46 protein-coding genes (1 of these 46 only partly in view) are annotated in these 57,671 nt (G+C 44.4%); 32 read left to right on the forward strand and 14 right to left on the reverse strand.

Annotation, left to right across the window (positions count from 1 at the left end; translation table 11 throughout):
* Nucleotides 1-2,313 carry the 5' portion of an ATP-binding response regulator gene (locus tag OCU60_RS06525; RefSeq protein WP_074373799.1) on the reverse strand. 216 nt of this gene lie to the left of the window's left edge, so only the first 2,313 of its 2,529 coding nucleotides appear in the window; its start codon is at nucleotides 2,311-2,313; its stop codon lies beyond the left edge, outside the window.
* Complete coding sequence (locus OCU60_RS06530; protein ID WP_074373800.1) at nucleotides 2,306-3,493, reverse strand: acyl-homoserine-lactone synthase; 1,188 nt, start codon at nucleotides 3,491-3,493, stop codon at nucleotides 2,306-2,308. Before OCU60_RS06530 ends, OCU60_RS06525 begins: the two co-directional genes overlap by 8 nt.
* Before the next feature lie 254 nt (nucleotides 3,494-3,747).
* On the opposite strand from OCU60_RS06530, the gene cmk reads away from it, so the two are divergent.
* From cmk to pyrF, 6 genes are all read left to right on the forward strand, one after another.
* The gene (gene cmk, locus OCU60_RS06535; protein WP_074373801.1) at nucleotides 3,748-4,431 is read left to right on the forward strand and encodes a (d)CMP kinase; all 684 of its coding nucleotides are present in this window, start codon (nucleotides 3,748-3,750) and stop codon (nucleotides 4,429-4,431) included.
* A 117-nt stretch (nucleotides 4,432-4,548) separates the two neighbouring features.
* Nucleotides 4,549-6,219, forward strand: a complete 1,671-nt coding sequence (gene rpsA / locus OCU60_RS06540; protein WP_074373802.1) for a 30S ribosomal protein S1 — start codon at nucleotides 4,549-4,551, stop codon at nucleotides 6,217-6,219.
* Between the two features lie 86 nt (nucleotides 6,220-6,305).
* Nucleotides 6,306-6,590, forward strand: coding sequence for an integration host factor subunit beta (gene ihfB, locus OCU60_RS06545; RefSeq protein ID WP_021020082.1), 285 nt, complete (start codon nucleotides 6,306-6,308; stop codon nucleotides 6,588-6,590).
* 138 nt (nucleotides 6,591-6,728) lie between these two features.
* Complete coding sequence (locus OCU60_RS06550) at nucleotides 6,729-7,013, forward strand: LapA family protein (protein ID WP_059120484.1); 285 nt, start codon at nucleotides 6,729-6,731, stop codon at nucleotides 7,011-7,013.
* 8 nt (nucleotides 7,014-7,021) lie between these two features.
* The gene (gene lapB, locus OCU60_RS06555) at nucleotides 7,022-8,191 is read left to right on the forward strand and encodes a lipopolysaccharide assembly protein LapB (RefSeq protein ID WP_074373803.1); all 1,170 of its coding nucleotides are present in this window, start codon (nucleotides 7,022-7,024) and stop codon (nucleotides 8,189-8,191) included.
* Between the two features lie 61 nt (nucleotides 8,192-8,252).
* Nucleotides 8,253-8,951 carry an orotidine-5'-phosphate decarboxylase gene (gene pyrF, locus OCU60_RS06560; RefSeq protein WP_074373804.1) on the forward strand — a complete coding sequence of 233 codons (699 nt, stop codon included), beginning with the start codon at nucleotides 8,253-8,255 and terminating at the stop codon, nucleotides 8,949-8,951.
* 75 nt (nucleotides 8,952-9,026) lie between these two features.
* Here the strand turns inward: pyrF and miaE are convergent, their stop codons facing one another.
* Both miaE and OCU60_RS06570 read right to left on the reverse strand, forming a co-directional pair.
* Nucleotides 9,027-9,821 (reverse strand): tRNA isopentenyl-2-thiomethyl-A-37 hydroxylase MiaE, encoded by a 795-nt coding sequence (gene miaE, locus OCU60_RS06565; protein WP_074373805.1) that lies wholly within the window; start codon nucleotides 9,819-9,821, stop codon nucleotides 9,027-9,029.
* A gap of 75 nt (nucleotides 9,822-9,896) precedes the next feature.
* Complete coding sequence (locus OCU60_RS06570; RefSeq protein WP_074373806.1) at nucleotides 9,897-10,658, reverse strand: DNA repair protein; 762 nt, start codon at nucleotides 10,656-10,658, stop codon at nucleotides 9,897-9,899.
* Nucleotides 10,659-10,961: 303 nt separating this feature from the next.
* Here OCU60_RS06570 and cysB point away from each other — a divergent pair, with 303 nt between their 5' ends.
* The 3 genes from cysB to OCU60_RS06585 all read left to right on the forward strand — a co-directional run bounded on the left by cysB (nucleotide 10,962) and on the right by OCU60_RS06585 (nucleotide 15,986).
* Complete coding sequence (gene cysB / locus OCU60_RS06575) at nucleotides 10,962-11,936, forward strand: HTH-type transcriptional regulator CysB (protein ID WP_074373807.1); 975 nt, start codon at nucleotides 10,962-10,964, stop codon at nucleotides 11,934-11,936.
* A gap of 587 nt (nucleotides 11,937-12,523) precedes the next feature.
* Nucleotides 12,524-13,018, forward strand: a complete 495-nt coding sequence (lrp, locus tag OCU60_RS06580) for a leucine-responsive transcriptional regulator Lrp (protein ID WP_074373808.1) — start codon at nucleotides 12,524-12,526, stop codon at nucleotides 13,016-13,018.
* 175 nt (nucleotides 13,019-13,193) lie between these two features.
* A complete protein-coding gene (locus OCU60_RS06585; RefSeq protein WP_074373809.1) occupies nucleotides 13,194-15,986 on the forward strand; it encodes a DNA translocase FtsK in 2,793 nt (930 codons plus the stop codon).
* A gap of 70 nt (nucleotides 15,987-16,056) precedes the next feature.
* Here the strand turns inward: OCU60_RS06585 and dsbB are convergent, their stop codons facing one another.
* Both dsbB and nhaB read right to left on the reverse strand, forming a co-directional pair.
* Nucleotides 16,057-16,590 carry a disulfide bond formation protein DsbB gene (gene dsbB / locus OCU60_RS06590; protein ID WP_074373810.1) on the reverse strand — a complete coding sequence of 178 codons (534 nt, stop codon included), beginning with the start codon at nucleotides 16,588-16,590 and terminating at the stop codon, nucleotides 16,057-16,059.
* A gap of 72 nt (nucleotides 16,591-16,662) precedes the next feature.
* A complete protein-coding gene (gene nhaB / locus OCU60_RS06595) occupies nucleotides 16,663-18,246 on the reverse strand; it encodes a Na(+)/H(+) antiporter NhaB (protein ID WP_074373811.1) in 1,584 nt (527 codons plus the stop codon).
* A 627-nt stretch (nucleotides 18,247-18,873) separates the two neighbouring features.
* Between nhaB and fadR the strand changes: the two genes are divergently transcribed.
* Nucleotides 18,874-19,719, forward strand: coding sequence for a fatty acid metabolism transcriptional regulator FadR (gene fadR, locus OCU60_RS06600; RefSeq protein ID WP_074373812.1), 846 nt, complete (start codon nucleotides 18,874-18,876; stop codon nucleotides 19,717-19,719).
* Between the two features lie 97 nt (nucleotides 19,720-19,816).
* Here fadR and OCU60_RS06605 read toward each other — a convergent pair whose 3' ends face one another.
* Nucleotides 19,817-20,980, reverse strand: coding sequence for a Card1-like endonuclease domain-containing protein (locus tag OCU60_RS06605; RefSeq protein ID WP_074373813.1), 1,164 nt, complete (start codon nucleotides 20,978-20,980; stop codon nucleotides 19,817-19,819).
* Between the two features lie 395 nt (nucleotides 20,981-21,375).
* Between OCU60_RS06605 and hinT the strand changes: the two genes are divergently transcribed.
* The 14 genes from hinT (at nucleotide 21,376) to OCU60_RS06675 (ending at nucleotide 36,919) form a co-directional block, all read left to right on the forward strand.
* Nucleotides 21,376-21,726, forward strand: coding sequence for a purine nucleoside phosphoramidase (hinT, locus tag OCU60_RS06610; RefSeq protein ID WP_074373814.1), 351 nt, complete (start codon nucleotides 21,376-21,378; stop codon nucleotides 21,724-21,726).
* A gap of 64 nt (nucleotides 21,727-21,790) precedes the next feature.
* Complete coding sequence (locus OCU60_RS06615; RefSeq protein WP_074373815.1) at nucleotides 21,791-23,197, forward strand: COG3014 family protein; 1,407 nt, start codon at nucleotides 21,791-21,793, stop codon at nucleotides 23,195-23,197.
* Entirely contained in the window at nucleotides 23,197-23,586 is a 390-nt protein-coding gene (locus tag OCU60_RS06620) for a YcfL family protein (protein ID WP_074373816.1), read from the forward strand. The genes OCU60_RS06615 and OCU60_RS06620 overlap by 1 nt, the downstream gene beginning before the upstream one ends.
* A gap of 18 nt (nucleotides 23,587-23,604) precedes the next feature.
* Nucleotides 23,605-24,195, forward strand: a complete 591-nt coding sequence (lpoB, locus tag OCU60_RS06625; protein WP_074373817.1) for a penicillin-binding protein activator LpoB — start codon at nucleotides 23,605-23,607, stop codon at nucleotides 24,193-24,195.
* 24 nt (nucleotides 24,196-24,219) lie between these two features.
* Nucleotides 24,220-25,080, forward strand: coding sequence for a phosphotransferase (locus OCU60_RS06630; protein WP_074373818.1), 861 nt, complete (start codon nucleotides 24,220-24,222; stop codon nucleotides 25,078-25,080).
* A 165-nt stretch (nucleotides 25,081-25,245) separates the two neighbouring features.
* Nucleotides 25,246-25,785, forward strand: a complete 540-nt coding sequence (gene ycfP, locus OCU60_RS06635; protein ID WP_074373819.1) for an alpha/beta hydrolase YcfP — start codon at nucleotides 25,246-25,248, stop codon at nucleotides 25,783-25,785.
* 327 nt (nucleotides 25,786-26,112) lie between these two features.
* A complete protein-coding gene (locus OCU60_RS06640; protein ID WP_074373820.1) occupies nucleotides 26,113-27,402 on the forward strand; it encodes an NAD(P)/FAD-dependent oxidoreductase in 1,290 nt (429 codons plus the stop codon).
* A gap of 502 nt (nucleotides 27,403-27,904) precedes the next feature.
* The gene (locus OCU60_RS06645; RefSeq protein WP_074373821.1) at nucleotides 27,905-28,927 is read left to right on the forward strand and encodes an ABC transporter permease; all 1,023 of its coding nucleotides are present in this window, start codon (nucleotides 27,905-27,907) and stop codon (nucleotides 28,925-28,927) included.
* Between the two features lie 3 nt (nucleotides 28,928-28,930).
* Complete coding sequence (locus OCU60_RS06650; protein WP_074373822.1) at nucleotides 28,931-29,842, forward strand: ABC transporter permease; 912 nt, start codon at nucleotides 28,931-28,933, stop codon at nucleotides 29,840-29,842.
* 2 nt (nucleotides 29,843-29,844) lie between these two features.
* A complete protein-coding gene (locus OCU60_RS06655) occupies nucleotides 29,845-31,557 on the forward strand; it encodes a dipeptide ABC transporter ATP-binding protein (protein WP_074373823.1) in 1,713 nt (570 codons plus the stop codon).
* A gap of 14 nt (nucleotides 31,558-31,571) precedes the next feature.
* Complete coding sequence (locus OCU60_RS06660) at nucleotides 31,572-33,146, forward strand: hydantoinase/oxoprolinase N-terminal domain-containing protein (RefSeq protein WP_074373824.1); 1,575 nt, start codon at nucleotides 31,572-31,574, stop codon at nucleotides 33,144-33,146.
* Entirely contained in the window at nucleotides 33,139-34,212 is a 1,074-nt protein-coding gene (locus OCU60_RS06665) for a DUF917 domain-containing protein (protein WP_095533321.1), read from the forward strand. Before OCU60_RS06660 ends, OCU60_RS06665 begins: the two co-directional genes overlap by 8 nt.
* A 115-nt stretch (nucleotides 34,213-34,327) precedes the next feature.
* Complete coding sequence (locus OCU60_RS06670; RefSeq protein WP_074373826.1) at nucleotides 34,328-35,902, forward strand: ABC transporter substrate-binding protein; 1,575 nt, start codon at nucleotides 34,328-34,330, stop codon at nucleotides 35,900-35,902.
* Between the two features lie 66 nt (nucleotides 35,903-35,968).
* Nucleotides 35,969-36,919 (forward strand): DUF1177 domain-containing protein, encoded by a 951-nt coding sequence (locus OCU60_RS06675; RefSeq protein WP_074373827.1) that lies wholly within the window; start codon nucleotides 35,969-35,971, stop codon nucleotides 36,917-36,919.
* Here OCU60_RS06675 and OCU60_RS06680 read toward each other — a convergent pair.
* The 4 genes from OCU60_RS06680 to OCU60_RS06695 all read right to left on the reverse strand — a co-directional run bounded on the left by OCU60_RS06680 (nucleotide 36,916) and on the right by OCU60_RS06695 (nucleotide 44,465).
* Nucleotides 36,916-39,042 (reverse strand): response regulator transcription factor, encoded by a 2,127-nt coding sequence (locus OCU60_RS06680; RefSeq protein WP_159439478.1) that lies wholly within the window; start codon nucleotides 39,040-39,042, stop codon nucleotides 36,916-36,918. The two genes, OCU60_RS06675 and OCU60_RS06680, sit on opposite strands and share 4 nt — an antisense overlap.
* 548 nt (nucleotides 39,043-39,590) lie before the next feature.
* A complete protein-coding gene (locus tag OCU60_RS06685; RefSeq protein ID WP_074373829.1) occupies nucleotides 39,591-40,373 on the reverse strand; it encodes a peptidoglycan binding protein CsiV in 783 nt (260 codons plus the stop codon).
* 53 nt (nucleotides 40,374-40,426) lie between these two features.
* A complete protein-coding gene (gene mfd / locus OCU60_RS06690) occupies nucleotides 40,427-43,891 on the reverse strand; it encodes a transcription-repair coupling factor (RefSeq protein WP_074373830.1) in 3,465 nt (1,154 codons plus the stop codon).
* Nucleotides 43,892-43,898: 7 nt separating this feature from the next.
* The gene (locus tag OCU60_RS06695) at nucleotides 43,899-44,465 is read right to left on the reverse strand and encodes a PilZ domain-containing protein (protein ID WP_074373831.1); all 567 of its coding nucleotides are present in this window, start codon (nucleotides 44,463-44,465) and stop codon (nucleotides 43,899-43,901) included.
* 164 nt (nucleotides 44,466-44,629) lie between these two features.
* Here OCU60_RS06695 and lolC point away from each other — a divergent pair, with 164 nt between their 5' ends.
* From lolC to lolE, 3 genes are read left to right on the forward strand one after another with little or no spacing between them, the layout of a single operon-like run.
* Complete coding sequence (gene lolC / locus OCU60_RS06700; protein WP_074373832.1) at nucleotides 44,630-45,838, forward strand: lipoprotein-releasing ABC transporter permease subunit LolC; 1,209 nt, start codon at nucleotides 44,630-44,632, stop codon at nucleotides 45,836-45,838.
* Nucleotides 45,831-46,505, forward strand: coding sequence for a lipoprotein-releasing ABC transporter ATP-binding protein LolD (lolD, locus tag OCU60_RS06705; protein ID WP_074373833.1), 675 nt, complete (start codon nucleotides 45,831-45,833; stop codon nucleotides 46,503-46,505). Before lolC ends, lolD begins: the two co-directional genes overlap by 8 nt.
* 12 nt (nucleotides 46,506-46,517) lie before the next feature.
* Nucleotides 46,518-47,765 (forward strand): lipoprotein-releasing ABC transporter permease subunit LolE, encoded by a 1,248-nt coding sequence (lolE, locus tag OCU60_RS06710; protein WP_074373834.1) that lies wholly within the window; start codon nucleotides 46,518-46,520, stop codon nucleotides 47,763-47,765.
* A 321-nt stretch (nucleotides 47,766-48,086) separates the two neighbouring features.
* Here lolE and OCU60_RS06715 read toward each other — a convergent pair whose 3' ends face one another.
* Complete coding sequence (locus tag OCU60_RS06715) at nucleotides 48,087-48,596, reverse strand: DUF2062 domain-containing protein (RefSeq protein ID WP_021020117.1); 510 nt, start codon at nucleotides 48,594-48,596, stop codon at nucleotides 48,087-48,089.
* A gap of 92 nt (nucleotides 48,597-48,688) precedes the next feature.
* Here OCU60_RS06715 and OCU60_RS06720 point away from each other — a divergent pair, with 92 nt between their 5' ends.
* From OCU60_RS06720 to kdsB, 5 genes are read left to right on the forward strand one after another with little or no spacing between them, the layout of a single operon-like run.
* On the forward strand, nucleotides 48,689-50,872 hold the full coding sequence (locus OCU60_RS06720) for a DNA internalization-related competence protein ComEC/Rec2 (RefSeq protein ID WP_370738685.1): 2,184 nt from the start codon (nucleotides 48,689-48,691) through the stop codon (nucleotides 50,870-50,872).
* 17 nt (nucleotides 50,873-50,889) lie between these two features.
* Nucleotides 50,890-52,638, forward strand: coding sequence for a lipid A ABC transporter ATP-binding protein/permease MsbA (gene msbA, locus OCU60_RS06725; RefSeq protein ID WP_074373835.1), 1,749 nt, complete (start codon nucleotides 50,890-50,892; stop codon nucleotides 52,636-52,638).
* A 3-nt stretch (nucleotides 52,639-52,641) separates the two neighbouring features.
* On the forward strand, nucleotides 52,642-53,649 hold the full coding sequence (gene lpxK, locus OCU60_RS06730; RefSeq protein ID WP_074373836.1) for a tetraacyldisaccharide 4'-kinase: 1,008 nt from the start codon (nucleotides 52,642-52,644) through the stop codon (nucleotides 53,647-53,649).
* A complete protein-coding gene (locus OCU60_RS06735) occupies nucleotides 53,630-53,809 on the forward strand; it encodes a Trm112 family protein (RefSeq protein WP_074373837.1) in 180 nt (59 codons plus the stop codon). Before lpxK ends, OCU60_RS06735 begins: the two co-directional genes overlap by 20 nt.
* A complete protein-coding gene (gene kdsB / locus OCU60_RS06740; RefSeq protein WP_074373838.1) occupies nucleotides 53,809-54,570 on the forward strand; it encodes a 3-deoxy-manno-octulosonate cytidylyltransferase in 762 nt (253 codons plus the stop codon). Before OCU60_RS06735 ends, kdsB begins: the two co-directional genes overlap by 1 nt.
* 97 nt (nucleotides 54,571-54,667) lie before the next feature.
* On the opposite strand, the gene OCU60_RS06745 is transcribed toward kdsB, so the two are convergent.
* Together OCU60_RS06745 and OCU60_RS06750 are read right to left on the reverse strand one after the other, a co-directional pair.
* Entirely contained in the window at nucleotides 54,668-56,218 is a 1,551-nt protein-coding gene (locus OCU60_RS06745) for a SpoVR family protein (protein WP_074373839.1), read from the reverse strand.
* A gap of 13 nt (nucleotides 56,219-56,231) precedes the next feature.
* Nucleotides 56,232-57,503, reverse strand: a complete 1,272-nt coding sequence (locus tag OCU60_RS06750) for a YeaH/YhbH family protein (RefSeq protein ID WP_074373840.1) — start codon at nucleotides 57,501-57,503, stop codon at nucleotides 56,232-56,234.
* Between the last annotated feature and the right edge of the window lie 168 nt (nucleotides 57,504-57,671).

A 57,671-nucleotide genomic window follows, 5' to 3' on the forward strand; every position in this document is an offset into this window, starting at 1 on the left:
TTGAATATCCATGAAGACAATATCAATAGATTTTTGAGATACAACATCGATTGCTTGTTGTCCATTCTCTGCCTCGTATACTTCTGCCCCCAGTTTCTTTAAATATAACCTTACAAGAGATCTCTGTACCTGACTATCATCTGTTACAAGGATCTTTGCTGCCGTTAAATTGTCACTTATTTTATTACAATGATCGGTTTTTGATTCGTTTAAATCTAGATCTAGCTGTTGAAGAAAATCATTTTGCGAATAAGTATGAGAAGGTAATGGCTCTATATAAGGAAAAACAAGGGAGAATTCTGTATAATTTCCATAAATAGAACGGCATTCAATTTGGCCACCAAATAGTTTCATCGCTCTTTTACAATAGCTTAATCCTAGTCCACTGCCTTCTTTTTTTTGGTATGTGAAGAACTCATCAAAAATACGCTGAATAATTTGAGGTTCAATTCCTGGGCCATAGTCTTTAAACAATAATTTGTTTTGTTTGTCTCCTGTTTCTAACCGAATTTCAATCTTATTATCAGGGTGATTGTTAAAGTAACAAATTGAGTTTTTTAGCAAGTTGAAAATAATGAATCCGAATAGCGTCTCATTCACCTTGATTATGAAGTCATTATCGGAATAAAAATGGACTCTTGATTTAATATCATCTGATTCATAAGCATAGATATTAATAGCCTGATCGACTAAAGAAGAGATCTGATATGGTTCTATATTACTATTATTTATGATTGACTGGTTTGCTTCATAAAGAATGATATCAATCATTTGATTTCCATGCTGTATTGAATCTCTGCCGCGTTGAATCTCTTCACGGAAATGACTAGCTGTATCAATATGACTTGCAATATTATCGAGGTTTTCGAGATGTAACAGTATTTGCGATAGTGGATTGCGCATTTCATGAGCAATAGATTTTGCCATTGCTTGTGCTTGTTTCACATGATGTTCACTACGAATATATGACTGTACTTTGCTAAAGAGTTTCTGAAGTGCTGATATTTCCTCATTAGAATAAAGCGAGCCATTACTCTTATGGGGTGAAAATAACAATTGAGATACTGTGTTATGATGATCATATAACGGAAGAATCATTGCAGCATTATGTTTCGACATCTGTTCTTTGATGAGATTAAGACGTTGATTTCTTGTATTATTAAAATGATATTTAACTTCTTCAAGAAGTAAAACGGAGTCGTCTTGAATTAGATACGTTGCATAAAGTTCATTCGATTGTGCGTCGGAAATCAGAATTGTCTGTTCTTTCTCCAAATTTAATAGTTGCGCAAGTTTGTACATGGCATCTTGTGTAGAGTATTGAAAATCATTAGATAGACTTAAAATTTTATGAACAGGTGTCTCTGTATCTCTATAAATTAATAAGCTGGACCATTTAGCAACCTTAGCCCACGTGTAATGAAATGTAGCACCACACAATAAACACCATGCAGAGAGATGAGGAATATATTCTAAAATATTGAATGCTTGGCTGAACGCCCATAACGGAATTATATATACACATAACGCGAATAAAGTGCTGCATGATAAATGCAATAAATATTTCCAACTGTAGAATCGGTGGAATATTACAGCGTAGCCCATCAGGAAAAGTTCAATAATTGAGAAGGCTGGCGGTAGCCATGTAAATGAAAAATCATTGAATACGGTTGTGATAAATACATGGATGACAGCAGTTGATATCATAAATATTACGATACCTATAACCATGTAGGTTGATTTTACTCGTTTTAATTTATCGCTACTTTTACTGAGCCCGAGCGTATTAAATAATGTTAGAAAGGTAAACAGTATTAATAGAAAAAAGAAGGTTGGCGTTTCAGAACCGAAATGGATAGTGAATTTGCTTGGCGCTTCAACGATAACACCTACCACTGTCAGCCCTGGTGTTAGGTTGACATAAAATGCATAGATTGTACTTATAGTAATTAAAGCTAGCTGCCAGTATTTAATACTATGATTTTCGTTAAGAGATTTTAGTCGACAAGAAAAATGAAAGGCAGAGCTAAAAGCTAGAAAAGAGAAAATATTCGCAGCCTTAGCCATAAATACTGCACCGCTATTACCAAAATCAACTAACCATTCTGTATGAAAATAAGCGTTGCTCATGATCCAAAGTGTGATGAAGAAAGTATACATCACGTATGGATAGTATAATGTTTTCAACATGCCCAAGCTTTGTTGAATTGAACAACGAATAAAATAGATCAGCCATCCGAGACTGAAAAAAGCGGTGCTCAATAACAGAAGAGCTTTAGGATAAATTAAATGATGAATGAGTGATTCAAACAACCTTTGTTCCCTCGATTTTTTTCCGTCGGCCAGTTATTAAAAATTTATATTCACTATAATTATACTCACTTAAGGCGTTACCTAACTCTTCGTTTAACCAAAAGCCTTTGTAGGTCAGAACATTTTCCTGATTGATATCACAGTAGCTACGATTAAGATAACAGACTCGATCTAAGGCTTTATATAAGTTGAGCATGATCGGTTGTTCAATGATAGTGAATGAGAGTTTTTTTCCATATTTAACTAGTTGTTTCATCAGTAGCTTTTGGCAAAGGTAAAGAAGAAAAAAACGTAAATTTTTTGAGCCACTCACGGTTAATCGGAGGACTTCACACACAGCATCTGTGTTTTTGATGCATTCCGAAAATGATGATTCAAATTCTAGCTCAACATGTTGCATTATACTATTGTAAAATAGGCCAGTCTTATATAGATGCATTTTTGTTTCATTTGATAAACAAGAGTACCACCCATCTCCTTGAAAAAATGGATCAAATGTTAACCAATTTTCTCGTTCCTGCCAGTGTTGAATAAGAGCCGTAGAGACAAGTAGTGGGTATGGGGTGTTCTTTGTGTGGTATAGAATGAAATGACTACCACGCTGGGACAAGTGGAGACAGAACAGCATTTCATACCACTTTTGCTCGATAATAAAAATGTCGAGATTAATTAAGCTTATGGCATCAGAAAGTGTTAGCGCTATATGGCTATGTAATGTTAAAAAAAGTCGATGATCGATTTCGATACGATCAACTATCTCGGACTGATAGCTGTATTCATCTGCTGGTGGTGGGGGACAGGAGGCAAACGACAGGGGCTGATTGCGTTGTAGTATAAGAAAACGTTCATAAGCAGCCCAGCACGCAAGTAGGTTACCGAACTTTTCTATCGCGATTATTTCTACATCGTGCCAAAACTTAGGAATCATCGCCGGTATAGGAGACTTGAGGGTATGTTCGATGGCTCTCGGATGTTCGAAAAGTGCTGCTAAATTCCCATGGGCAAGCTCTGGATAAGCTTGCGTAATATCTTGTTTTCTTCTGTTGACTAATTCGGCAAATCCGGAGAACTCTGATGTTTTTTGTAGTTGTAATTCAATTTCAATGAAAAAGTTGTCGATATGTTGTTGATTCCAGATTCTGTTGTCTGTTTGGGGGTGCTCTGACGTTGGTAAATACACAGTGACCTGCCTTAAAATCCATGAAAAGCATATACCTATTGTTATGCTATCATCACTACTCCGATGATTCGAGTTGCTTATTGATAGTTTTAAGTATTTTTGTGATGAATTTTTTATTATCTGGTTATGTGAAAAATAATTAAGTCTATTGAAGATTTTAAATTCTCTATGGCTCCTGAGCTGCTGAGTCTTTATAATGCGACCCCGGCAAGATGCGGATTTTAGCCGCAATCATTTGAATAGTGGAGTAAGACATGTCTTCTTATACACCGGTGATTACCGTTGATGGACCGAGTGGCGCTGGGAAAGGTACGCTTTGTATGCATATCGCTAAAGCGTTTGAGTTTGATTTGCTTGATTCTGGTGCACTGTATCGTGTATTGACTCTGGCTGCGATTCATCATGGTGTCGATACCGAATCTGAAGATGCTTTGGTGCCTTTGGCAACGCATTTGGATGTTGAATTTATTGCTGAAGGTGATTTAGTCAAAGTTATTCTGGAAGGTGAAGATGTCTCCGGAGAGCTCCGTAAGGAAGAAACAGGTATGGCAGCCTCTAAAATCGCTGCTTTTCCCAGAGTGCGAGAGGCGCTCCTTCGTCGTCAGCGTGCGTTTATTAAAGAGACCGGGCTTGTTGCCGATGGCCGGGATATGGGGACGATTGTTTTCCCTGATGCGGAAGTTAAAATATTCTTGGATGCCAGCTCTGAGGAGCGGGCAAAAAGACGCTATAACCAGTTGCAACTTAAAGGGCTTGATGTTAAATTTGATGACCTTTTAAGCGAAATTCGTGAACGTGACGAAAGAGACCGAAATCGTCCCGTTGCGCCATTGCGTCCTGCTGATGATGCATTGGTACTTGACTCAACGTCTATGTCTATCGAGCAGGTTCTCGAAATATCGCTACAATATATAGAATCTAAACTGGCGGTTCGCTAGCAGTTTGCTAAGTAATGGTCAGTGCAGAACGTCGGTCTCAAGGATGATGATTGGCGAAATTCATAACCCCACGCGGTAGGATACCCGTGGAAGTTTAATATTTTGAAGATGAAATAAATGACTGAATCTTTTGCTCAACTTTTTGAAGAGTTTCTAAACGAGACTGAATTCCAGACTGGTACCATCGTTAAGGGTACTGTTGTTGCTATCGAGAACGGTTTTGTTCTTGTTGATGCTGGTCTGAAGTCTGAATCTGCAATCCCTGCTGAACAGTTCAAGAACGCCGCTGGCGAACTTGAAGTTGAAGTCGGTTCTGAAGTCGATGTTGCGCTGGATGCAGTAGAAGACGGTTTCGGTGAAACTCAACTTTCTCGTGAGAAAGCGAAACGTCACGAAGCTTGGATTGTTCTTGAGAAAGCATACGAAGAAGCTGAAACTGTTGTTGGTATTATCAATGGTAAAGTTAAAGGTGGTTTTACTGTTGAACTTAACGGTATTCGTGCTTTCCTTCCTGGCTCTCTGGTTGACGTTCGTCCAATTCGCGACACCGCTCACCTAGAAAACAAAGAGCTAGAGTTCAAAGTTATTAAGCTGGATCAGAAACGCAACAACGTTGTTGTTTCTCGCCGTGCTGTTATCGAATCTGAAAACAGTGTTGAGCGTGATGAACTGCTTGAAACACTACAAGAAGGCACTGAAGTTAAAGGTATCGTTAAGAACCTGACTGATTACGGTGCGTTCGTAGACCTTGGTGGTGTTGACGGTCTTCTGCACATCACTGATATGGCTTGGAAACGTGTTAAGCATCCATCTGAAATCGTCAATGTTGGTGACGAAATCTTAGTGAAAGTGCTGAAGTTTGATCGTGATCGTACTCGTGTATCTCTAGGTCTGAAACAACTAGGTGAAGATCCATGGGTTGCAATCGCAAAACGCTATCCAGAAGGTCACAAGCTGACTGGCCGTGTCACTAACCTGACTGATTATGGCTGCTTCGTTGAAATCGAAGAAGGCGTTGAAGGTCTGGTTCACGTTTCAGAAATGGATTGGACGAATAAGAATATTCACCCATCTAAAGTTGTCAACGTCGGTGACGAAGTTGAAGTGATGGTTCTGGATATCGATGAAGAACGTCGTCGTATTTCTCTAGGTCTGAAACAGTGTAAAGCTAACCCATGGCAACAGTTCGCTGAAGCTCAGGCGAAAGGCGACAAAGTTACTGGTAAGATCAAGTCTATTACTGACTTTGGTATCTTTATCGGTCTGGATGGCGGGATTGACGGTCTGGTTCACTTGTCTGATATCTCTTGGAATGTTCCTGGAGAAGAAGCGGTTCGTGAATACAAGAAAGGCGATGAAATCTCTGCTGTTGTTCTTGCTGTTGATGCAGAGCGTGAGCGAATTTCTCTTGGCGTTAAGCAGATGGAGAACGACCCGTTCAACGCATATGTTGCTGATAACAAAAAAGGCACACTAGTCAATGGTACTGTTACTGCAGTTGATGCGAAAGGTGCTACAATTGAACTAGAAGATGGCGTTGAAGGTTACATCCGTGCTTCTGAAGTATCTCGTGACCGTGTTGAAGACGCATCTCTCATCCTGAGCGTTGGTGATAGCATTGAAGCGAAATTTACTGGTGTAGACCGTAAGAATCGCGTTATCAACCTATCTGTCAAAGCGAAAGATGAAGCAGAAGAGCAAGAAGCAATGGCTTCACTGAACAAGCCAGATGAAGGCGCGTTCGGTAATGCAATGGCTGATGCTTTCAAGGCTGCTAAAAGCGAGTAATATTATTCGCAAAAAAGGAGCCAAATTGGCTCCTTTTTTTTGGTTAGGATTTTGATGCTGATATTGCAAATAAGAAGAGGGAAACTATGACGAAGTCTGAATTGATTGAAAGATTGTGCGCAGAGCAAACTCATCTGTCCGCGAAAGAAATCGAAGATGCCGTAAAAGATATTATCGAGCATATGGCAACATCGTTGGAACAGGGGGACAGAATAGAGATTCGAGGCTTTGGCAGTTTCTCTCTGCATTATCGCGAGCCTCGCACTGGCCGTAACCCCAAAACAGGTGAAAAAGTTGAATTGGATGGTAAATATGTCCCTCACTTTAAGCCTGGCAAAGAACTCAGAGAGCGTGTTAATAGTACGATCTGATTTTTTGCAAGCGAATCTATGCGGCATATCGTTCGATGTGCCGTTTTTTTTGGATACGATATTATCAATTATCATGGTATGGATGGTGATTTTCTTGCATAATCAGGGGTGCCAATAACTGATGCAGGTTTTCCCATTATGAGAGTCTTAAAAATCATTTTTCTTCTCGTTCTCTTCCTTGTTGCCTTAGCCTTGGGTGCCCAAAACCAAGAAGTTGTTACGTTCAACTATTTATTAGCAAAAGGTGAATTTCATTTATCTTGGCTTTTGGGAGCAGTTTTTGTTGCTGGTTTTGCTATAGCGTGGCTTATTTTTGGTAGTTTGCATCTCAGAGCAAAACTACAGATTCGCCGTTTGAATAAGCAACTGAACAAGAGTGAAACTCAGCGTCCAGTTGCGAAAGAGAAACTGAATATCGGATAACATACTCGATGTTAGAAATACTCTTCTTGTTATTGCCGATCGCTGCTGCTTATGGTTGGTATATGGGGCACCGCAGCGCTCAGCAGGACAAGCAGAAACAATCTCATCAAATATCCCGTCAATATGTTACGGGACTTAACCTGCTGCTATCTGATCAATCGGATAAGGCGGTTGATCACTTTATCGAATTACTCCAAGTTGATGATGAGACGATTGACACGCATTTAGCACTCGGTAACTTATTTCGTTCTCGAGGTGAGGTCGATCGAGCGATTCGGATTCACCAGAATCTGATTTCTCGCTCAGGATTAACCATCGATCAAAAGAACCTCTCACTTCAACAACTGGCAAAAGATTATATGGTTGCTGGTTTTTTGGATCGTGCGGAGCGTATTTTCGAACAACTCATTGAAGAACCTGAACATCGGGAGTCAGCATTAATTCAATTGACTTCGATTTATCAGCAAACTCGAGAATGGATGAAAGCCATAGAGTGCGCCCATGCCTTGGTTAAACTTGGCCGTAAAAAGATGCGTAAGAATATTGCTTACTTTTGGTGTGAGCTCGCAGCAGATGCGCAATCAATGCGTGATGACATGAAAGCGATACAAATATACAAAAAAGCGCTGTCGGAAGATCCGAAATGTGTCAGAGCAAGTATTGGCTTGGGGAAGCTTTATCTAGAGAAAGAAGATTATCAGAATACCATTCGTTATATGGAAATGGTACTGGAACAGGATGTCGATTATGTCGGTGAAATTTTACCGACGCTTGCTGAGTGTTATCACTATTCTGGTCATGAACAGGGGCTGATTGAATTTTTAAGAAAATGTATCGCCCATCAGGCGGGTGCTTCGGCTGAATTGATGCTGGCTCAGTTGGTTGCTCACCATGAAGGTGTTGGCGCGGCTCTGGATTTACTGACGAAGCAGCTGGTGAAGAATCCGACCATGAAGGGGTTCTACCGATTGATGGATTATCATTTAGCGGAAGCTGAAGAAGGTCGGGCGAAAAAAAGTTTATCTGCATTGCAAATCATGGTTGGCGAACAGATGAGGATAAAACCTCATTATCGCTGCCGGAAATGTGGCTTCTCTTCTCACTCTCTGTATTGGCACTGTCCATCGTGTAAGAGCTGGGGAGAGGTGAAACCGATTCGGGGATTAGACGGAGAGTAACAACAGCTCCTGAAACGAGAATTGGATTGAATGAAAATATAAAATAAACGAAGGAGAAAAAATGGGCGAGCCGAGAGTCATTGTAGCACTGGATTATGATAATCAAGCCGAAGCATTACGCTTTGTTGATCGGATTGATCCTCAGTATTGCCGTTTGAAGGTCGGGAAGGAAATGTTTACGTTATTCGGCCCTGATTTTGTGCGTGCATTACACCAACGTGGCTTCTCCGTTTTTTTGGACTTGAAATTTCACGATATCCCCAATACTTGTGCCAAAGCGGTGAGAGCTGCGGCTGAGCTGGGTATCTGGATGGTGAATGTTCATGCCAGCGGCGGTGAACGTATGATGACTGCCGCTCGCGAAATACTCGAACCTTATGGTGTAGATAGGCCGATACTGATTGGTGTTACGGTCTTAACCAGTATGTCTCAACATGATTTGGCTGATATCGGGCTAAATGTGCCTCCTCAAGAACAAGTGCTTCGTCTTGCGACATTGACAAAAAATTCAGGGCTGGATGGTGTGGTGTGTTCTGCTCAGGAAGCTTGCCTGCTGAAAGCGCAATTGGGTCTGTCATTTCAGTTAGTGACGCCAGGGATTCGCCCGGCAGGGAGTGATGTTGGTGACCAACTACGAATTATGACACCTCAGGAAGCGATTTCTGCTGGTTCTGATTATTTGGTTATTGGCAGACCGATTACTCAAGCACCAGAGCCAGCATCGGTTCTAGAGAGTATTAATCATTCACTTCATCTATAAACAAACCGATTATTCTGGTTACAGCAAGATTAATTTGAGTGAAATAGGGGCTTTAGCCCCTATTTTTGTATCTATTCATGGAGACAAGGTCATTTTCTCGGTCTCAGGGGGACCACTGTGAAACCTGAAGCAAGGGTCGGAGGAAAGTATCAGTTCTGCTTCGGCTTTTCCTATTGTGTCGATCCGCTTAGAAATATCTTGATGAGCAATTTGTTGAGCCAGTGCTAAGTAGTCTTGATAGTGTCGTGCTTCGGAACGTAACAAAGACACATAAAATTTCGCGATATCGTCATCCATGTATGGGGCGAGTCTGGCAAAGCGTTCACATGATCTTGCTTCAATATAAGCACCAATAATTAACTTGTCGATAAGCGCCTCTGGCTCATAGGTTTTTACCTGTGACAATAGTCCTTTTGCATAACGGCCGGCAGGGATATTCTCATAGGGAATCTCTTTTTTCTCCATGATCTCGAGCACTTGATAGAAGTGGTGGAGCTCTTCTTTGATCAATAAAACCATTTTGTCGATTAAATCTTGGCTGTACGATGAATCAGCTTTCGCCATGATGGTTTTGGATAGCTGGTTTTTCCCTTTCAGATCCGTCAGGGCACCTAACTTGCGGTAAGCAAAATCTTCATAAGGTTTAAACCATGCGAGCAGAGCGGATGCACTTGTCGCATCGACAGCGTATTTACGGATGAGGTACATTGCCGATTGTCCGGCCTTCAATTCACATAAAAGATGATCAATCAGAATGATTTTTAAATTTTCCGGCTTTTTCGCCTCGTTAATCCACGTGTCGGGGGTTTCACATTGTAGAAAGTTATGAATAGGTTGGAGTAATTGTTGATACTGGTCGTTATTGGTCATGGTTATTAAACTTAAAAAGGTCGCCAGAGCGACCTGTTATGAATATAAGTAGAATCTAAATCAAGGAGGAAATCGCTACCACTTTTTCTTTTCACCAAAGAGGGCTTCCATATCGTCATCTCGTTCTCGATCACCTTGCGCTTCAACCGGTGTTTTTTTCTGTTGACGCTTGTTCTCGAGCTCATCGTACATGGCTTGCAGTTTTTCCCGCGCTTGATTTGAATAGGCATCATTTTTTGTACTGAGGACATCGATACCTTTCTTCAGAAGCTGAATCGCTGTTCCCGGTTGTCCGCGCACAATCGACTCATTGGCTCGTTTGATGACATTCTCAATGTTGATACGTATCTGAATCATTTCCAGACGTGCATTTTCCGTTACATACGCCTGAGTATCCAGACGCCCTTTATTATGCTCGCTCCGAATTGTATCCCTCAGACGTTTTACAAGCTTGAGCATGGTAATCGCTTGTTTGTCATTGGTTGGCGACTTGAATGTTGTACTGTCCTGATTCGGATGATTTTCACGCAGATTTTTTACTTGCCCCTGCATGTTCTCGATACGATGTGCCAATTGTTTGTTTTTAGGGTCTAGCTCGTACATACTTTGTAGCGAATCTAAAATCCGATTATTCAGACACAGCAACAAGTCCTTGCTGTAGGGGACATGGTGAGCGTTACCGATTAGATCCTCGGTGGCATCAATGATTGCGACATAACGAGTAGACTCGTGTTTTCTTGCTGTTTCGACCTTGACCTTGTACTGCAACATAATGTTGTAGCCTAAAATCAGAAGGAGCAATACGCCCACCAAGGCAATGATTAATCCTATACTCATAGTTCCTGCATCAATCCGTACATCGTGAATTCAACCTGTCTAAGGATTCATAAGGCTGACAATCCTCGACGGTAAGTTCGTATAGCATAATAAAATTTAACGTGTTCTACCAATGAATCCCCCATTATTCTTTAATAGATCACTTAATTATTCAGTAAATGAAGTCCCCACTCGCAGAAAAGTTCCAATTATTTTCCAACTAGCGGTCAAAAAAGGGTATAAATTCTTTTCATTAAGCATTATAACTAATGATTATATAAAATACCTAAGTTTGTAATTTGCTGCAGAGATAACGGGGTTGACATGAAGCTACAGCAGTTAAAATACATTGTGGAGGTAGTGAATCATAATTTGAATGTTTCAGCTACAGCCGAGAGTTTGTACACATCTCAACCGGGGATCAGTAAGCAGGTTCGTTTACTTGAAGATGAACTTGGGATTCAGATATTTGAACGAAGTGGTAAACATCTGACTCAGGTGACTTCTGCCGGAGAAGATATCGTGAAAATTTCACAGGAAATTCTTTCTCGGGTTGAAGGGATTAAAGCTGTTGCCAGTGAACACACTCACCCGGAAATGGGGACATTGAATATCTCAACAACTCATACACAAGCCCGTTATGCTCTGCCGGATGTGATCAAAGGGTTTACCGCCAGGTATCCTAAAGTTTCTTTGCACATGCATCAAGGAACACCGAGTCAGATGTCAGAAGCGATTGCGAAAGGGATCGCGAACTTTGCTATTGCAACCGAAGCACTACATTTGTATCAAGATGCAATCATGTTACCGTGTTATCACTGGAATCGTTCAATTGTGGTACCAAAAGGGCACCCTTTAGCACAACGAGATAAGTTATGCATTGAAGAGTTAGCAACATATCCTTTGGTCACTTATGTGTTTGGGTTTACAGGACGCTCTGAACTGGATATGGCATTTGATCAGGTCGGATTGAGCCCGAGAGTTGTGTTTACCGCAACGGATGCCGATGTGATTAAAACTTATGTCCGAATCGGTATGGGAGTTGGGGTGATTGCCAGCATGGCAGTCGATAAAGTCCGTGATGCAGATCTAGTGGCAATTGATGCCAGCCATATTTTTGGTTCGAGCACCACGAGTATCGGTTTTCGTCGGGGGACCTTTCTGCGTTCTTATATGTTTGACTTTATGGAACGTTTTGCACCTCATTTGACTCGTCCTGTGGTGGAACAGGCGATTTCTCTGAAGTCGAGTCAAGAAATTGATGAGATGTTTAAGGACATTCAATTGCCCGTACGCTAATTCTGGTGGCGTCAAGTCCCGAGTTTTTTTCAGAGTTAGGTTCCAAAAGAGGCAAATAATTCAGTGAACCGATGGCGATTCATTGGCAATAGAGAGCGTTTTATTCTTGATTCAGTCGCCAGTTTGTGGAAAATTTGGTGCAAGGTGTAAATTAAGTCGATAATATTTGCCCTTTTAGTCGTTTCTCACGTTTGACGCTCAGAGGCTTTCTGACCTTTACAATGATGCCTGCTTTCGCAAATGTATCGTCAGCAGTAGGAAGAATGGATGCGCCTACGGTTCATTATCGTCAGAGAAGCAGAGACCAATGCTGGTGTTTGTTTCAATATCGTGTTTGGTAACCTTGAGGTATCGTTTCTCTGATTACATGGGATGACCTCGTATCACTATGGTATTGATGATATTTGAGCTCTTTCAGTATGCCAATGATCATCCTGATCCCTTATTTGTATTTGGTTGTATTCACTGGGTGTTTGTATAATATATCGAATATATGACTAGTATTATGTTAGTCCTGGAACTTGAGATATTTTGTGTTACAAAAATTGTTGTATTTTTTGCAAGGAAGTAAATAAGGTGGAATAAACATGGCAGACAACTATAAAAAGCCGTCCAAGGATTTAGATAGGATCGATCGCAACATTTTGAATGAATTGCAGAAAGATGGTCGGATTTCAAATGTAGAACTATCCAAACGTGTTGGATTGTCTCCAACGCCCTGTTTGGAGCGTGTAAGACGACTTGAGCGTCAGAACTATATTACGGGATATACAGCACTCCTGAATCCGCAGTATCTTGATGCATCATTACTTGTTTTTGTTGAAATCACATTGAATCGTGGGGCGCCGGATGTATTTGAACAATTCAATACAGCGGTACAAAGATTAGACGACATTCAGGAATGTCATCTTGTTTCAGGGGATTTTGACTATTTGTTGAAAACCAGGGTATCTGATATGGGTGCCTATCGTAAGCTCTTGGGCGATACGCTACTACGACTACCCGGTGTAAACGATACTCGAACCTATGTGGTGATGGAAGAAGTGAAGCAGACAAATCAGTTAGTCATTAAAGTTCGTTAGCCACAAAGCAAGTCTCGAATATCTTTCTGTATTCTGACTTAACGACATTGGGTTTTGGCGAATGTTATGGTTAAATCACAGCATAAACCGAGCGGCTTGGGCCGCTCGGACTGTTTTTATTTCAATTCATGTTGCGCATGATGCTTTGACATGAGGTTTAAGCAAAAAGTTGGTTATGTTCAAAGAGAACAAAAGTAAAGTCGAGACCATTATCAAAACCAGAGCTGAGGTCACAACTTCACCTCGCTTAAATGGCGTTCAACGGCTGAAAGAGAGTGTTTTGATTTTAGCTGTCCTCTTATCCGTCTTCTTCTCGGTGGCTTTACTGACATTTAGCCCGGCTGATCCGTCTTGGTCTCAGACCGCTTGGGGAGGAGAGCTACATAATGCCGGTGGATATATCGGTGCTTGGATCGCTGATACGCTCTTTTTTACTTTTGGGTCACTGGCATACCCACTCCCTTTAGTGATTACGCTCATTGCATGGGGAGGGCTACGTGCTCGCGATGAGGATGAATCCTTCGATTTCATGATCTGGGGGACTCGTTTGCTCGGTTTCGTCGTGGTTCTGCTGACGAGTTGTGGTCTGGCCGACATCAATTTTGATGATTTGTGGTATTTCTCTTCTGGCGGTGTCGTCGGTGATGTTTTGAGTAGCTTGGCGCTACCAACATTCAATATCTTGGGCAGTACCTTGATTTTCCTGTTTCTCTGGGGGGCTGGTTTTACATTACTCACCGGCATCTCATGGTTAACGATTGTGGAGTGGCTTGGGGATCAAGCCATTGCATTCGCACAAAAAGGCGTCGCACTGTTTCGGAGTGGAGAGAAGGAGACAATTCTGTCCCCGGGGATTGAATCATCGGCTGCTTTGCTTGAACGTGATATTCAACATCGCCTGTCACCGACTGAAGCTGTTGTTGAATCGAATCGCACGGATACAGCACCGACTAGCAATTCTCCTCATGACAATTCTCCACATGACAACTCTCTTACGGATAGCTCTCTTACCGATAGTTCTCTTACTGACAATGTTCGTCGCTTTAACATCCACATCCCTCAGAATGAGCAGGATGTCGTAGGCGATGACGCTCAGGCGCAACAAGCTGCAACGGATATCAATGATGAGTGGTCGGAACGGAATAAACAGTTTTCTGCAACGATAGAAGAATTGGATAAAGCCGCACAGCAACATAATGATTTTGCTGAAGGCGATTGGGACGATGACCCAAGCGAGGATACATCCGCCACGACCAGCCACTCATTTGGATCGTTTGATATTGACGTTCATGAAAATGAACCAACATTCTCTAGCTTAGACACACACGATGAAGAGCCCGACCTCTCTGAGGCGCAAGAGGACTCAGATGAAGATGTTGTTGCTTTCCAAAGCTTAGTCTCTGAAGCAAAGAAAACCGAATTGGCAAAACAAAATCCGTTTTTGGTTCAGCCGACTATCGATCTACCAACACCGACAGAGCCATTACCAACGTTAGAGTTGTTGTATCATCCAGAGAAAAGAGAAAACTTTATTGATCAGGATATGCTGACGGAAGTGGCAAGATTGGTTGAGTCTAAGCTATTGGATTATAAGATTCAGGCAAGTGTTGTGGGGATTTATCCCGGTCCGGTTATTACTCGGTTCGAACTCGATTTAGCCCCGGGAGTGAAAGTGAGCCGAATTTCCGGATTATCAACAGACTTGGCTCGTTCTCTGTCTACGCCAGCAGTCCGGGTTGTTGAGGTCATTCCGGGGAAACCTTATGTTGGTTTGGAGTTGCCAAACTTGAGCCGTCAGACGGTCTACCTGTCTGATGTCGTTAGCAGTGACAAATTTAAGCGGTCAAAATCTCCGACAACCATTGTACTCGGTCAAGATATTGCCGGTGATGCTGTGATTGCCGATTTAGCAAAAATGCCTCATGTCTTAGTTGCAGGAACGACAGGCTCAGGGAAATCCGTCGGTGTGAATGTGATGATCCTGAGTATGCTATATAAGGCGACACCGGAAGAAGTCAGATTTATCATGATTGACCCGAAAATGTTGGAGCTTTCAATCTATGAAGGCATTCCTCATCTTCTGTCAGAGGTTGTGACGGATATGAAGGATGCCGCCAATGCGTTGCGTTGGTGTGTGGCAGAGATGGAACGTCGCTACAAGTTAATGTCGGTTGTTGGGGTTCGGAACATCAAAGGTTTCAATGAAAAGCTGGAGATGGCAGCCAAAGCTGGGCATCCGATTCATGATCCGCTTTGGAAGGATGGTGATAGCATGGATGCAGAACCGCCATTACTGGAGAAACTACCTTTTATTGTGGTCGTGGTCGATGAATTTGCCGACTTGATGATGGTTGTTGGTAAGAAAGTTGAAGAACTGATTGCCCGTTTGGCCCAGAAGGCAAGGGCTGCGGGGATTCATTTGATTTTGGCAACCCAACGCCCTTCGGTTGATGTGATTACAGGATTGATTAAGGCGAACATCCCAACTCGAGTTGCATTTACTGTTTCAACGAAGACAGATTCTCGTACCATTCTCGATCAAGGAGGGGCTGAATCTCTGTTGGGGATGGGAGATATGCTCTATTTGCCACCGGGATCCAGTCACACTATCCGCGTTCATGGGGCATTTGCTTCTGATGATGATGTTCATGCTGTCGTCAATAACTGGAAGGCGAGAGGTCAACCCAACTACATTGACGAAATAGTCAGTGGGGATCAAGGACCAGAAGCATTGTTACCGGGAGAACAACTCGACGGTGACGAAGATGTCGATCCATTATTTGACCAGGTTGTTGAACACGTTGTTGAAACGCGAAGAGGGTCGGTTTCCGGGGTGCAGCGACGTTTCAAGATTGGATACAATCGTGCGGCTAGAATTGTCGAGCAGCTAGAGGCTCAGGGGATTGTCAGTGCGCCTGGCCACAATGGTAATCGGGAAGTGCTCGCGCCACCGCCGATCAGAGAGTAATCATGCAACGTTGATTTAAAAGCAGAGGGAGACCGTATGGTCTCCCTCTGCTTTTAGAGCGTTGTCGTTTTTAAAATAAACTGCGTCTTTTAGGTTTGAAAAATTGAGCAATCAAGAAAATAAAGACAACAAAAAGATTGATTGCAAAGATGATTTCCAACCACTGTGGCATCGATAAAGTTAAAAGCTGCCATACAATTTTGCTACAGTCGCCATATGCTTCAAACATCCACGGCATCCATTGGTTAAGTGGCGCCCACTGTGGAAATTGAACAAAAGCATCACAAGTTGCAAATGGTGAAGGGTGGAATTGATACTCAACATGCTGGTGTGCAAGTAACAGTCCTGAATATGCTGTGTACCCCCAAGAGAGAAGACCTAGCCAACGGAATATTGCCAGCCGGGGTGCGATGAGCCCCAGAATCGCCGCACCGCCTATTCCCAACATTGCTACCCTTTCATAAATACACATGACGCAGGGTGCGAGCATCAAAATATGTTGGAAAAAGAGCGCACACATTTCAAAAAACAGGATAGATAACAACAATAAGACCCAGGATGTTCTGGACTGAGAAAACTGGTTGAGTTTGGCAAAGATCACTATGGGATATCCTTATAAAGTAAAAGCTCTGTTCTACAGAGCTTTTTAACGCGAAACTACGGTAGACTCAATCGATTATTCATGACCCAGTGATGCTGATGCATGTTTTAATGCATCTGGGACGTGGTGAGATAACCAACCCAGATCATAATAATTCGCGGTTGCTGGCTCAAGGAAAAAGATGATACCGACCAAACCAACAAGTGTTAAAACAACTGTATATGGCAGCGCCATCATCACCATTCGTCCGTAAGAGAGTCGGATGAGAGGTGCCAGTGCCGAGGTCAGCAGGAACAAAAACGCAGCTTGTCCATTCGGGGTTGCAACAGAGGGTAAATTCGTCCCGGTATTGATCGCAACCGCTAACAGGTCAAATTGGTCGCGTGAGATAATGCCTTCCATGAGTGCCGTTTTCACCTCATGGATATAGACCGTGCCCACGAATACATTGTCAGAAACCATAGAAAGCAATCCATTCGCAACGTAGAACATCGCGAGTTGAAGATCTGCATTCTCTAGGTGTAATACGGCATCGATGACCGGTTTAAATAGGTGTTGATCGACAATCACCGCAACGATCGAGAAGAATACCGCGAGTAAAGCGGTAAAGGGTAATGCTTCTTCAAATGCTTTGCCAAGTGCGTGCTCTTCGGTAATGCCACAGAATGTGGTTGCCAGAATAATCACGGAAAGCCCGATCAGCCCAACCGATGCAAGGTGGAGAGCCAGACCAACGATCAGCCAAATCGCAATTAATCCCTGAATCCATAGTTTTGCAACGTCGAGATTAGTACGGCTTTGTCTTTGTGTCCGATCATAATCGCGTAGAATTTTCCGAACGGGATCGGGGAGCTGAGCGCCGTAGCCGAAAATTTTCAGCTTCTCAACAGCGATACAGGTGAGAATTCCACTGATAAAAACAGGCACAGTGATCGGTGACATACGAATTAAAAATTCGCCGAAATTCCAGCCCGCTTGATCGGCAATAATCAGGTTTTGTGGTTCACCAACCATGGTCATCACCCCGCCCAGTGCAGTTCCGATCCCAGCATGGAGGAGGAGTGAACGTAGAAAAGCCCGGTAGTTTTCCAAATCGTCTCTGGTCAGGTCTGATAAATGCTCATCTTGGGTGTGGTCACCTTGTCCAGAAGCAACTTTGTGGTAGATGGCATAAAATCCAACGGCAACACTAATGATGACCGCGATCACCGTAAGGGCATCAAGGAATGCAGAAAGAAATGCAGCAGCGACACAAAATGCTAAAGATAAGATGACCTTAGAGCGTATTTCTAAAAGAATTTTGGTGAAGATAAAGAGAAGCAGTTGCTTCATGAAGTAAATACCCGCGACCATAAACATGAGAAGTAGGAGAACTTCAATATTCGCAACTAACTCATGTTTAACTTGCTCTGGGCTTGTCATTCCGATGAGTATTGCTTCTATTGCAAGTAACCCACCGGGCTGGAGCGGATAGCATTTTAAGGCCATTGCAAGCGTGAATATAAATTCAACAACCAGTAACCAACCTGCGGCAAAGGGGCTTATTGTGAAAAAGACGAGTGGATTCACAATGAGAAAAGCAACAATTGCCACTTTGTACCAATCTGGTGATTTACCCAGAAAATTTTTAATGAACGCGTTTCCTAAAGAAATCGGCATGATGATGACTCTTATAGTTGTTATGAATAGACACTGATATCCATCACTTCTTTTTCGTAACAATTTACGAAAGATATCCATTCAAAATTACATACATCCCAGCAAAGATTCATGAGTGATGCCTAATGAACATTGCTCCCTGATTAATGTATCGACATGGTGTTTTGCCGGAAACTCTACAGTAGGTTAATTATTTCATGAAATACAATAAGTTCTTAGTGAGAGTTTCCTTGAAGTTTTCACATAAAAGTAGCCTATAGTATGGCCATAAGGCATATAAAATCATTGTCACTTCACAACTTTGGAAATAATGTCGAAGATGACATAGTTATCAACAACCATCTCAACAGAGATAATGTGAAATAATATGACGTATCTGTAAGTTTACTATGGAAACTTTTATGCTTTTCACCTGTCCATCGTACTAAATTTCCTTTATATTTTATTCAAGTTTCAGAATGGTAATCTTAAGCTAAATCAAAAAGTGAATAAGATACTTGTTGCGCATTGATGTAATAGTTTGGCTTGTGTGGCAAGTTGAATATCGAATATTTTCGTAGTGTACAAACTGGTGATATGATAAATGCCATCTGAGTTTGTAAATAAACAAAACTGGAAAAGTATTGAATGGTCATTAAGGCGAAAAGCCCAGCAGGCTTTGCAGAAAAGTATATTATTGAAAGTATCTGGAATGGGCGGTTTGCGCCGGGGTCGATTCTTCCGGCAGAAAGAGAACTGTCCGAACTGATTGGTGTGACCAGAACGACATTGAGGGAAGTGCTGCAACGGTTGGCTCGTGATGGTTGGTTGACAATACAGCATGGTAAGCCGACAAAAGTGAATCAGTTTATGGAAACCTCTGGGTTGCATATTTTGGATACTTTGATGACGCTGGATGCTGAAAATGCAACCAGTATTGTTGAAGATTTACTGGCGGCAAGAAGCAATATTAGTCCGATTTTCATGCGTTATGCATTTCGGCTGAATCCAACCCAGTCAGAAAAAACGATCAAGCGAGTCATTGGATCATGTGAGGCATTACTGGATGCGGATTCATGGGAGCGATTCATGGCTGACTCACCATACTCTGAAAAGATATCGCAGCATGTGAAAGATGATGGAGAGGGGGACAAAGAAGCTCGTGAACAGAAACTATTGGCGAAAACGTTCAATTTTTATGATTACATGTTGTTCCAGCGTTTGGCTTTCCATTCTGGTAATCAAATCTACGGTCTGATCTTTAACGGTCTGAAAAAATTGTATGATCGTGTCGGTAGTTACTATTTTTCGAACCCCAAAGCACGCGTACTCGCGTTAGAGTTTTATAAAGATTTGTTATCATTCTGCTCGAACGGGACTGATAAATTAGAGCATCTTTCCGCTTGCATTCGTCAGTACGGGATTGAAAGTCGACAAATTTGGAATGAAATGAAACGTTCATTGCCGACAAGCTTTACTGAAGATGATGGTTAATCAGGTTGGTTGGCTATGATTTGTGAATCCTTGTTTAGGGATTGGAAAAGGGCCAATAGGCCCTTTTTTGTTGTTTCTGAATCGTAAATCGTGTTTATCAGGAGAGTTTTTCTCGGCCGCCTGCTTGAGTGAACCACTGCGATAAATGTGTTTCTAGTGCTTTCAACTCTTCGGGACCGATTAAAGCCAGTCCTAAATCCTGGGCTCGGGTAATGTCGTTTTGCCGGAGAGGCCGGAAGCTGACGAGCATTGCCCTTGCCTGAAGGCCGCCCAGTAAGTCTCTCAGTGATTCTAGCTTATATAAGGTATCATCACCGTCATCTCTCATTCCCTTGGTTTTACATTCTATGATATGCAGTTTGTTATTCACCACCGTAGCCACATCCAGCTCATTTCGTACTTCACGCTCACCCAACTGACGATAGACTTGAACGTTTAAAGAGCGATCCTGAATCGTCGGCATGCCGCACTGAATTTTTCTGACGATGCTATGTACCAGAGTTTCTAGCCATTCTCCGTTGGCAAATCGTCTGGCATCTTCGTTGGCAAACGTTAATATACCGTGTTCATAAGTCGCAATATTTGCATTGACAAGGTCTTGTATCAATAAACTCAGTTCTTTGTAGCCTTGCTGTTTTTCTGATAAAGCGACATCAAGGCATTGTTCTTTTCTGCATGTTGTTGCCAGATAATTCAGTGTTGCCAGACCCGGACCAAGTTCGAGAGCACGACTTGCCCATGATGCGCCGATATTACAGAGTTTTGCATCCAGCGCTGGTGGTGTGTCCCGTTCAAAGAACTCGCCTCGGGCACCAAAGATTGTTAAATAATCGGAGATTGTAATTCGATCCTGAACTTGCGCATCTTGGCAGTCATTCGGATATAGCCAGCACAGACAGTCAGAGTTGGGTTCAACCACGAAAATGGGCCATTGGAATGTTCTGAAAACTTCATAAACGGAAAGGAGACGGTGGCGAAGACCACAACTGGCATTGAGCTGAATATCCTGATCTCTGTTTTTCAGGTCGTGGGCCAATTGATAAATCGAGCGTTTAATTAATGCCACACTTGAACCTGATGGGATCTCGTAAAATTCACTACTAATATCATGTTGTTCTAAAACATTATGCAACCGGGAATAGATGGTTTTTTGTGAAGCATCACCGATCAGTACGGTATGTGAACCGATAATACGGTGATCAAGCAACGGAGTTATCAGACGAACCGGATCGTCGTCAAGGATGCCAACATGAATGGTCATAAATTATCCTCGTGCTTTCGCTTGCAGGAGTCGGAAGGAAAAAGACAAGCGATATAGACTAGGATATAAAGGTCTCCAGCGTAAAAAACAAGGTCAGTTGGTGATAAATATCTATTTTAGCGTGAAATATGACGCTATCTTTACCTATCACCCACTTAAAATTCAAATTCGAACCGGATCTGATCAGTGGTTGACGGAAAGCAGCGATGTCACCATGAAGTCAAACATCCGTAACATTCTGCTGTATTTAGTATGAGAAAAGTGCTTAAAATACATGAGGTACGAAAATACGATGAAACTTAACGGGTTGTGATCAATCCAACCCATAGTTAATTTTTCATTGCCACCGTTTTTATGAGTCTGATTTTATACATGAGCAGATAGAGAGGCATTACATGGCCGAAGAAACAATTTTTAGTAAGATTATTCGCAAGGAAATCCCGGCAGAAATTCTTTATCAGGATGAACTGGTCACTGCATTCCGGGATATTAATCCACGCGCGCCAAGTCATATCCTGATTGTGCCAAATCAACTGATTCCGACAGTGAATGATGTTGAAGATGTCGATGAAGCAGCCTTAGGTCGTCTTTTTACTGTGGCGAAGAAGTTGGCTGAGCAAGAAGGTATTGCTCAAGATGGTTATCGACTGATTGTGAACTGCAATGCGCATGGTGGGCAGGAGGTTTATCATATTCATATGCATCTTCTGGGAGGAAAACCGCTGGGGCCGCTCTTGATGAACTAATGGGTGTCTGATGAGTTAATCTCGATGATATGAATAACTAGATACAAGCGGACACAGGAACGTTGTGAGAATTCGGATACGATATATTGCCGTGATATGTTTGGCGCTGGGGAGCAGTGGTTGCGCCAATTTTTCGGCTGGCAACCTATTCAGCCATTACTCCGAACAAAATCAGGAGATGTATCAGGCTGTTAAGCAAGGCGACTACCAGAAGGCGAGTCAGGATCTCCCTGATCATCTCGTCGGGGGAAAGATTTTAGATAATCTGGAAAAAGGCCGTGTCTATTTGCTGAATAAAGATGTGCCCAAGAGCCGGTCATTTCTGAATCTGAGTGATCAGGCGGTCAGGCAGCAGCAGGATGAAGCTATTGTTTCTATTAGTCGTGAGGCAGCCAATGCGGGTAGTTTGTTTGCCAATGATAATTTGACGGCATATGTCCCGGCAGATTATGAACTCGGTTTTTTACATTTATATCTCGCGCTTTCGTATGTTTATGAAAATCAGCTTGAAGGTGCGTTAGTCGAACTGAGACGGGCGAATCAGGTTCAGAAAAAAGCAAGAAATAAGAGACAGGCTGAATTAATAAAAGAGCGGGACCGTCTCAAACAAGAGGGGATTGAGCCCAATCTTGGTGGGTTAATGGCTCATTATCCCAGTACAGGGAGCACACTTCAGTCGATTCAGAATGGTTATCTGTTTTATCTGTCGGGGCTGTTATATGAAGCCAGTGGTGACTTGAATGATGCCTATGTTGATTATCGGCGAGCGCTGGCTGTCGCACCGGAGAACACCAGTGTGGCTCAGAGCACTCTCCGATGCGCGCAAAAGCTAGGTATGAATCAGGATGTGGTCGCGCTGCGAAAAAAATACGGGCGTTTACCGCAACTGAGTAAGCATCAGGGTCGGGTGATAATCATTCAGGAGCAAGGGGTTGTTGACCAACTGAAAGGTTGGCAGGCGTCTTTACCGATCTATGGTAGCCTTGGCAGAATGAACCTGTATTCTGTGGCCTTACCCTACTATTCAGGTTATCAGCCATCAGATGCTCTTCCAGTGACGCTTGATGATGTCGCGGTTGAAGGCCAACAGTTGGTTGATACCAATCTGATGGCAAGGAAGCAACTGAAGGAAAGAATTACATCGATTGTTTTTCGACAGATATTACGCTTAACATTAAAAAATACGCTGCGTCAGGAAGCTTCGAAAGATGATAATGACGGTGCTGAAGTCGCAAATCTGGTGTTCAATATATGGAATACTCTAACAGAGCAGCCGGATACCAGAAGCTGGATTACTTTGCCCGGCAGTGTATTCAGTGCGACAAAGATTGTATCCGCTGGTGAGCAGACATTCACCGTGGGTCAGCAGTCTTATACATTCAATGTTCCTGCACAAGGAACCACATTTGTATGGCTTTCCCGTCAAGGGGGAAAGGCCGTGATTTGGCACAAACAGTTGGGAAGGTTATGATGAATAAATGGCTCTTCAGTTTTGTTGTACTTGTCTTGGTGGGGTGTTCCAGTACACAGACTGCCGGATTGACCGTTGAGAGTGAATATCAACGGATTTTGTATGGCGATAAAGTATTAGCTTCTGAGCTCGAGGTGAAAGATATTTCGACAGCAGAAGTGAACGATCATACACGAGGTGTGGTCAGAGTAAAAAATAAGACCGCCTCAGATCAGCATATTCAATACCGTTTTTATTGGTATGATCAACAAGGACTGGATGTGAATGCGCGGACAGGTCCATGGCGACAAGCCATTATTAGAGGGATGGATGAAATGTCGTTATCTGAAGTGGCTGTTGCTCCGAATGCTGTGCATTTCAGAGTACAGATTAGAGAATTGAATCAGTAAGTGACAAGGTGAGTCTTTATGAAAAAAAGTATAATCCTCGTGTTGGGATTGGCTGCTCTCATGAGTGGTTGTGCAAATAAAGTGACCTATGGTGATGCACAAGCCGTAGAAACGAAAACCGTTGATTTTGGTTCGACAGATTTACAAAAAATCGCAGCGGATATGGTCGATAGTATGATGATGTCTGGTTCTGTGGCAGCCGTTACCCGAAACTCACGTCCGATTGTGTTTGTGGATAGTATTAAAAACAAAACCAGTGAACATATCGATACCGAGTCGATTACGGACACAATTAGTACCAAAATGCTCAATTCAGGGAAGTTTCGTTTTGTTGATATGACGCGGATCGAAGCGGTCAGAAAGCAGTTAGATTTCCAGAATAATGATGCGTTAGTCGATAAGAGTAGCTCGATTCAGTTTGGTAAGATGGTTGGTGCACAATATATGTTATACGGCAATTTATCGAGTATCGTGAAAGATACGGGCAGCGATAAAGATGTGTACTATAAAATGACCATGCGTCTGATGGATTTGCGTTCGGGGCTCATCGAATGGGCTGATGAGACTGAAATTCGGAAAGAGCAGGAAAAGAGCTTTTTGGGATTTTAATCCACTGAGTTGAGGGCGTCAGCGATGGCACGTATGTCATGGTCCGAAGCATGTCAATTAGATCCGTCTCTGGCGTCTCTGACTCATTTTTTCCGAGAAACACCGACGGTTGCCCAAACACTCGCCGGTGGTTTGACGAACCGCTGTTGGAAGATTGACATACCTGAGTCTCCTTCCGCTGTATGGCGTCCTGCAACGGACGTCACTCAAGCATTTTCAATCTCCCGTCATCAGGAATTCCACATCCTGTCAGCGTTGAAAGATCAAGCTGTGCAAATTTCGCCTGAACCACTTTACCTCAATGAACAAGGGTTACTGGTTCAGTGGATTGAAGGGGACAGAGTTGTTGCAAATGACATTGAAGTCATGACACGCCTACTGAGCCAGATTCATCAATTTCCAACAACCAAACTGCCCATTGTTCCTTTTGTTTATACGGCCCGTATTGATCATTACTGGTTCAAATTACAATCGATGTCTGCTGAGCTGGGCGCGATTGAGTCACTGTATAAAACTTGGCGGACACTCCCCAATCTTTCTGAGGCGCCACTCTCTCTTTGTCATTTCGACCTCGGCTGCCACAATATGATCAAAACGCCCCAAGGGATCAAAGTGATCGATTGGGAGTACGCATCTTTGGCCGATCCAAGAATGGATTTAGCGATGACGATCGATATGTCTGATGTCAATTTACTCACGGCTGTCGGTCAATATTGCCAACATCGAAATATTGCTGATCTTGATTTATGGATTGAGGGGGTGAAAGCTTGGATGCCCAGAGTTCGAATGCTGGCGATGTTATGGTATCTAATCGCTTTTCAGATGTGGGAAAACAAAGAGATGCAAGCCGCAGCTGAACGGATAAAAGCACAGCTCGACACCTGATTTGTTCGATAATGGGTTTTGCTACGACGGAGAGTCATGAAGATTCGGTGAACGAAGTACCTAACGAGGGAGCGAAAAGGTTGATTGATAATTTTCATGCACACTCACTGTATCACCAGAGTGTTTCATGCTAGGTTCATTCTGTATGTTGGAAAGGGGATTGTTATGATTATTTATCTACATGGATTTGATTCGACCAGCCCGGGGAATCATGAAAAGGTGCTGCAATTACAATTTATTGATGATGATGTGCGTTTTATCAGCTATAGCACGCTTCACCCCAGACACGATATGCAGCATCTCCTGAAAGAAGTACACAAAGCGATCGAATCAAGTAATGACCCACACCCACTGATCTGTGGGGTCGGACTGGGTGCTTATTGGTCTGAACGGATTGGTTTTTTATGCGGCATTAAACAGGTGCTATTCAATCCGAATCTACATCCTGAGGACCATATGCAAGGGAAGATTGATCGTCCGGAAGAGTATGAAGATATTGCAACAAAGTGTGCTTCTCAATTTAGATTGAAGAATAAAGCGCATTGCTTGGTTGTGCTGTCTACACATGATGAAGCATTGGATAGCCGGAAAACGGCTGAAGAGCTGGGCAATTACTACGATATTATTTGGGACGAGACACAAAGTCATAAATTCAAGAAGATATCTCAACATCTTCAAATGATTAGCCAATTTAAAAATAAATAATATTATATTTTTCATAAGGTTAAGTTGAATTTTGCCATCTAAGGAAAGACCGCCGAGAAGGGCTGGTTTTTCTGGCAATCTTGGCTTGCATGACTTGATTTGCTCCTTATAATGTTTCTTGTTAATTTAAAAATTGATAAAAATCAAAATAAAATGAGAGCAGGGCTCAACCTGACGACAGTTTATGTGAAGTAAAGTTACGCTTTATCTATATCAGTGTGTCTCACAGAAAAAGTGACTTTCACTTTGTTTACCCGTCCTATTTTTCTAGTTCGGAGTGGTGATTCCGGGCTATACCATGTTTGTTCATTTTGAGGATAGTTTGTTGTGACTCGTATTGTTGTTGTTGGTGGCGGTGCAGGCGGTTTAGAGCTTGTCACTAAATTAGGCCACACATTAGGAAGAAAAGGGCGAGCCCAGATCACGTTAGTGGACAGAAATGCCAGCCATTTATGGAAGCCGTTATTGCATGAAGTTGCAACAGGTTCTATGGACGAAGGTGTTGACGCGTTGAGTTATCGGGCTCATGCGAGAAATCATAGTTTTGATTTCCAAATGGGCAATTTGGAAGAGCTCGATCGGGACAGAAAAGTCATTACTTTGGCTGAGTTGAAAGATGAGCATGGTGAACTGCTGATCCCACGCCGTGAAGTGGAATACGATATTTTGGTATTGGCTATCGGTTCAACATCGAATGATTTTAATACTGCGGGCGTGAAAGATCACTGTATCTTTTTGGATAGTCCGGAGCAGGCCAATTTATTCCGGACCGAGATGAACAATGAGTTTCTGAAGCTTCATGCAAACAATGGTCATGGTACGGTTGATATTGCGATTGTCGGAGCCGGTGCGACGGGGGTCGAACTCTCTGCTGAGCTACATAATGCGGTGAAAGAGCTGCGTAATTACGGCTTTGGTGATTTGGATTCAAATAAGTTGAATGTTCACCTGATTGAAGCCGGTGAGCGGATTCTTCCTGCCTTACCACCAAGAATTTCTGCTGCTGCCCATTATGAACTCACCAAACTGGGTGTGAATGTCCGTACATCAACGATGGTCACCAAAGTCGAAGCTGACGGTCTGACGACCAAAGACGGTGAAAAGATTCCTGCAAAAATTATGGTATGGGCGGCCGGGATTAAAGCCCCTGATTTTATCAAAGATATCGCGGGTCTTGAGACCAACCGGATTAATCAGCTGGTGGTGACGAATACCTTACAGACGACGCGAGATGAAGATGTTTTCGTGATTGGTGATTTGGCCCAGTGTACACAACCGGATGGATCATTTGTTCCACCACGTGCACAGGCTGCTCATCAAATGGCCAGCCGGACATTTAAAAACATTGTTGCGAAATTAAATGACCGGGACATGAAGCCTTATGTTTATAAAGATCATGGTTCTCTGGTCTCTCTGAGCCGCTTTTCAACCGTGGGCAGTCTGATGGGGAACTTGACGAAAGGCTCGATGATGGTTGAAGGGAAAATCGCCCGGGTCGTTTACATTTCTCTTTACCGAATGCATCAGATGGCACTACACGGGATGTTCAAAACAGCGTTGATGCTGTTGGTCGGAAGAATCAACAGAGTGCTTAGACCTAACCTTAAGCTGCACTAAGTAAATAACAACCAGAGCTTATCGCTTAATGCCATTCGCTTAAAAGCGAGTGGCATTCTTATCTCTAGAGCGTGAAAGTTATTTCGCCATTTTGTTTAACCCTGTTCCAGGGTAAGGCTTCCTTTTTCTCTTTTCTGGCAGAATTCACCGCTTGCCATTATCTCTAAGCGCTTTCGCTATTGCCCTCGGAGTCCGCCATCCGACCAGACAAACTCATCCGTATTAGATAAAGCGGCATTGATGAAGCGAATACGCAACGAATATCCAATCATGTCGACCGTTTCCCAATGCAGTGGTCTGCCAATCTTTGAGGGTAGTTATTGTCTTAAATGTCATTTAATTATCTTGATTTTATTTGCATTAAGTATTTTACAGGGGTGTTATTTGGGTATTTATTCATCGTGACTACCCATGTTTTTCGTAAAACTGCCCATTTCTATCCTTGTTTCTATCGCGTTGACTTGTAAATTTTAACGTAAAGGAAATTAAAACAAGGAATGTCATGGATTACATCTACTATCTATCGGCAAGAGCAGGACGCTTATTGCTAGTATTTGTTGGTCTGTCAATGATCATCTTCTCTATTGCGAGATTAGTACCGGGTGACCCCGCACGAATCGCATTAGGGCCGATGGCTACACCTGAACAAGTCGCTGAGTTACATGAAAGCATGGGACTCAACGAGCCGCTGGTTAATCAATATATCCAATATGTCGGCAATTTGCTCGATGGTGATATGGGTGAATCAACCATGACGGGTCGTGCTGTCGTCACAGATATTCAACAAGCTTTACCTGCAACACTGGAATTGGTTGCGGTTGCAGTGTTTTTCACCGCCTGTCTGGGGATTCCGTTAGGGTTGTTCGCCGCATACAAACCGAATGGTGTGTTTGACCAGTTCTCACGGATTATTTCGCTGGTTGGTGTTGTTACACCGTCATTTCTATTAGCCATCATTCTTCAGTTGATGGCGAGTGTCGGATGGTTTGATCTGCCGGTGACCGAAAGGATGTCCAGCATGATGACGTTTGATCAATCATACACCGGCTTGCTTCTGATTGATTCACTACTCGCCGGGCGCTTTGATATTTTTGCTGATAGTTTTCAGCATATTCTATTACCTGCGATTGCATTATCAGCGGCGGGTATCTCTCAGGTCATGCGTATTACCCGTTCTTCGATGATTGAATTTAGCCATCGTGACCACGTTGAAACACTGCGCGCATGTGGTGTCAGCCGTCCGCTGGTGAATTTTAAATACCTGTTACGTTTAAGTGCTTCTGCGCCATTGACTATTTTAGGGCTCGAGTTTGCCTCTTTGATTGGTAATGCTTTCGTCGTGGAAATGGTGTTTTCGTGGCCGGGTGTAGCCAGTTATGGCGTTCGTTCTATCCTGCATAAAGACTTTAATGCGGTTGTTGGTGTTGTCTTGGTTTCTGGCGTGTTTTTCATCGTAGCAAACCTTCTTATCGACTTTGTTATTGGTCTTGTTGACCCACGAGTGAAGCTTAAAGGGAAGTCATAGCATATGAGTAACTCAGATACACATTTGCCAAATGGGTCGGAGGAGTTTGCTCCGGAAACGGCAAGTAAACAGTACACAAATTTTGGACGAGCCTGGTACCGTTTCACCCGTAATCATACCGCAGTCATCGGTTTATTCATTGTTGTTAGTGTGTTGCTGCTGGCGATATTTGCTCCGTTATTGGCACCATACCCGGAACACGCAGGTAGCTTCGTTAATTTCAGAGCACGTCACTCAGCCCCAAGTTTAGAGTACTTTATGGGGACTGATAACGTCGGCCGCGATATTTTCAGCCGCGTGATTTACGGATACCGCATCTCGCTCTCATTAGTCGTTGGTGTTCTTGCTATCTCTGTGCCTATTGGTGTTCTGCTTGGTATCGTTGCGGCTTACGCAGGCGGTTGGGTTGAGCAGGTCATTATGCGTTTCAACGACATGCTACTTGCTGTCCCACCACTGGCACTTGCTCTGGCCATCACATCGATTCTTGAGCCAAACCTTGTTAACGCCATGATTGCGATCTCTTTCTTGTGGTGGAATTGGCATTGCCGACTGATTTACCGTCTGGCGAAAAGTCTGGTGACAGAGGATTTTGTAGAAGCCGCTCGTTTAAGTGGTGCGTCTCACTGGCATATTATTTCTAAAGAAATTCTGCCTAACTGTATTGCTGCTATTAGCGTTAAAACGACGCTGGATGCTGGATTCGTCATCCTGTTTGGAGCAACGCTAAGCTTCCTGGGGCTTGGTGTACAACCACCGACACCGGATCTTGGCACCATGGTCTCTACCGGATCAAGTTACTTACCAGAATACTGGTGGGAAGCGATTATGCCGGGTCTTGCAATCTTATATGCCATCTTGGGATTCAACCTGCTTGGTGATGGATTACGTGATTTCTTTGATGTTGAGGTATAAACATGCACTTGATAGAAATTAATAACCTCAATCTTGCTTTTAAGGTGTACGGCGGGACCAGAAAGGTACTGCATAATGTTTCTATTAACATGAAGCCGGGTGAACGCGTTGCACTGATTGGTGAATCAGGTTCAGGCAAAAGTGTCACCAGTAAGTTCTTAATCGGCACCTTGAATGATAGCCAGACCGTTGTCGAAAGTGGCGAACTGAAAGTTAACGGCAAAGACGCATTAAGCATGAGCTCGGTTGAGCGAGAAGCGCTTAAAGGCTCGGTTATGTCGATGATTCAGCAAGATCCACAAACATCGTTTAACCCAGTGTTCCGCATTGGGACTCACTTGGACGATATTATGAAGGCCGGTGACAAGCTGATGCATATCTCAAGCAGTGCTGCGAAGAGAAAGTCACATATTCTGGATGTGCTTAAGAAAGTAAAGCTGTTAGAGCCTGAACGTGTGTACTCATCTTATCCTTGGCAGTTGTCAGGCGGAATGCGTCAAAGGGTTTTGATTGCGATGGCTTTGCTGCATCCGACTCGACTCCTGATCGCTGACGAACCGGGAACGGCGTTAGATGTGACGACTCAGGATGAGATTATTAAGTTAATTAACCAGTTGGTGATTGATGAAGAACTTGCACTGTTAATGGTGACCCACAACTTGGGGGTGGTTCGTAAAACAGCAGACCGGGTTTACGTCATGCAGCACGGCCGTATTGTTGAACACGGTATCGTTAAGGATATATTTACGCATCCCAAACACCCATATACGTTAAGACTGTTTAACGCGGTACCTAAGCTATATGTGGATAGTCATTCAACACAAGACAGTAATTCAACACAAGACAGCGATTCAGCACAAGATAATGCAGATAGGGCTGTTCTTGTCAGTCTGGTGGATGTGGAAAAATGTTTTATCAACAAGAAAAACTGGCGTGGTCAAGTCGTTGACGAAGTTGCGGCTGTTAAACCTCTCTCTTTGGCGATTAACAAAGGCGATACGTTCGGGATCGCAGGGGAATCCGGTTCTGGTAAAACGACCTTAGCACGGATGATTATGGGGATCATCGAGTCGACAAGTGGCAGCATCATGATTGAGAACCGTCACTTGAAATCATGGCGTCAAAAGAAAGCAAACCGCCACAGTATTCAGATGGTTCACCAAAATCCAGCAGCGTCTTTAAACCCACGTCGTACCATTGCTCAGACACTAGAGGTGCCACTGAAGTTTATTGCTCAAAGCGAAAAACGGAAGCCGGAAATCGAGCGTTTATTAACACTGGTGGAATTACCGCTGGAATATGCGGATATGTATCCGTCCAGCTTGTCCGGTGGTCAGAAACAACGTGTGGCAATAGCACGAGCGCTTGCAGCGAACCCAACCATTTTGGTGTTAGATGAGCCGACTTCAGCGCTCGATGTATCCGTACAGAAAAGCATTATTTCTTTGTTGGAAAAATTACAGCAACAGCTTGGTCTGACATACATCTTTATTTCTCACGATTTAAGTTTAATGCGCAATTTCTGTAATCGGGTTGCGATCATGTTCCGCGGACAATTGATTGAAAGCGGCAACACGAAAGAAATTTTTGAACAATCAACACAGCTTTATACCCGAGCACTGATTCGAGCAATCCCTGTGGTTAGCGATGATGAAGAGCAACATAAGCCAGAGATTCGTGACGAAGATGCTATGCGAGTTTTGCAGCAGGGATGATTTAAGGAGAGACAATGACAACATGTTATAGGATTGGCATTGATGTCGGTGGAACCAATACCGATGCCGTATTAATGAATTACAACGAAGTCGTTGCAACGACTAAGCAGCCAACGACAGAAAATGTCATGACAGGGATAGAAAAAGCACTTAGCATTATTTTAGAAACCTCTGGCGTTGCAAGTGCTGACATTCTGGGGGTGATGATTGGGACGACCCACTTCACTAACGCTGTCGTTGAGCGTAAGCACTTAACCAAGACTGCTGTTATTCGACTCTGTTTACCGGCAACCTTGAGTGTTCCTCCATTTATAGGGTGGCCGGATGATATCAGATCACTGATTGATGCAGGCAGCTACATGGTGAAAGGTGGTTATGAGTTTGACGGACGCAAAATCAATCCATTAGATGAAGTTCACATCAAAGAGATCGCTCTTGAGCTGAAGAGCCAAGGCGTTACTTCAGCCATCGTCAACAGTGTCTTCAGTCCGGTCAATGATGATTCAGAAAAACGTGTTGCGGAAATCTTCGCAGAACTTTATCCCGAATGTCGTGTTGTTCTTTCGAATCAGGTCGGTCGAATCGGCCTGTTGGAACGTGAGAATGCTGCAATTCTGAATGCCAGTTTATTAGCGCTGAGTGAAAAAACAGTCAATGCCTTTGCCGATGCATTGGCAGTGTGTGGTTTACATTGCCCGTTCTTCATCACTCAAAACGACGGTACTTTAATGAATGCTGAGTTTGTTAAGCGATTCCCGGTTCTGACTTTTGCCAGCGGCCCGACAAACTCAATGCGTGGTGCTGTATTCCTTTCAGGTGAACAGGATGCCATTGTGGTTGATATTGGTGGTACGACTACGGATGTTGGTTTGGTTCAACAGGGCTTCCCGCGTCAGGCTTCATCAAGTGTTGATATCGGCGGTGTGCGTACCAACTTCCGAATGCCGGATATGGTATCGGTTGGTTTAGGTGGTGGTAGCTGCGTGAACTTTAACCCTGGCATTATCGACAACAACGTTGAAGTGGGTCCACATAGTGTCGGTTACCGAATTACTGAAGAAGCACTGGTCTTTGGCGGTACACAGACCACTGCAACGGATATCGCTGTTGCATCCGGTCGTGTGCAAGTGGGTGACATCAGCAAAGTTACAGGTATTGACGAGTCACTTGTGGCATCTTCTATTGAGAAAATGGACAGAATGATGCTCAACGTAGTTGAGAAAAACCGTCTTTCTTCAGCTCAGATTCCAGTCATCATTGTTGGTGGTGGTTCGATTATCGCACCGGATGAAATTGGTGGTTTGACAGTGGTTAAGCCAAATCATTTTTCAGTCGCAAACGCAGTCGGTGCGGCAATTGCTCAGGTGAGTGGTGAAGCCGATAAGATTTACAGCCTGACAAATTTAACGCGTAAAGAAGCGATTGATGATGCAGTGCGTGTTGCGATTGAAAAAGCCGTTGCAGCCGGTGCGAGCGCACAAAGTATTCAAGTGATCGACCAAGAAGATGTGCCATTAGCGTATTTACCGGGAAATGCCACACGTATTCGAGTCAAAGTGGTCGGAGATTTGGAGTTTAACCATGATTGAACTAACGAAAAATGATATTGAAGCATTGGAAATCGGTGCTGCTATTTTGGGGACCGGTGGCGGTGGTAATCCGTATTACGGGAAACTTCACGCCATTGCAGAAATGGAAAAAGGATCAAAAGTTAATCTGATTCGCTTAAGTGAATTAGATGATGATGCTTTGGTTATCTCGGTTGGTAACATTGGTGCGCCGGCTGTTTCGATGGAAAAGATATGTGAGGGTAACGAAATTGTTCGTGCTATTCGCGCTATCGAAGAAGATATGGGCAAGAAAGTTGATGCCATTATTCCGGTAGAAATTGGTGGGGCGAATGGTCTTCGTCCAATCGCTATCGCAGCGATTACCGGGTTACCTCTGGTCGATGGTGACGGTATGGGCCGCGCTTTTCCAGAAATGCAGATGACAACATTCAGCATTTATGGCCATTGCAGTGTACCCGCTGCTATGTCAGATGCTCATGGTAATACGGTTATCTTTAAGAACCTGATTGATGAGTTCTGGCTGGAACGTTTAGCCCGTGCATGTGTTGTGCAAATGGGAGGGGGGGCCGGTATGGTTGAAGCGCCAATGAAAGGTCGCTTTGTTAAGAAATACGCTGTGCCTGGAACTGTCACTCAGGCAACCAATCTTGGTTTAGCGGTGATGCGTTCACATGCCGAAAAAACGAATCCTATCGAAGAAATCTGTGCCCATGAAAATGGCAAGGTGTTGTTTGAGGGTAAAATTGTCGATCTGGAAAGAAACATGGTTGCTGGCTTTACCCGCGGTAAAGTTAAGATAGAAGGTTCTGGTGAATTTTCTCAAAGCCAAGCCAGCATTGATATTCAAAACGAAAACCTGATCCTGAAAATTAATGACGAAGTTGCTTGTAGTGTGCCAGACCTGATTATCATTCTGGATATTGAAACGGGTCATGCGATTACGACCGAAATCTTACGATACGGTCAAAAAGTCGCGGTGTTAGCGATTCCGTGCCACCCGTTACTTCGTTCCGAAAAAGCTCTGGAGATCATCGGTCCTGCGGCGTTCGGATACCCGGAAATTCAATACGTACCATTTAGCTAGGGTTTTTGATAGCTAGGTTTTTGATAACTAGGGTTTTTGATAACTAGGTTTTTTGATAATTAAGGTTTTTATAACTAAGGTCTTTTGACCTTTTACGATAAAGGAACTATCACATATGAAAACGACAATGGTTGCTGCGTTAACCGCAGCGGTACTTACCAGTGGCACCGTATTGGCTGAAAGCTATGATGATTTAACGGCGACAATGAACGTTATTCAGGTCGTCGGTAGTATTGACCCTGCAAAGATGTCTGACTACACCGAATACATGATGGCAGTCAACTTGTACGATGGTTTAACGACGGCTGATACAACCGGTAGGATCGTTCCTCATCTCGCAAAAAGCTGGGATATTTCACCGGATGGTAAAACATTCACTTTCCATCTCGATGACAATGCTAAATTTCAGGACGGCTCGCCGCTTGAAGCAAAAGATGTGGTCTATTCTACAAAGCGGATGCTGACGCTAAATCAGGGCCCTGCCGGCTTCTTCCAGCCATACCTTGATGCTGATGGTGTTAAAGCAACGGATGCTCACACCGTCACATTCACGCTGAAGCAACCATCGTCTGCTTTTCTGGCAATGACGCCGATTCTGTTCATTATTAATTCAGACGTAGCTCAGGAGCACGCTGGTGAAAATCAATGGGCAGAAGAATACTTAGCTTCGAACACCGCAGGTACCGGTGCGTACGAATTGGATGAGTGGCAACGTGGTAGTCGCATTATTCTTGAACGCAACCATGACTACTTCAAAGACGCTATCGGTCATCCACTTGAGAAAGTTCGTATTTTGATCACGAATGATGAATCAACCATCAAAGCGTTAGCGAATAAAGGTGAACTTGATTTAAGTAGCACTTATCAGGCGAATGAAACTTTGTCAGCCATTGATAAGCTTGAAAATTACCATATCCAACAACTGAGTACAGCAAGTGGTTACTACGTTAAATTTAACAACCAGCTAGCACCGACAGATGATGTGAATATTCGTAAAGCGATCGCTTTGGCCATTGATTACGACCTCATTAATGAAGATTTGCATCCGGGTGAACCGATGGCGGGTCCATTGGCATCATTGTTTAAAGATTCGCACTTGGATACGCTTGAACCACCAAAATTGGATCTAGCGAAAGCCGCGGAGTATGTGAAGCAATCTAAATACGCAGGTCGCCCGATTCCTATTACGTTAGGTTATGTCGCAGGATCCGCTTATGAAGAAGAAATTGCTCTGATGATGCAGGTGAACTTACAGGCAATCGGCTTTAAACCAACGCTTCAGGCTGACCCTTGGAGTCGTATTACTGAAATCGCGGCTAAGCCAGAAACAACACCGAATGTGAACCAAATTTTCTTTGGTCCGACGTACTCGTCACCGCTTTCGGTGTTCTATAACCAGTACTCTTCAAAGTCTGCAGGGTCTTGGGCGTCTATGTCATGGTTGAACGATCCAAAAGTTGACGACATGATTGATGCGGCAGGGACAGAGTTAAATGACGACAAACGTAATGCGATCTATAAAGATCTGCAAAAATACATCGTTGATAATCAGGTAGATACTTTCCTTCAGACCACTTATTACCGGATGGCGGTTAATCGCTGTTTGAGCGATATGAAGTTCATTCCGATTCAGAGCTTCTACTATGATTTCTCTCACTTTAACTGGTTGTGTCGTCCGGCAGGTCGTTAATACCCCCCTCATGCAGTGGCGGGGAGCCGCGACTGCATTTCCAAGTGTCATTTTAGGTAATTGATTATGTCGTTAAAACAAACGATGACTGCGTTTGATTTGCTTGAAGATTCACAGGTAACAGGTCATGCTGTTGTTGCTCTGTTTGAGAACTTCGAAGGGGTCACTGCTATCACATACCCTATCAAAGGGAATAAAGGCAGTACCGATATTGTCCGAATTGATATTCCGGGGACTAAAGGTAAAAAAGAGCAGGGTGATGCGCCGACTTTGGGGATTATTGGTCGGCTCGGTGGTATTGGTGCCCGACCGGCAAGAATCGGGATGGTATCAGACGCGGATGGTGCGGTTGCTGCGATTGCCTGTGCTTTAAAACTGGCAACCATGCGGCAGCGAGGTGACCGCTTAGAAGGGGATGTGGTGATTACGACTCATATTTGTCCTTTTGCACCGGTTCGTCCGCATAAGCCTGTGGATTTTATGGATTCACCGGTAACAACTGCCGAAATTTTAGCTCATGAGGTGATTGACGAATGTGATGCGTATCTGTCGATCGATACCACGAAAGGCAACCGTTATATCAACCACAAAGGCTTTGCTATCTCTCCAACAGTGATTGATGGCTATATTCTGCATCCAGCTGATGATCTGATTGAATTAATGGAATTTGTGACGGGTAAAAGAGCCGTGTGTTTCCCACTGTCGACTGCGGATATCACACCCTATTCGAACAATCTTCACCATATTAACAGTATTATGCAGCCGGCAACGGCAACGGATAAACCTCTGGTCGGTGTTGCTATCACAACCGAAACTTCAGTGCCCGGGTGTGGTACGGGTGTGAGCCATGAAACCGATATTGCGACTGTCAGCTCGTTCTGTATTGAAGTTGCCAAGGCTTATAGTCGCCATGCATGTTCTTTTTATAGCGAAGAACAGTTTGAAGGGCTGAAAAAATACTATGGCTCGATGAGCCATCTGGTTCGTGAAAGCGAACCGCTTTATGCTATTCCTTAATGAATCCAACCCTTGTCATTTGCTAATTGAACTAAAGCCTGGCGGTTTTTCAAATCAAACTGCCTGAAGATGTTCTTCAAATGAAATTTTACGGTACTTTCGGACAGGCCTGTGTATTGAGCAATTTGCTTATTCGAAAGACCTTCTGCTAAGCGCTGAATAATAAGCAGTTGCTTATTGGTCAACTCGGTGACATTGATTCGCCTGCCGCTGAGTTGACATTTTTCTTCCCAATGTAAAATCGCCTGCTCAAACTGAGTATATTGAATCCGCTTTTTCTCACTAGCTTTTATTCTCTTTAGTATTGGATTCAGCCAATGCATCTCCAGTAGTAGTGGTAGCCACAAATTTAGCTTATATGCCCGATAGAACAGTGATAGCAGCTTGGTGGTTACGGTAGAGGTGTTACCGTTGTGCCACAACAGTTTGATTTCCTGTAGTGAATAACAGATATCTGACCAAGCTGTATCATTGCGTTGAACCCAGTTTGTTTGGGGTGGCTGGGGGACTTTGTGGATGGCAATTAATCCGATATCGTTACGATAATTCAGCCACTCATAAAGCTCGACGAACGTGCCGATCACGGTTGCTTTACTGGCATTGATTTGATTCAGTTTGGTTTGTGCTTCTACCCAGCGTTCCTGCTGCTGCAAGATAAGAATCAACAGCAGGTTGAAATAGATGGTTGCATGAGGGTCTGAAAATCGGATTTGATATTCATAATGAAGCTCATCAAGAAGCGAAACCGCCTGTTCAAAATCATCATTGATCAGCTGCGTGGCAAGACCGAAAAAGTCGAATTGTGTGATAAATTCCGGCCAGACTTCCGAATGTTTACGTAAGATAGATACTTTATTCCACGATTTTAGTGCCGGTGAGCTTTCACCGCGCATCAGCTCGATCATGCCATCAACAAGATCGATGAAGTTGTGTTCAAAACTCAACGTGTGATAAAAGCTGATACGCTTAATATGGCGTTTTGCGGCCTGACTGTGTTCAGCGGCAACATCAATATAACCCATACGCAAGTTAATACGTGCCAGATTGAAATGGCAGTAGAATATGAGGTATGGGATGTCATTTTTTATCGCAAGCTCCAGCTCTTTACGCTGATATACAGCAGCCTGAAACCAGTCACCAAGGTTGCTATAATGAATCGATACCATCCCGTAGTAGTTCATAATCGCGTTTTCATCTGCGGACAGGTCGAATTCGAGTTTATGTAATTTGTCGAGTTTAAAACTGTCGGAAGTTGCGGCGAAATAGGTATCGTATTTAGCGAGGATCAGGATAGCGATAGCTCGGTCCTGTTCGTGTCGATAGTACGGCTGCTTGAGCAATTGTAAGTTTTCGATAAAGCCACGTGCTTCTACAAACTGCTGGTTTTTAAACAGATAAATTGTTTTTGCCCAGCATAGTGACAGCTCACTCTCAATGACTTCAACCGGGAATGCATCCAGAATTTGTTGTAATTCAGAAAAGCCATGATAGTACCCGTACATACCGCTGCCACTTTGTTTGAACCAGTGTATGGCTAAGTCGATGTTTTGAGTATTGATAGCCGTTTGAATAGCGATGTATATTTGACCGCTTCTATAGTGGTTTTTAGCCACGATTCGCATCGCTTCCTGATAAATTCGGGGATCGGCTCTGGCGATGCTTTCCAGTGTGTTTCTCAGGTATGGAATGCCAAGGATGTAGCGATTCTCTCTATCCAGCTCAATGAGCGGAGCGAGGTTTTCAATATGCGAACTCTCAAGCGGGACAAGATTTTTTTTGATACTGGCGCTAAAAGCCAGTGCTATCAACAGCCGCTGTTCATGATAAGACAGGCTTGGAAGTATCCTTGCCTGAATAAACTCCTGCAGTGATTCTTTGTATCGCTCACTGTCCAGCTCTTTCCAGTTGGCAACCAGTACCGGCCAGCCTTTCGTCTGCAAATAAATATCGCTGTAACTATCCGGGTACAACTGTGCGATTTCATGTTGAGAGAACAACAGCGAGTGTTGATCAATCAGGGTAATTTTTTTGTATAGCAGCGCTTCAGAAATTAATTTGTTGTTGCCTATCCAGTTGGCACTAATAAATAAAGTCTGGTCTTTCGCTTCAAGAAGCGGGCACATTTGTAACACCTGGTCCAGATGCTGATAAAACGCGCTTCCTAGAGGATCCCAAATGAAGTGACCACTAGGCTCGGTATGTTCAGGATTCGGTAGCGAGTTATAAATATCGCATTTAAGGTAGTCAGCAAGTTGTTTTAATACCGTCGATTTTCCGCTGCCCGCCATACCATTTAAAATGACGATAGGGGACTTTTGAGTGGTAATGAAATGCAGGAGGGAGAAGCGTTCAATCATAATGTTACAGTCATGCTACGTTTTGTTATCACGCTAACATAATGTTATAGGAAAGCAACAGTTAACCATTGGTAGTAAAGGCAATTGACGGTTGTTGCGTATAAAAAAGTCGGTGATTTTGTGTGAAGCGCAATAAGATGAAGTGCAGGAAAACCCAGTCGTCAGGGACATCTGAATGGAGTCGTCACCACTAAATGATATGAGCGCTATTCATTCAACGGTGATTTGTTTTTCAGCAACAAAATGCCCGCTGAAGCGGGCATTTTTGAGGGGTATAAAAACATCAAACCGAGTGTGTCACGCTGATCGTGTTGCTACGATGCATCCTGAACTTTTCTGACCTGTAGAATAATCCCCATCAGCGGATGATCAAAATAGAGGGTTTCACCGCTGCGCATTCTGCGTTTTTGATCCAGCCGATATGACTTCAGAAAACGCTCTTCTGTGACCGTCGGAGAGATCGATTGCAGGTGACCAAACTGAACACTGTCATCTTCGTTCGTGGTATCTTGTGAAAAATCAACCGGGGTTTCTTCAACAGCAATATCTCGAACGCTCGGTTCTTTCAGATCCAAAAGCGCATCGACGTAGAGATAATGTTGTACATAAACCTGTAATTTTCCATCTAGCTCATAAAGGGGTTTTGGTACTGCTTTTTCAACCGTATCTTCAATGGGAGACTGTTGAGCGCTTGTCGATGGTGTGATTTCACGACCGTCTGGATGAAACTGAGATGAGTAATCCTTGCCGGCTAAAATATGAAAAGCCGGAGCATTGGCTTTGCCTTCATCACTCTGACGCCAAGCGGTATGCAGCAATACTTGAAAGCCCGCATGATTTTTCAGCTTTTCTTCCTGCTTGTTCAACTTGTATTCTGAGGCCGGTAATCGTGTGACACCTTTCTGGTCTAGATAGGCCTGAGAACTCAGATTACCTGTATGTCGGTAATCTATCGGTGGAAGCACATTGGGCCATGTCTCATTGGTTTGTTCGGCATTCACGACGCGCTTAAAAATGATCACTTCAATGTCAAATTGGCGTTGTGCCCAAGAAGGCATGGCAATTAATAACATTAGCAGTGGGATCAGCTTATTCATTATGACTCCATTATGACCTAGCAGGCGATTCTTCATCATGATGCTCCCTGATATCAGGAAGCCGGTAGTATATTCTGCTGAAATTCATTCAGCATATCTCGGATAAAAACCAGTCGCTGGTTTCGTTCTTCCAGCGGCAGGGTAAACTTAAACTTCGTTGGGCCATCCATGCCGTATTGTTTCGGTTGAGATTGTAAGAGTTGCACTAAATACGCGGGGTTAATACTAGCATTAAGATCAAATTCAATGTAACCGCCTTTACTGTGCGCTTCAATTTTCTTAATGTTCAGTGCTGCGGCTTCCAATTTCAGTTGACTGATTTCTAACAGGTTGAGCGCGGCATCCGGCAGTTTGCCAAAGCGGTCAATCAATTCGACTCGCAATTCATTCAGTTCATCAGGATTTGACACACTCGCGATCTGTTTATACATCGACAGGCGGGTATTGATGTCTGGAATATAGTCATCGGGAAGCAGGGCCGGTAACCGGAGTTCCACTTCCGTCTGCGTTTTCAGCAAGTCGTCTAGGGAAGGCTCTTTGCCGGATTTCAGTGCATCTACAGCCTGCTCAAGCATTTCCATATAAAGCGTAAAACCGACAGACTGGATCTGTCCACTCTGTTCTTCACCGAGTAGCTCACCCGCTCCCCGGATTTCAAGATCATGGGTTGCGAGCGTAAATCCGGCCCCGAGATCTTCAAGGGAAGCCAAAGCCTCTAAACGTTTGATGGCATCTTTGGTCATGGCTTTCGGATGTGGTGTCAGCAAATAAGCGTAGGCTTGGTGATGTGAACGCCCGACTCGTCCCCGTAATTGATGTAGTTGCGCGAGGCCCAAAGAGTCGGCCCGGTGCATAATGATCGTATTGGCGGTCGGTATATCGATACCTGTTTCAATGATGGTGGTGCAAACCAGCAGATTAAAACGCTGATGATAAAAATCGTTCATAATGCGTTCCAGTTCACGTTCACGCATCTGACCATGTGCCACGGTAATCCGTGCTTCGGGAATCAGCTTCTCCAGATCGGCCGCGACTTTATCAATCGTTTCAACCTGATTATGCAGATAGTACACCTGCCCGCCACGCATGACCTCCCGCAATACTGCTTCTCGGATAGTCGTCTGATCACTTTGCCTGATAAATGTTTTAACGGCTAAGCGTCGTGCGGGTGGGGTCGCAATGATGGATAAATCCCGCATCCCGCTCATCGCCATATTCAGCGTTCTGGGAATCGGTGTTGCCGTGAGCGTGAGGATATCAACATCTGCCCGCATCGCTTTGACTTTCTCTTTCTGACGGACCCCGAAGCGGTGTTCTTCATCAACAATCAACAATCCGAGATCTTTAAATTTCAACTCGCTGGAGAGTAGCTTATGCGTGCCGACTAAGATATCAATTTTGCCATCCGCCACATCTTGCAGGATCTGTTTCTGTTCTTTGGCTGTTTTAAAGCGAGATAGAACCTCAACGCGAATGGGATGATTGGCAAAGCGGTCTCTGAAGTTTTCAAAATGTTGCTGCGCAAGCAATGTTGTCGGAACCAAAACTGCGACCTGTTTGCTGTTATCCGTACAGACAAAGGCTGCACGCATGGCAACTTCGGTCTTACCGAAACCGACATCACCGCAGACTAAGCGATCCATGGCTTTATTTTGACACATATCCGAAAGAACCGCGTTGATCGCCATTGACTGATCATCCGTTTCTTCAAACGGGAAGCTGGCTTTGAACGTCGCGTACTGTTCGCGATCCAGAGCGAAGACATGACCCGGTTTTAGTTCTCGTTTGGCGTAGACATCCAGCAACTCGGCCGCCACGTCCCGGGCTTTCTCCGCTGCTTTGCGGCGAGCTTTGCCCCAGCTTTCCCCTCCCAGTTTATGAATCGGGGCATTTTCATCGGCACCACCGGAATAGCGGCTAATCAGATTCAGCGCTGAAACCGGGACATAAAGCTTGGCTTCTCCCTGATATTCCAGCGTGACATATTCTGTTGTAATGCCACCCACTTCTAATGTCTGTAACCCGATATAGCGTCCGATCCCATGATCAATATGAACCACGGGCTGACCGGGTTTGAGTTCAGCAAGATTGCGGATCACGGCATCACTATTGGTGACCCGTTTGTCCTTTTTACGACGCTGAACAACGCGATCGCCAAGGAGGTCACTTTCGCAAATCAAGGCAACCTGTTGTTCATGCAGAATAAACCCATGCTCAGCCGTTCCGATAATCAACGCATATTTTTCATCACTCAGACAAGCATCCTGAAAAGACGGCAGTGTCGAAGGGCGTAATTTGATTCGTTGTAGCAGTTCGAGCAGCGCTTCGCGACGACCTTCCGATTCGACGGAGAATATAATTTGTCCCGTATGGGATTCAACAAACTGGCGGAGTGCCGCCAGCGGCTCTTTATGTTGATGCTGAGCTTTGATTTCCGGCAGGGGGGAGACTTGAAGATTGAATCGACCTGCTTTTTCAGTGACAGCTTCACTATGAACCTGAAATTGCGAAAAAGGCTTCAGCATGGCAAAAAGTTCATCTTTTTGCAGCCAGAGTTTGGCCGGTTCAAGCAGTGGCCGTAATGGATCGACGCGTCTTTGTTCATAACGTTCATCGACATCATGCAGAAAACGATCAATCGATGGTTCAATGTCACCGACGACAATCAGCTGAGTGTCTGCCGGTAAATAGTCGAAGAGCGTTTCGGTGTGATCGAAAAACAGGGGTTGCCAGTATTCAATTCCTGCCGGCCATATGCCCTTTGAAACTTGCATATAGACGGATTCAGGCTCTCTGGAGGCTTCAAAATGCTGACGAAACCGGCTCCGGAAAGCTTCGATCGCAGTGGCCGTCGTCGGAAACTCGTGAGCCGGCAGGAGCCGAACTTCCTGAATTTCTTCTATCGAACGTTGATTTTCCGGATCAAAGGTCCGAATGGTATCAATTTCATCATCAAAAAAGTCAAAACGATAGGGGAGGTCACTGCCCATCGGGAACAGGTCGAGAATGGCCCCCCGGCTGGCATATTCACCCGGACCAAACACTTGATCGACATGACGATAGCCGGCATTTTCAAGCTGTTCTCTGAGTTTTACTAAAGAAAAGCGATCTCTTTGCTTGACGATCAGCGTATGTTGCAGCAAAAAATCACGGGGTGACTGTCTTTGCAGTAATGTCGTCACCGGGATAATCGTAATCCCACCTGATTGTTTGGGCAGATGATAGAGTCGTGAGATTCGATCAGAGATAATGTCCTGATGCGGGGAAAAACTGTCATAAGGCAGTGTTTCCCAGTCCGGAAATACCATGATGTCGGCAGCGTAGAACTGTTCGATTTCCTGCTGTAATTTCAACGCCATCTGCGGGTCAGTAGTGACGAGCAGCGTATGACGTTGATGTCGATGGGACAGCTCTGCTGCCACAAGTGCGAGACTGGCACCCGTCAGGTTACCGATCTGTTTTTTATCTCCCGGGCCTTGAGATGCCGGAAGCGATAGAATGGGATTTAAGCTGGTCATGAGTTTGCTATTTATTTCTTTCAAGAGAGCGACGACGGAGTAGTTTCTGCTGCTGATAGAGAGCGGCCCTAATTAATAAATCCTGATCGGATTCTCTCAGGAGATCGTATTTCACGGTCACGAGATACTGTTCATCTTCAGCCTGACAGTTGCCAACATGCGCATAACAATATATTGCGGCAGGTGGGTGATCCAGAAATAATTTGACGCGGAGTAACGTATCAACGTCTATCGGATGATGACTGACATAAGTAAACTGACTGGCGCCAAACGATTCAGTCTGGTGGCGTTGTTGAGGATCATCTTGCTGAGACAGCATAAAGTTCAACAGCATATTTAATTTGGTATTTTGACTATCCAGTAACTGAATAAGATTTTTAAAGTCATTGTTTTTCAGTTCCTGCCGTGCCACATCACCGAGTTGGTCAAGGTGACTGAATTCACATGCAACGATAAATGGTACCGGGATTTCACTTTCAAATACCTCTTCAGAAGGGAATGATGCCCCTGTCGCCAAAGGCTCAATATTGATTGTGAGTGCATGTTGCACTGTAAAAAACTCTTGTTCGACCATGGTTCATTCCTCATCTTTGCATGTTGATTATCGCTATACGAATGAACTAATCAAGGCATAGGGCTGTCATTTGTATGAATTAACAATGAATTGGCAAATTAATGCTACAACCTGAGTCAGTTTATCGTTAAAGTACCGAGCAATAGTCTTTATTGGTTTATAGTATGTTTCGTCCTGTTTCGGTATTTATAGGGTTCAGATATTTACGAGGACAGTCAGGTGATCGGTTCAGCCGTTTTGTTTCCCGCATTTCAACTGTCGGTATCACTATCGGCGTGTTAGCGCTGGTCACGGTGTTATCGGTCATGAATGGCTTTGAGTCTCAACTGAAGAACCGGATCCTCGGGGTTTTACCTCATGCGGTGGTTTATCAGGGACATGAACGAACCCAATGGCAAGCAACACCGCCGTCTTTTCTTAAACAGTTTCCCGCGCAGTTCTCCCCTGAACCCATTGTTCGTAGCGAAGCGGTCGTGCAGAGTGCGAGCGAGCTATCGGCTGGTATCATGCTAGGAATTGAGCCTCAGGACAACGATCCACTTGCACAATACTTGATCATCGGAACGATGCAAGATTTACACGCCGGAGATTATACACTTTTCCTCGGTCATCAGTTAGCAAGACAACTCAATGTCTCTCAAGGAGATAAAGTGCGTCTGATGGTGACACAAGCCAGTCAGTTTACACCATTGGGCCGAATTCCCAGTCAACGCAACTTTACCGTCGCTGGTATCTTTAACACCGGCTCTGATATCGACGGTCAACTGATGATTACCCATATCCATGATGCGCAGCGGCTATTACGCCTCAATGAGCACACCATTTCCGGTTGGCGACTGTCGTTTGCCGATCCTTTTATGGTCTCTGAACTGGCGAAGAGCCCCTTACCGAAAGGGTGGCACTGGAGTGACTGGCGGGATCAGCGTGGCGAATTATTTCAGGCCGTGCGGATGGAAAAAAATATGATGGGGTTGATGTTGGGACTGATTGTTGCCATTGCCGCCTTTAATATTATTTCTGCATTAATCATGGTTGTGATGGAAAAACAGTCAGAAGTGGCGATTTTGAAAACGCAAGGGATGACAAATTTGCAGGTTCTGTTTGTCTTTATTGTACAGGGTGCCAGCAGTGGCATTGCCGGTGCGTTGAGTGGTGGCATTCTCGGCATCCTGATTGCGAGCCACCTGAATTCGATTTTACAGGTACTGGGGGTGGACTTGATTGCAATGGGGGGTTCGTTACCCGTGATGATTCGACCCGGCCAAATTATCGTGGTGGAGTTGCTGACGATTGCTTTGAGTCTTTTGGCAACCTTGTATCCTTCACTCCGTGCATCGTCCGTTCATCCAGCAGAGGCTTTACGATATGAATAATCTCCTTGAATGCCGCCAGCTCACAAAAATTTATCGGGAAGGAGAGCTTGCGACACATGTCTTACAAGGTGTCAGTTTTTCGATGCAGCCTGGAGAGTTTGCTTCGATTGTTGGATCATCCGGCTCGGGGAAAAGTACTCTGCTGCACATCTTAGGAGCACTCGATCAACCCACCAGTGGCGATGTGATGTTTTTAGGTCATGACATGTTGCAGCTCCGCTCCGCGCAGCAGGCTAAAATCCGTAATCAACACATTGGTTTTGTCTATCAGTTTCATCACTTACTTGCGGATTTTACGGCATTAGAGAATGTGGCAATGCCGTTGCTGATTGGCGGTGAGTCCGTCGCCAACGCGACCCATACAGCGAAACAGTGGCTTGCTCGTGTCGGGCTTGACCATCGGCTCTCTCATCGCCCGAGTGAACTTTCGGGCGGAGAGCGGCAACGGGTTGCGATTGCCCGGGCGCTGGTCAACAAACCATCGCTGGTATTAGCCGACGAACCGACCGGTAATCTGGATCATCAGACGGCTTTGGCTGTGTATGAACTGATGAAAGAGTTGAACGAGGATTCCCAAACTGCATTTTTAGTGGTCACTCATGATCAGGAGCTTGCGGGAAAAATGAATCGTATTCTGACGATGAAAGACGGTTTACTGACGTCGTAAGGAGAACAAAAAGTGATTTCATCATTATCTCTGATGATTGGTCGTCGTTTCAGCCGTTCCAAAAAAAGAAACAAATTGGTTTCCTTTATTTCAATGTCTTCCACACTCGGGATTGCTTTCGGGGTCGCCGTGATTGTGATTGGTTTATCAGCGATGAACGGGTTTGAAAGAGAACTCGATAACCGAGTGCTATCCGTGATCCCTCATGGTGAATTTGAGGGGGTTGACGGGCCGATCCAGACATGGCCGGCCATGATGAAGAAAATCACCTCTTTCCCTCAGATTGTGGCGGCTGCACCTTATGTTCGGTTTACCGCGTTGGCAGAGAGAGGTCAGCAACTGAAAGCGATTGAGGTCCGTGGCATTGATCCAAACATGGAGCGTCACGTGTCTGAGCTGTCCCGCTATATCACGGGACAGACATTTACCAAGACTTCTCCCGGCAAGCATCAGGTCATCCTCGGGCAGGGGGTTGCACAACGTTTGGGGGTTCATCTCGGTGATGCGTTGACATTGATGGTGCCGAATATGGCAGGGGGAGCCAAATCATTGAAAGCCCCTCAACGAATACGGGTGACACTGGTTGGCGTATTGGCACTGCATGGGCAGATTGATCACAATCTGGCATTGATTCCTCTGAAAGATGCACAGCAATATACCGGCATTGGCTCCGCCGTGACCGGTGTGTCAGTTAAAGTGCATGATGTTTTCCGCGCAGAGCAAATTGTTCGTCAGGTCGGTAATCAGCTCAATCAATATGTCTATCTGCGAAGCTGGCAGCGGCAATACGGCTATCTTTACCGGGACATTCAGTTGGTGCGTACTATTTTGTATCTGGTGATGGTTCTCGTGATTGGAGTGGCCAGTTTTAATATTGTTTCAACCTTGATGATGGCGGTGAAAGATCGCGCTGCAGAAATTGCGATTTTGAGAACGATGGGTGCTTCGGATCGCTTGATTCGGCAGGTATTCATGTGGCAGGGGATTTTTTCCGGCGTATTGGGCAGTTTGTGCGGCAGCGTCATTGGGGTGTTGGTTGCAATGAACCTGACAGGACTGATTCAACAACTCGAGTCGCTCATCGGACATCACTTTTTATCCGGAGATATTTATTTTGTTGATTTTCTGCCATCTCAAGTGGAAGCCCGAGATGTGGTTTTGGTGTCTGGGACAGCAATTTTATTGAGTCTGGCAGCGACATTCTATCCCGCATTGAAGGCAAGCCGCCTCAACCCCGCAACCGTTCTTTCTTCCCGATAGATTCCTTTCGATAGACACCTTTCGATAGATAGACAATTTTCGATAGATAGACAACAAGCGACTTCAGCATTCATCACGCCCTGAAGTCGCTTTTGTGATTCTTGCCGACGCTTACCGCGTTGCAATCCCTGAAATGGGTAACAGTGTCTGAGCTGTATAAAGTGTGGCATGAAATAAAGTGTGGCATGAAATAAAGTGTGACACGAAATAAAGTGTGAAGTGAACCGAGGATAGTCATTCACTGATATCAACGATTTCACTCCTTTATCACGGGTGTCTCGTAATGACGGACACTTTTCAAGACGCTCTCTTTTTATCCGGTTACTTTAACTGTCGCTTTTGCCAGCTTCTGACCACGGAGTAACGCCACAAACCATGAATCCCAAAGTAGCCGAGCAGGGCACAGACCACACCACAAATTAAACACCCGACAACCAATGAGGGGGCAATGGTTGACATCTGCTGCGTGATATAGCTCCAAGACAACTCAAAATGAAAATGTTGTGGTGGTTCATGGAGAACCCAAGCACCCAGCTTATAAGCAAAATAGAACAGGACCGGCATGGTGATTGGGTTACTCACCCAAACCAAGGCGACAGAAAGTGGAAGATTGACACCACATGCGATAGCCAGTCCAGCAGACATAATCATCTGACTGGGAAGCGGGACAAATGCCATAAATAAACCAACGGCAAAAGCACCAGCAGCTGAACGACGGTTCAGACACCATAAATTGGGGTTATACAACACGTTACCAAAGATTCTCAGGGCTTTTTGCCGTTTGATTAGTTCCCTGTCTGGTAAGAATCGCTTAATTAATTTTTTAGGCATATAAAACGATGGCTCTTATAAAAAACAACTGGTTGCTCAGTTCTTATTGTTTAACATTATTATCATCACCTTATTGGCCGAAGATGCCGGGTATGATTTATTGCTGGTGGGGTGTCTTGCTGCTGTTTTTTGCTCTCCGGATTCATCAATTGTGGTGCACAATCGGTATATGCACTGCGTTGATATTGGTATTGCTTCACGGAAATATATTTAAACGACAATCTGACATTCTATTCCAATCTAAGCACGATATTACCATAAACGTTAAAGTTGACAGCTTTTTTACAGCAAATAGTTTTGGCTATAGTGCGCGAGCGCAAGTGTTATCGATAAATAACACACCTATTAGGTGGTGGATGCAACCAAAAGTCAAGCTATATACCGCTGGTCAATACGACCCTGGTGATGTATTGAAAATGTCGGTAACGGTCAAACCGATTACAGGTTTACTCAATGAAGCAGGATTTGACAGTGAGCGCTATTTTTTCAGTCAAGGCATGGTTGCCAAAGTATTCGCCCGTTCTGATATTGAGGTGAAAAAGTCGGGAGACGCTTGGCGTTATCGGCTATTTCAGCAAGTGGCTCAGCAGCTCCGAGACGACTCGTTGAAAGGGATTATTCTGGCGCTTTCTTTTGCAAATCGTAATGATTTAAGCGAACAACAGTGGCGGGTCCTGAAAGAGAGTGGTTTAGCACATCTGATTGCTATCTCTGGTTTGCACATCGGTATTGCTTATTCATTTGGTTTTTTTCTTGGGATCCCCGTTTCTCGTTTAGGCCGACGCTGGTTATGGACTCCGGTTATCTTCGGTGGTTGTTCCGCTTTGGCTTATGCATGGTTAGCTGGTTTTTCACTGCCAACCCAACGGGCGATGCTGATGTTACTTATCCATATTGTATTCAGACTGAGTCATATTCGAATCAGTCTCAGAGAGCGATTCTTACTCACGTTAAGCGGCATGTTGACCATTCATCCGTTTGCCGGGGTTTCCGCCAGTTTCTGGATGTCGTTTGCGGCGGTTTTCTTTGTCCTGTATCTGGTGAATCAGGAAAGGGACGTCCTACATCGTGATCGGATTGGAAAACTGATACGACAGATGAAAGGGCATCTTGTATTAATGATCGGTATGTTGCCTGTCAGTGCATACTTTTTGGGTGGGGTGAGCCTGATTGCTCCCTTGTATAACTTGGTCTTTATTCCTTGGTTCAGTGTACTGGTGGTGCCTTTACTTTTTATCGGTTTGTGGGTCACGAGTTTTGGTGGCTCGGCCATACTGATATGGCAGGCGATTCATGGTTTACTTGAACCGGTTATGTGGGCAGCAAGTTTCGCTGGGCCGGCCTGGTTGTTTACACCTTCTCATCTTATCTATCGCTTGACTATTGCCACAGCGGTGGTGTTGTTTTGGCCTATCTTATCATCCCGTAGTCTCGGCTTTTTTCTGGTCATGATGTGTGGATTCTCCGTTGGGCGTGATACAACCACCGATTGGCAGATTGACATGCTGGATGTCGGCCATGGTCTATCCATCTTAATCGGGAGAAATGGACATTATATTCTCTATGATACGGGGAAAAGCTGGCCGGGTGGGAGTATCGTTGAGTCGGTGGTGACGCCTGTTTTAAGGCAGCGCGGGGTTCGTTATCTGGATGGTTTGATTCTCAGTCATTTGGATAATGATCATGCAGGTGGTCGTTTTGAACTTGAAAAAATCTGGCATCCTCAATGGAAACGAGCCAGTGAGTTTCTGCCGGGATATCAGCCTTGTGCTCAAGGGCATTCATGGCAGTGGCAAGCATTGACGTTTGATGTTTTATGGCCGCCGAAACGCGTTGTAAAAGCGGATAACGATGCTTCATGTACGATTCGGATTTCTGATGATGCAGGACATTCTGTGTTGTTGACCGGTGATATTGAAAAGGGCAGTGAATGGCAGATGTTACAGCAGGACCTGCCACTTGGCAGTGATGTGGTGATTGTGCCTCATCATGGCAGCTATACATCCTCTTCCTCTCTATGGGTGAAACGGGTCGGTGCCGAGTTAGCCATTGCTTCTTTGGCTGGGGTGAATCACTGGCATTTGCCCAATACGGGTGTTGTCAAACGCTATCAGCAAAATGGGACGCAATGGTTGGATACGGCCACGTCCGGTCAGGTTCGGATCATCATTTCCGGTAAAAAACGCGAGGTCAATACAATGCGCAGTAACGCCTTCTCGCCATGGTATAGGCAGACGCTGCGTAAACAGGTAGAATGGCGCGGTTATTCTCGATGAAAAGTACCATAGTATCTATGTCAAATATAAATGATGAAACGACTTGGCAAACGTTTAAGCGTCTTTGGGTTTATATCCGCTTATACAAGTCAGGTTTGTTTGTTGCCGTTATTGCTCTGATTATTAATGCTGCGTCGGATACCTATATGGTTTCCCTGCTCAAACCACTGTTGGATGAAGGTTTTGGTTCCACAGAATCTCATTTTCTGAAAATACTGCCCTTCATTATTTTAGTGATGATGTTGATTCGTGGATTCAGTGGCTTTGTATCATCTTATTGCCTGAGTTGGGTCTCCGGGAATGTCGTGATGATGATGCGACGTAAAATATTTAACCATTTCATGCATATGCCGGTGAGTTTCTTTGATCAGGAATCAACCGGTGGATTATTGTCAAGAATTACCTATGACACGGAACAGGTTGCCGGTGCGACGAGTCGGGCATTGGTCAGTATTGTCCGCGAGGGGGCCAGTATCGTGGGTCTGCTGGCATTGATGTTCTGGAATAGCTGGGAGTTATCTCTGGTTTTGATCGTGGTCGCGCCCGTTGTCGCTGTCGCTATCCGGATCGTGTCGAAACGGTTTCGGACAATATCAAGAAATATGCAGGATGCGATGGGGCAGGTAGCCTCGTCTGCCGAGCAGATGCTCAAAGGTCATAAAGTGGTGCTCAGCTATGGCGGTCATGATGTTGAATGCAAGCGTTTCGATGATGTGAGCAACCGGATGCGTCAACAGACGATGAAACTGGTCGCAGCTCAGGCAATCGCGAATCCTGTAATACAGATGATTGCTTCTGTGGCATTGGTGACGGTGTTGTTTTTAGCCAGTGTCGACTCGATTCGTTCCGAACTGACTCCCGGCACATTTACTGTGATTTTTTCTGCAATGTTTGGTTTGATGCGTCCATTAAAAGCGTTGACGAATGTCACGTCAGATTTTCAACGTGGGATGGCTGCCAGTCAGACATTATTCTCATTGATCGATCTGGAAACAGAAAAAGATACCGGTCGTTACGAAGCTGATGCTGTAACTGGATTGGTTCAAGTCAATGACGTGACGTTTACCTATCAGGGTAAAGAAAAGCCGACGCTTTCACATATTTCTTTTGCCATCAAACCGGGCAATACCGTTGCTTTGGTTGGTCGCTCTGGGTCGGGGAAAAGTACCATTGCCAGTTTATTTACCCGTTTTTATGATGTTGGTGATGGCGTGATTCAGTTAGACGGGCAAGATATCCGGGATTATAAATTGACCAATCTCAGAAAACATTTTGCGTTGGTTTCGCAAAATGTGCACCTGTTTAACGATACGATCGCCAATAATATCGCCTATGCTGCTGAAGGTATTTATACCCGGGAACAGATTGAACACGCAGCCCGGCAGGCGCATGCGATGGAATTCATTCAAAATATGCCCGCAGGTCTCGACACTTTGATCGGGGAGAATGGTGCCAGCCTGTCTGGCGGACAACGGCAGCGGATCGCAATCGCCCGGGCGTTGCTCAGAGATGCACCGGTTCTGATTCTGGATGAAGCGACATCTGCACTGGATACTGAATCAGAGCGGGCGATTCAGGAAGCGTTAGCGGAATTGCAGAAGAATAAGACGGTTCTGGTGATTGCACACCGGTTATCGACGATTGAAGAAGCCGATGAAATTTTGGTGATCGATGAAGGTGAAATTATCGAAAGAGGTCACCATATGGCGCTACTTGAAAAACATGGCGCCTATGCTCAACTTCATCGTACACAGTTTGGTAGCTAAATCGTGATTGAGGACATCTGGTTTAAACATCATATTGTCGGTCGGTTATTCGCACCGATTTTATGGCCGCTGAGTTTGCTGTATCGCAGGATCAGTGAAGCGCGCAGAAAAGCCTATCAACAAGGACGCAAGCCAATCTATCGTGCTCCTGTTCCGGTCATTGTTGTCGGTAATATTACCGCTGGAGGAAATGGTAAAACGCCAGTGGTTGTTTGGCTGGTGGAAGCATTACAACAGATGGGAATGACCCCGGGTGTCATTTCCCGGGGCTATGGCGGCAAAGCGCCACAATATCCATTACTGCTTACCCAAGAGACGCCCGTTCACCACTGTGGTGATGAACCGAAACTGATATATCAGCGAACAGGTGCACCTGTTGCCGTGGCGCCACACCGCGCAGATGCCGTGAAAGCATTGTTGACGCAAGGTGTAAATGTGGTGGTTGCCGATGATGGCTTACAGCATTATGCGCTGGCGCGGGATATTGAAATTGTGGTTGTTGATGGTCAACGACGATTTGGTAACCAGCGGTTTATTCCTTACGGCCCGTTGCGCGAGTCGCTACACCGACTGACATCGGTTGATTTCGTTATTAACAATGGCGGCACACCGGAATCGAATGAGATTCCAATGACGCTGACACCTCAGCAAGCTGTTCATCTTTGTTCCGGTACCCGTTGTGATGTTGCCCAATTAGGAAAATTAACCGCCATTGCAGGGATTGGTCATCCGTCCCGTTTTTTTCAGACATTACTGCATTTAGGCGCGTCTCTGGTTACGACCCGAGAATTTGCCGATCATTATCAATATCAGGCCCATGATATTGAAGGGATTGCAGAAGAAGCCGAACATGTCATCATGACGGAAAAAGATGCTGTGAAATGTCTTCCTTTTGCGCAAGATAACTGGTGGTATTTACCCGTATCTGCGACGTTCCAACCAGTGGATGCGCAAAACATATTACGATCAATTGAAGAGGTTATTAAACATTATGGATCACCGTCTGTTTGAAATTGTTGCCTGTCCGGTATGTAAAGGAAAATTGACCTATGATAAAGAGCAACAAGAGTTGATTTGTAAATTTGATCGGCTTGCATATCCCATTAAAGAGGGTATCCCTGTGTTGCTGGAGCCAGAAGCTCGAACTATGTCAATGGAAGAGGGGCGCTGATGACGACTGCCTATACTGTCGTGATTCCTGCACGTTACCAGTCTTCCCGGTTACCGGGAAAGCCACTGGCTGATATTGGCGGGAAGAGCATGATTCAGCGTGTTTATGAACAGGCGATTCAGTCTGGCGCTGAACGTGTTGTGGTCGCAACGGATGATGAAAGAATCGAACAAGCGGTGAAATCCTTCGGTGGACAAGTCTGTATGACGGGGGCTGAACATGAATCCGGTACGGAGCGGCTGGCGGAAGTTGTCCGAAAATTGTCGATTCCGGATGATCATATTGTGGTCAATGTTCAAGGGGATGAGCCGTTGATTCCGCCTGCAATTATTACGCAGGTGGCCGAGAATCTGGCAAGTCACAACGTTCCGATGGCAACACTCGCGGTTGAAATAACTGACCGAGAAGACGTGTTCAATCCTAATGTCGTCAAAGTTGTCACGGATCACCAAGGGTATGCACTCTATTTTAGCCGTGCAACCATTCCCTGGGATCGCGACCGATATGGTCAACAGCAGCCTGAAATTCATACACCATTATTACGGCATATCGGTCTCTATGCTTATCGTGCCGGATTTATTCAGACTTACATCCAGTGGGAGCCCAGCCAGCTGGAGAAAATTGAAAGTTTGGAACAACTACGCGTCCTTTGGTACGGTGAAAAGATTCACGTTGATGTTGCTTTAGAAACACCACCGATTGGGGTGGATACCGAGGCTGATTTGGCACACCTTCGCACCATCATCGCCCAAAATCACTAACCTCACGAACAGAAAAGAAACGGATGGGGAAATCCCATCCGTTTTGTACGGTGACCGCATGTTGTGCTCGCGGTTACGCTTTGTGGATTCAACTTTGTTACGGTGTTGAGAGCGGCGTCGTCTCCTTGCTGGGACAAACGGCCAACCGTTCTCGTCTGCCGGTATCTTTGACTTCTTCCAGAATGACCTCAAATCCCCATAAACGATGTAAATGTTTTAAAACTTCTTCATAGCTCGGATCGAGTGGAATACGGTCATGAGGAACGTACTGGAGCGAGAGGGAACGATCTCCCCGGATGTCAACATTGTAAACCTGAATGTTGGGTTCAATATTGCTCAGGTTGTACTGTGCTGCGAGCTTTTCTCTGACTTTCTGATAGCCCTGTTCATTATGAATTGAATTGACTTCAATAAAATTCTTGCGGTCATCATCTGTAATGGCAAATAGTTTGAAATCTCGAATGAGTTTAGGTGAGAGGTACTGACTGATAAAACTCTCATCTTTGAAATTTTTCATGGCAAAATGAACTGCATCCAGCCAATCGGTTCCGGCCAAATTCGGGAACCATTCTTTATCTTCCTCCGTTGGCTCTTGACAGATACGCTGAATATCTTTGAACATAGCAAACCCTAGTGCGTATGGGTTGATTCCACTATAGTTGGGGCTATTGTACGATGGCTGAGCAACCACACTGGTGTGACTGTGAAGAAATTCGAGAATGAATTTTTCGGAGACCAAACCTTCATCATAGAGGTGGTTTAAAATCGTATAGTGCCAGAACGTGGCCCATCCTTCATTCATGACCTGAGTCTGTTTCTGAGGATAAAAATATTGGCTGATTTTTCTGACAATTCGGACTATCTCGCGTTGCCACGATTCGAGTAAAGGTGCATGTTTTTCAATGAAATAGAGTATGTTTTCCTGTGGCTCACTTGGAAAGCGAATTCGCTCATTCTCAGATTTTGGTTCGGTTTTCGGGAGTGTTTTCCAGAGTTCATTCACCTGAGACTGTAAATACATCTCACGTTGTTCCTGACGAATTTTTTCCTCAGTAATCGATATTTTTTCCGGTCTTTTGTACCGATCCACACCGAAATTCATCAGGGCATGACACGAATCTAAAGTATCCTCGACTTCGGTGACGCCATACTTTTCTTCACACTCGCGGATGTAGTTTTTGGCGAATAGTAAGTAGTCGATGATCGAACTGGCATCTGTCCAAGCTTGAAATAGATAGTTCCCTTTAAAGAATGAATTATGCCCATAGCAGGCATGAGCCATCACCAGTGCTTGCATCGTGACGGTGTTTTCTTCCATCAGATAAGCAATGCAAGGGTCAGAATTGATGACAATCTCATAGGCTAATCCCATTTGGCCATGTTTATAACCTTGTTCTGTCTGAATGAATTTCTTCCCGAAAGACCAGTGGCTGTAATTGATCGGCATACCAATACTTGAGTAAGCATCCATCATTTGTTCAGACGTGATGACCTCTATCTGATTGGGATAGGTATCAAGACGATAATGCTCTGCAACCCGCTTGATTTCGATGTGATAGCGTTCGAGTAAATCAAAGGTCCAGTCCGGTCCGTCCGGGAGCCGTTTACTTTGGTGCTTGTCAGGTGTCGACTTTGTTTTGGTTACCATTCAAAAGTCCCTCCTAAGCTGTTGTTTCTTTCTGAAACAATTCCCTGAATACGGGGAAAATATCATCCACGGACTGAATATTTTTCATGGCAAAGTTATCAAAACTTGCCTGTAACTTTTCATATTCATGCCAGAGTGTCTGATGAGAGCGGTGTGTGATTTCAATATATGCGTAATATTGACAGCAGGGTAGTAGGTTTTCAGTGAGTACTGAACGACAGCGAGGGGAGTCATCGGCCCAGTTATCACCGTCAGATGCTTGCGCTGCGTAGATATTCCACTGATTAACCGGATAACGTTCTTCCACGATTTCATGCATCAATTTGAGGGCACTGGATACAATGGTTCCTCCGGTTTCTTGTGAGTAGAAAAACTCATGTTCATCCACTTCTTTTGCTTGCGTATGATGACGGATGAATACCACTTCAACATTTTTGTACGTCCGGGTTAAAAATAGATAGAGCAGGACATAAAAACGTTTCGCAATATCTTTAGTCGCCTGATCCATTGAGCCTGAAACATCCATCAGACAAAACATGACGGCTTGACTGGAAGGGATAGGACGTTTCTCATAGTTTTTATAACGTAAATCGAACGTATCAATAAATGGGACTTGATCGATCTTTTTACGGATATCCAGGATTTCCTGTTGGAGGCGCTTCTCTTCCAGTGGTTGTGCCGGCTCCAGATCCTGAATTTCTGCCAGTGTTTCTTCGAGCTCGTGAAGCAGACGACGTTTTCCGGAAGTCATGGCAGTTCTTCTTGCCAGTGATTGTTGCAGTGAACGCACAATCGAAATATTGGCCGGGACACCTGCCGTTTGATAGCCGGAACGATGCGTTTTCCATTCGACGATGCGATTGACTTGCTGTTTCTTCAGATTCGGCAAAGCCAAGTCGTCAAATAAGATATCCAGATATTCATCTTTGGATATCTGGAAAACAAAGTCATCGCTGCCTTCACCATCGGCACTGGCATCTCCCTGACCGGATCCGCTGCCGCCCCCTTGTTGTGGACGGTCTATTTTATCACCTGTGATAAATTGATCATTTCCGGGATGCACTCGTTCTTTCAGGCCACCTTTCCCTTCGTGAAAACTTGGCTCTTTAATGTCTTTACTGGGGATTGCGATGTCTTCCCCTGATTCGGTATTGGTAATTGAGCGACGATTTACCGCATCCGCAATCGACTCTTTGATTTGTTGTTTGTGGCGGCGGAGAAAACGTTGGCGATTCACCGCACTCTTATTTTTACCATTTAATCTTCTGTCAATAAATTGCGCCATGAATATCCCCTTTACTTAACATCACCGAACAACAACCCAGTCGGGTCTATGAGTTGTCGTGTGGCTCTCTCAGCACGGAGGCAGCAGCGGTTGATAACCGTATTTCTCAACGCGCTATCGTCGAATTGCACCTCTTTCAAGTTGACGTATCATAACATTTGAAAGTGA

Origin of the sequence: Vibrio spartinae (genome assembly GCF_024347135.1) — a bacterium.
Lineage (GTDB): Bacteria > Pseudomonadota > Gammaproteobacteria > Enterobacterales > Vibrionaceae > Vibrio > Vibrio spartinae.

Bases quoted from the DNA above. Each gene is read 5' to 3' on its own strand.
- cmk (WP_074373801.1), top strand. From the start codon at position 3,748: ATGTCTTCTTATACACCGGTGATTACCGTTGATGGACCGAGTGGCGCT.
- rpsA (WP_074373802.1), top strand. From the start codon at position 4,549: ATGACTGAATCTTTTGCTCAACTTTTTGAAGAGTTTCTAAACGAGACT.
- ihfB (WP_021020082.1), top strand. From the start codon at position 6,306: ATGACGAAGTCTGAATTGATTGAAAGATTGTGCGCAGAGCAAACTCAT.
- OCU60_RS06550 (WP_059120484.1), top strand. From the start codon at position 6,729: ATGAGAGTCTTAAAAATCATTTTTCTTCTCGTTCTCTTCCTTGTTGCC.
- lapB (WP_074373803.1), top strand. From the start codon at position 7,022: ATGTTAGAAATACTCTTCTTGTTATTGCCGATCGCTGCTGCTTATGGT.
- pyrF (WP_074373804.1), top strand. From the start codon at position 8,253: ATGGGCGAGCCGAGAGTCATTGTAGCACTGGATTATGATAATCAAGCC.
- miaE (WP_074373805.1), bottom strand. From the start codon at position 9,821: ATGACCAATAACGACCAGTATCAACAATTACTCCAACCTATTCATAAC.
- OCU60_RS06570 (WP_074373806.1), bottom strand. From the start codon at position 10,658: ATGAGTATAGGATTAATCATTGCCTTGGTGGGCGTATTGCTCCTTCTG.
- cysB (WP_074373807.1), top strand. From the start codon at position 10,962: ATGAAGCTACAGCAGTTAAAATACATTGTGGAGGTAGTGAATCATAAT.
- lrp (WP_074373808.1), top strand. From the start codon at position 12,524: ATGGCAGACAACTATAAAAAGCCGTCCAAGGATTTAGATAGGATCGAT.
- OCU60_RS06585 (WP_074373809.1), top strand. From the start codon at position 13,194: ATGTTCAAAGAGAACAAAAGTAAAGTCGAGACCATTATCAAAACCAGA.
- nhaB (WP_074373811.1), bottom strand. From the start codon at position 18,246: ATGCCGATTTCTTTAGGAAACGCGTTCATTAAAAATTTTCTGGGTAAA.
- fadR (WP_074373812.1), top strand. From the start codon at position 18,874: ATGGTCATTAAGGCGAAAAGCCCAGCAGGCTTTGCAGAAAAGTATATT.
- OCU60_RS06605 (WP_074373813.1), bottom strand. From the start codon at position 20,980: ATGACCATTCATGTTGGCATCCTTGACGACGATCCGGTTCGTCTGATA.
- hinT (WP_074373814.1), top strand. From the start codon at position 21,376: ATGGCCGAAGAAACAATTTTTAGTAAGATTATTCGCAAGGAAATCCCG.
- OCU60_RS06620 (WP_074373816.1), top strand. From the start codon at position 23,197: ATGAATAAATGGCTCTTCAGTTTTGTTGTACTTGTCTTGGTGGGGTGT.
- lpoB (WP_074373817.1), top strand. From the start codon at position 23,605: ATGAAAAAAAGTATAATCCTCGTGTTGGGATTGGCTGCTCTCATGAGT.
- OCU60_RS06630 (WP_074373818.1), top strand. From the start codon at position 24,220: ATGGCACGTATGTCATGGTCCGAAGCATGTCAATTAGATCCGTCTCTG.
- ycfP (WP_074373819.1), top strand. From the start codon at position 25,246: ATGATTATTTATCTACATGGATTTGATTCGACCAGCCCGGGGAATCAT.
- OCU60_RS06645 (WP_074373821.1), top strand. From the start codon at position 27,905: ATGGATTACATCTACTATCTATCGGCAAGAGCAGGACGCTTATTGCTA.
- OCU60_RS06650 (WP_074373822.1), top strand. From the start codon at position 28,931: ATGAGTAACTCAGATACACATTTGCCAAATGGGTCGGAGGAGTTTGCT.
- OCU60_RS06655 (WP_074373823.1), top strand. From the start codon at position 29,845: ATGCACTTGATAGAAATTAATAACCTCAATCTTGCTTTTAAGGTGTAC.
- OCU60_RS06660 (WP_074373824.1), top strand. From the start codon at position 31,572: ATGACAACATGTTATAGGATTGGCATTGATGTCGGTGGAACCAATACC.
- OCU60_RS06665 (WP_095533321.1), top strand. From the start codon at position 33,139: ATGATTGAACTAACGAAAAATGATATTGAAGCATTGGAAATCGGTGCT.
- OCU60_RS06670 (WP_074373826.1), top strand. From the start codon at position 34,328: ATGAAAACGACAATGGTTGCTGCGTTAACCGCAGCGGTACTTACCAGT.
- OCU60_RS06675 (WP_074373827.1), top strand. From the start codon at position 35,969: ATGTCGTTAAAACAAACGATGACTGCGTTTGATTTGCTTGAAGATTCA.
- OCU60_RS06680 (WP_159439478.1), bottom strand. From the start codon at position 39,042: ATGTGCCCGCTTCTTGAAGCGAAAGACCAGACTTTATTTATTAGTGCC.
- OCU60_RS06685 (WP_074373829.1), bottom strand. From the start codon at position 40,373: ATGAATAAGCTGATCCCACTGCTAATGTTATTAATTGCCATGCCTTCT.
- mfd (WP_074373830.1), bottom strand. From the start codon at position 43,891: ATGACCAGCTTAAATCCCATTCTATCGCTTCCGGCATCTCAAGGCCCG.
- OCU60_RS06695 (WP_074373831.1), bottom strand. From the start codon at position 44,465: ATGGTCGAACAAGAGTTTTTTACAGTGCAACATGCACTCACAATCAAT.
- lolC (WP_074373832.1), top strand. From the start codon at position 44,630: ATGTTTCGTCCTGTTTCGGTATTTATAGGGTTCAGATATTTACGAGGA.
- lolD (WP_074373833.1), top strand. From the start codon at position 45,831: ATGAATAATCTCCTTGAATGCCGCCAGCTCACAAAAATTTATCGGGAA.
- OCU60_RS06715 (WP_021020117.1), bottom strand. From the start codon at position 48,596: ATGCCTAAAAAATTAATTAAGCGATTCTTACCAGACAGGGAACTAATC.
- OCU60_RS06720 (WP_370738685.1), top strand. From the start codon at position 48,689: ATGATTTATTGCTGGTGGGGTGTCTTGCTGCTGTTTTTTGCTCTCCGG.
- msbA (WP_074373835.1), top strand. From the start codon at position 50,890: ATGTCAAATATAAATGATGAAACGACTTGGCAAACGTTTAAGCGTCTT.
- OCU60_RS06735 (WP_074373837.1), top strand. From the start codon at position 53,630: ATGGATCACCGTCTGTTTGAAATTGTTGCCTGTCCGGTATGTAAAGGA.
- kdsB (WP_074373838.1), top strand. From the start codon at position 53,809: ATGACGACTGCCTATACTGTCGTGATTCCTGCACGTTACCAGTCTTCC.
- OCU60_RS06745 (WP_074373839.1), bottom strand. From the start codon at position 56,218: ATGGTAACCAAAACAAAGTCGACACCTGACAAGCACCAAAGTAAACGG.
- OCU60_RS06750 (WP_074373840.1), bottom strand. From the start codon at position 57,503: ATGGCGCAATTTATTGACAGAAGATTAAATGGTAAAAATAAGAGTGCG.